The 57671-nt window shown below is 31.5% G+C and carries 66 protein-coding genes and 1 tRNA gene (1 of these 67 cut by a window edge); 58 read left to right on the top strand and 9 right to left on the bottom strand.

The window, feature by feature from the left end; translation table 11 throughout:
• Window positions 1-262 precede the first annotated feature (262 nt).
• The 3 genes from ASC36_RS05215 to ASC36_RS05205 all read left to right on the top strand — a co-directional run bounded on the left by ASC36_RS05215 (window position 263) and on the right by ASC36_RS05205 (window position 4819).
• Window positions 263-1474, top strand: a complete 1212-nt coding sequence (locus ASC36_RS05215) for a DUF6051 family protein (protein ID WP_055425438.1) — start codon at window positions 263-265, stop codon at window positions 1472-1474.
• 207 nt (window positions 1475-1681) lie between these two features.
• Window positions 1682-3532 (top strand): hypothetical protein, encoded by a 1851-nt coding sequence (locus ASC36_RS05210; protein ID WP_055425437.1) that lies wholly within the window; start codon window positions 1682-1684, stop codon window positions 3530-3532.
• A 1107-nt stretch (window positions 3533-4639) separates the two neighbouring features.
• Window positions 4640-4819 carry a hypothetical protein gene (locus ASC36_RS05205; RefSeq protein ID WP_141656205.1) on the top strand — a complete coding sequence of 60 codons (180 nt, stop codon included), beginning with the start codon at window positions 4640-4642 and terminating at the stop codon, window positions 4817-4819.
• Window positions 4820-5203: 384 nt separating this feature from the next.
• Here ASC36_RS05205 and ASC36_RS05200 read toward each other — a convergent pair whose 3' ends face one another.
• The 9 genes from ASC36_RS05200 to ASC36_RS05160 form a co-directional block, all read right to left on the bottom strand.
• The gene (locus tag ASC36_RS05200) at window positions 5204-5533 is read right to left on the bottom strand and encodes a hypothetical protein (protein WP_055425435.1); all 330 of its coding nucleotides are present in this window, start codon (window positions 5531-5533) and stop codon (window positions 5204-5206) included.
• 163 nt (window positions 5534-5696) lie between these two features.
• Window positions 5697-5781, bottom strand: a tRNA-Ser gene (locus ASC36_RS05195).
• A 67-nt stretch (window positions 5782-5848) separates the two neighbouring features.
• Complete coding sequence (lysA, locus tag ASC36_RS05190) at window positions 5849-7063, bottom strand: diaminopimelate decarboxylase (RefSeq protein ID WP_055425434.1); 1215 nt, start codon at window positions 7061-7063, stop codon at window positions 5849-5851.
• A 78-nt stretch (window positions 7064-7141) separates the two neighbouring features.
• Entirely contained in the window at window positions 7142-8158 is a 1017-nt protein-coding gene (locus tag ASC36_RS05185) for a glycosyltransferase family 2 protein (RefSeq protein ID WP_055425433.1), read from the bottom strand.
• A complete protein-coding gene (locus tag ASC36_RS05180; RefSeq protein ID WP_055425432.1) occupies window positions 8122-8997 on the bottom strand; it encodes a lysophospholipid acyltransferase family protein in 876 nt (291 codons plus the stop codon). Before ASC36_RS05180 ends, ASC36_RS05185 begins: the two co-directional genes overlap by 37 nt.
• 99 nt (window positions 8998-9096) lie before the next feature.
• Window positions 9097-10110 carry a ferrochelatase gene (hemH, locus tag ASC36_RS05175; protein ID WP_055425431.1) on the bottom strand — a complete coding sequence of 338 codons (1014 nt, stop codon included), beginning with the start codon at window positions 10108-10110 and terminating at the stop codon, window positions 9097-9099.
• Between the two features lie 162 nt (window positions 10111-10272).
• The gene (locus ASC36_RS05170) at window positions 10273-11331 is read right to left on the bottom strand and encodes a class I fructose-bisphosphate aldolase (RefSeq protein ID WP_055425430.1); all 1059 of its coding nucleotides are present in this window, start codon (window positions 11329-11331) and stop codon (window positions 10273-10275) included.
• A gap of 101 nt (window positions 11332-11432) precedes the next feature.
• On the bottom strand, window positions 11433-12689 hold the full coding sequence (locus ASC36_RS05165; RefSeq protein WP_055425429.1) for an exonuclease domain-containing protein: 1257 nt from the start codon (window positions 12687-12689) through the stop codon (window positions 11433-11435).
• A gap of 12 nt (window positions 12690-12701) precedes the next feature.
• The gene (locus ASC36_RS05160; RefSeq protein WP_055425428.1) at window positions 12702-14261 is read right to left on the bottom strand and encodes a helicase HerA-like domain-containing protein; all 1560 of its coding nucleotides are present in this window, start codon (window positions 14259-14261) and stop codon (window positions 12702-12704) included.
• 225 nt (window positions 14262-14486) lie between these two features.
• Between ASC36_RS05160 and dut the strand changes: the two genes are divergently transcribed.
• From dut to rplB, 55 genes are all read left to right on the top strand, one after another.
• Complete coding sequence (gene dut, locus ASC36_RS05155) at window positions 14487-14921, top strand: dUTP diphosphatase (protein ID WP_055425427.1); 435 nt, start codon at window positions 14487-14489, stop codon at window positions 14919-14921.
• Window positions 14922-14967: 46 nt separating this feature from the next.
• Entirely contained in the window at window positions 14968-15978 is a 1011-nt protein-coding gene (locus ASC36_RS05150) for a sugar phosphate nucleotidyltransferase (RefSeq protein ID WP_055425426.1), read from the top strand.
• 5 nt (window positions 15979-15983) lie between these two features.
• The gene (locus tag ASC36_RS05145) at window positions 15984-16778 is read left to right on the top strand and encodes a DUF4292 domain-containing protein (RefSeq protein ID WP_055425425.1); all 795 of its coding nucleotides are present in this window, start codon (window positions 15984-15986) and stop codon (window positions 16776-16778) included.
• Entirely contained in the window at window positions 16778-18316 is a 1539-nt protein-coding gene (locus tag ASC36_RS05140) for a murein hydrolase activator EnvC family protein (protein WP_055425424.1), read from the top strand. Before ASC36_RS05145 ends, ASC36_RS05140 begins: the two co-directional genes overlap by 1 nt.
• Before the next feature lie 77 nt (window positions 18317-18393).
• A complete protein-coding gene (gene tatA / locus ASC36_RS05135; RefSeq protein WP_055425423.1) occupies window positions 18394-18588 on the top strand; it encodes a twin-arginine translocase TatA/TatE family subunit in 195 nt (64 codons plus the stop codon).
• Between the two features lie 39 nt (window positions 18589-18627).
• On the top strand, window positions 18628-19233 hold the full coding sequence (locus tag ASC36_RS05130) for a DUF4254 domain-containing protein (protein WP_055425422.1): 606 nt from the start codon (window positions 18628-18630) through the stop codon (window positions 19231-19233).
• 434 nt (window positions 19234-19667) lie between these two features.
• Entirely contained in the window at window positions 19668-20585 is a 918-nt protein-coding gene (locus ASC36_RS05125; protein WP_055425421.1) for a DUF3078 domain-containing protein, read from the top strand.
• A 162-nt stretch (window positions 20586-20747) separates the two neighbouring features.
• Entirely contained in the window at window positions 20748-21668 is a 921-nt protein-coding gene (locus ASC36_RS05120) for a PfkB family carbohydrate kinase (protein ID WP_055425420.1), read from the top strand.
• Window positions 21669-21816: 148 nt separating this feature from the next.
• On the top strand, window positions 21817-23868 hold the full coding sequence (locus ASC36_RS05115; protein WP_245630742.1) for a prolyl oligopeptidase family serine peptidase: 2052 nt from the start codon (window positions 21817-21819) through the stop codon (window positions 23866-23868).
• 143 nt (window positions 23869-24011) lie between these two features.
• Window positions 24012-24470, top strand: a complete 459-nt coding sequence (locus ASC36_RS05110) for a T9SS type A sorting domain-containing protein (RefSeq protein WP_141656204.1) — start codon at window positions 24012-24014, stop codon at window positions 24468-24470.
• Between the two features lie 30 nt (window positions 24471-24500).
• Window positions 24501-31097, top strand: coding sequence for a polymorphic toxin type 33 domain-containing protein (locus ASC36_RS05105; protein ID WP_082435405.1), 6597 nt, complete (start codon window positions 24501-24503; stop codon window positions 31095-31097).
• 10 nt (window positions 31098-31107) lie between these two features.
• Window positions 31108-31560 carry a DUF4279 domain-containing protein gene (locus ASC36_RS05100; protein WP_055425416.1) on the top strand — a complete coding sequence of 151 codons (453 nt, stop codon included), beginning with the start codon at window positions 31108-31110 and terminating at the stop codon, window positions 31558-31560.
• Window positions 31561-31627: 67 nt separating this feature from the next.
• Window positions 31628-32176, top strand: coding sequence for a hypothetical protein (locus tag ASC36_RS05095; protein WP_055425415.1), 549 nt, complete (start codon window positions 31628-31630; stop codon window positions 32174-32176).
• A 438-nt stretch (window positions 32177-32614) separates the two neighbouring features.
• Window positions 32615-33067, top strand: a complete 453-nt coding sequence (locus ASC36_RS05085; RefSeq protein WP_055425413.1) for a DUF4279 domain-containing protein — start codon at window positions 32615-32617, stop codon at window positions 33065-33067.
• Between the two features lie 169 nt (window positions 33068-33236).
• Window positions 33237-33734, top strand: coding sequence for a hypothetical protein (locus ASC36_RS05080; RefSeq protein WP_141656203.1), 498 nt, complete (start codon window positions 33237-33239; stop codon window positions 33732-33734).
• Complete coding sequence (locus ASC36_RS05075; protein WP_055425411.1) at window positions 33727-34185, top strand: hypothetical protein; 459 nt, start codon at window positions 33727-33729, stop codon at window positions 34183-34185. Before ASC36_RS05080 ends, ASC36_RS05075 begins: the two co-directional genes overlap by 8 nt.
• Before the next feature lie 124 nt (window positions 34186-34309).
• Window positions 34310-34846, top strand: a complete 537-nt coding sequence (locus ASC36_RS05070) for a hypothetical protein (RefSeq protein ID WP_141656202.1) — start codon at window positions 34310-34312, stop codon at window positions 34844-34846.
• Complete coding sequence (locus ASC36_RS05065; protein ID WP_055425409.1) at window positions 34840-35343, top strand: hypothetical protein; 504 nt, start codon at window positions 34840-34842, stop codon at window positions 35341-35343. The genes ASC36_RS05070 and ASC36_RS05065 overlap by 7 nt, the downstream gene beginning before the upstream one ends.
• 483 nt (window positions 35344-35826) lie before the next feature.
• Window positions 35827-36168 carry a DUF1493 family protein gene (locus ASC36_RS05055; protein ID WP_055425407.1) on the top strand — a complete coding sequence of 114 codons (342 nt, stop codon included), beginning with the start codon at window positions 35827-35829 and terminating at the stop codon, window positions 36166-36168.
• Window positions 36169-36361: 193 nt separating this feature from the next.
• Window positions 36362-36643 carry a hypothetical protein gene (locus ASC36_RS05050; RefSeq protein ID WP_055425406.1) on the top strand — a complete coding sequence of 94 codons (282 nt, stop codon included), beginning with the start codon at window positions 36362-36364 and terminating at the stop codon, window positions 36641-36643.
• Between the two features lie 9 nt (window positions 36644-36652).
• Window positions 36653-36982 carry a DUF1493 family protein gene (locus ASC36_RS05045; protein ID WP_055425405.1) on the top strand — a complete coding sequence of 110 codons (330 nt, stop codon included), beginning with the start codon at window positions 36653-36655 and terminating at the stop codon, window positions 36980-36982.
• Between the two features lie 80 nt (window positions 36983-37062).
• Window positions 37063-37662, top strand: coding sequence for a hypothetical protein (locus tag ASC36_RS05040; RefSeq protein WP_055425404.1), 600 nt, complete (start codon window positions 37063-37065; stop codon window positions 37660-37662).
• Between the two features lie 6 nt (window positions 37663-37668).
• On the top strand, window positions 37669-38241 hold the full coding sequence (locus ASC36_RS05035) for a hypothetical protein (RefSeq protein ID WP_141656201.1): 573 nt from the start codon (window positions 37669-37671) through the stop codon (window positions 38239-38241).
• A gap of 233 nt (window positions 38242-38474) precedes the next feature.
• Complete coding sequence (locus ASC36_RS05030) at window positions 38475-38654, top strand: hypothetical protein (RefSeq protein WP_055425402.1); 180 nt, start codon at window positions 38475-38477, stop codon at window positions 38652-38654.
• Window positions 38655-38766: 112 nt separating this feature from the next.
• Window positions 38767-39090, top strand: a complete 324-nt coding sequence (locus ASC36_RS05025) for a hypothetical protein (protein WP_141656200.1) — start codon at window positions 38767-38769, stop codon at window positions 39088-39090.
• Window positions 39091-39221: 131 nt separating this feature from the next.
• A complete protein-coding gene (locus ASC36_RS05020) occupies window positions 39222-39674 on the top strand; it encodes a DUF4279 domain-containing protein (RefSeq protein ID WP_055425400.1) in 453 nt (150 codons plus the stop codon).
• A 67-nt stretch (window positions 39675-39741) separates the two neighbouring features.
• Window positions 39742-40356: a hypothetical protein gene (locus tag ASC36_RS05015; RefSeq protein WP_055425399.1), complete on the top strand. Its 615-nt coding sequence runs from the start codon at window positions 39742-39744 to the stop codon at window positions 40354-40356.
• A gap of 1 nt (window position 40357) precedes the next feature.
• Complete coding sequence (locus ASC36_RS05010; protein WP_055425398.1) at window positions 40358-40624, top strand: hypothetical protein; 267 nt, start codon at window positions 40358-40360, stop codon at window positions 40622-40624.
• Window positions 40625-40676: 52 nt separating this feature from the next.
• Window positions 40677-41273, top strand: a complete 597-nt coding sequence (locus ASC36_RS05005; RefSeq protein ID WP_055425397.1) for a hypothetical protein — start codon at window positions 40677-40679, stop codon at window positions 41271-41273.
• Between the two features lie 721 nt (window positions 41274-41994).
• On the top strand, window positions 41995-42348 hold the full coding sequence (locus ASC36_RS04995) for a Zn-dependent oligopeptidase (RefSeq protein WP_141656199.1): 354 nt from the start codon (window positions 41995-41997) through the stop codon (window positions 42346-42348).
• 52 nt (window positions 42349-42400) lie between these two features.
• The gene (locus ASC36_RS04990; protein WP_055425394.1) at window positions 42401-43003 is read left to right on the top strand and encodes a hypothetical protein; all 603 of its coding nucleotides are present in this window, start codon (window positions 42401-42403) and stop codon (window positions 43001-43003) included.
• A 160-nt stretch (window positions 43004-43163) separates the two neighbouring features.
• Window positions 43164-43700: a hypothetical protein gene (locus tag ASC36_RS04985; RefSeq protein ID WP_141656198.1), complete on the top strand. Its 537-nt coding sequence runs from the start codon at window positions 43164-43166 to the stop codon at window positions 43698-43700.
• 155 nt (window positions 43701-43855) lie between these two features.
• Window positions 43856-44005 (top strand): hypothetical protein, encoded by a 150-nt coding sequence (locus ASC36_RS10650; RefSeq protein WP_156332311.1) that lies wholly within the window; start codon window positions 43856-43858, stop codon window positions 44003-44005.
• Window positions 44006-44454: 449 nt separating this feature from the next.
• A complete protein-coding gene (locus tag ASC36_RS04980; RefSeq protein ID WP_055425392.1) occupies window positions 44455-44997 on the top strand; it encodes a L,D-transpeptidase family protein in 543 nt (180 codons plus the stop codon).
• Window positions 44998-45507: 510 nt separating this feature from the next.
• A complete protein-coding gene (locus ASC36_RS04970) occupies window positions 45508-46305 on the top strand; it encodes a hypothetical protein (protein ID WP_055425390.1) in 798 nt (265 codons plus the stop codon).
• Between the two features lie 7 nt (window positions 46306-46312).
• Complete coding sequence (locus ASC36_RS04965) at window positions 46313-46834, top strand: hypothetical protein (RefSeq protein WP_055425389.1); 522 nt, start codon at window positions 46313-46315, stop codon at window positions 46832-46834.
• A gap of 554 nt (window positions 46835-47388) precedes the next feature.
• Window positions 47389-48084 carry a polymorphic toxin type 37 domain-containing protein gene (locus tag ASC36_RS04955; RefSeq protein WP_055425387.1) on the top strand — a complete coding sequence of 232 codons (696 nt, stop codon included), beginning with the start codon at window positions 47389-47391 and terminating at the stop codon, window positions 48082-48084.
• Window positions 48085-48113: 29 nt separating this feature from the next.
• Complete coding sequence (locus ASC36_RS04950) at window positions 48114-48467, top strand: Imm32 family immunity protein (RefSeq protein WP_245630741.1); 354 nt, start codon at window positions 48114-48116, stop codon at window positions 48465-48467.
• Complete coding sequence (locus ASC36_RS04945; protein WP_055425386.1) at window positions 48464-48682, top strand: hypothetical protein; 219 nt, start codon at window positions 48464-48466, stop codon at window positions 48680-48682. Before ASC36_RS04950 ends, ASC36_RS04945 begins: the two co-directional genes overlap by 4 nt.
• A 6-nt stretch (window positions 48683-48688) precedes the next feature.
• Window positions 48689-48937 carry a hypothetical protein gene (locus tag ASC36_RS04940; RefSeq protein ID WP_055425385.1) on the top strand — a complete coding sequence of 83 codons (249 nt, stop codon included), beginning with the start codon at window positions 48689-48691 and terminating at the stop codon, window positions 48935-48937.
• Window positions 48938-49106: 169 nt separating this feature from the next.
• On the top strand, window positions 49107-49736 hold the full coding sequence (locus ASC36_RS04935; protein WP_055425384.1) for a hypothetical protein: 630 nt from the start codon (window positions 49107-49109) through the stop codon (window positions 49734-49736).
• A gap of 1 nt (window position 49737) precedes the next feature.
• Window positions 49738-50052, top strand: a complete 315-nt coding sequence (locus ASC36_RS04930) for a DUF1493 family protein (RefSeq protein ID WP_055425383.1) — start codon at window positions 49738-49740, stop codon at window positions 50050-50052.
• A gap of 133 nt (window positions 50053-50185) precedes the next feature.
• Window positions 50186-50752: a hypothetical protein gene (locus ASC36_RS04925; protein ID WP_055425382.1), complete on the top strand. Its 567-nt coding sequence runs from the start codon at window positions 50186-50188 to the stop codon at window positions 50750-50752.
• A 2-nt stretch (window positions 50753-50754) separates the two neighbouring features.
• Entirely contained in the window at window positions 50755-51297 is a 543-nt protein-coding gene (locus ASC36_RS04920; protein ID WP_055425381.1) for a hypothetical protein, read from the top strand.
• Window positions 51298-51370: 73 nt separating this feature from the next.
• On the top strand, window positions 51371-52204 hold the full coding sequence (locus tag ASC36_RS04915) for a hypothetical protein (RefSeq protein WP_055425380.1): 834 nt from the start codon (window positions 51371-51373) through the stop codon (window positions 52202-52204).
• A 298-nt stretch (window positions 52205-52502) separates the two neighbouring features.
• Window positions 52503-52853, top strand: a complete 351-nt coding sequence (locus tag ASC36_RS10645; RefSeq protein ID WP_141656197.1) for a hypothetical protein — start codon at window positions 52503-52505, stop codon at window positions 52851-52853.
• A 51-nt stretch (window positions 52854-52904) separates the two neighbouring features.
• Window positions 52905-53132, top strand: a complete 228-nt coding sequence (locus ASC36_RS04905) for a hypothetical protein (RefSeq protein ID WP_055425378.1) — start codon at window positions 52905-52907, stop codon at window positions 53130-53132.
• A complete protein-coding gene (locus ASC36_RS04900) occupies window positions 53129-53644 on the top strand; it encodes a hypothetical protein (RefSeq protein ID WP_055425377.1) in 516 nt (171 codons plus the stop codon). The genes ASC36_RS04905 and ASC36_RS04900 overlap by 4 nt, the downstream gene beginning before the upstream one ends.
• 29 nt (window positions 53645-53673) lie before the next feature.
• Entirely contained in the window at window positions 53674-54576 is a 903-nt protein-coding gene (locus ASC36_RS04895) for a hypothetical protein (RefSeq protein ID WP_055425376.1), read from the top strand.
• A gap of 5 nt (window positions 54577-54581) precedes the next feature.
• A complete protein-coding gene (locus ASC36_RS04890) occupies window positions 54582-54911 on the top strand; it encodes a DUF1493 family protein (RefSeq protein WP_055425375.1) in 330 nt (109 codons plus the stop codon).
• Between the two features lie 20 nt (window positions 54912-54931).
• Window positions 54932-55384 (top strand): DUF4279 domain-containing protein, encoded by a 453-nt coding sequence (locus ASC36_RS04885; protein ID WP_055425374.1) that lies wholly within the window; start codon window positions 54932-54934, stop codon window positions 55382-55384.
• A 462-nt stretch (window positions 55385-55846) separates the two neighbouring features.
• The gene (rplC, locus tag ASC36_RS04880; RefSeq protein WP_055425373.1) at window positions 55847-56470 is read left to right on the top strand and encodes a 50S ribosomal protein L3; all 624 of its coding nucleotides are present in this window, start codon (window positions 55847-55849) and stop codon (window positions 56468-56470) included.
• Entirely contained in the window at window positions 56461-57090 is a 630-nt protein-coding gene (gene rplD / locus ASC36_RS04875) for a 50S ribosomal protein L4 (RefSeq protein WP_055425372.1), read from the top strand. The genes rplC and rplD overlap by 10 nt, the downstream gene beginning before the upstream one ends.
• A 4-nt stretch (window positions 57091-57094) precedes the next feature.
• Window positions 57095-57385: a 50S ribosomal protein L23 gene (gene rplW, locus ASC36_RS04870; protein WP_055425371.1), complete on the top strand. Its 291-nt coding sequence runs from the start codon at window positions 57095-57097 to the stop codon at window positions 57383-57385.
• Between the two features lie 13 nt (window positions 57386-57398).
• Window positions 57399-57671, top strand: partial view of a 50S ribosomal protein L2 gene (gene rplB, locus ASC36_RS04865; protein ID WP_055425370.1) — the start only. The gene runs 549 nt beyond the window's last position; only the first 273 of its 822 coding nucleotides appear in the window; it begins with the start codon at window positions 57399-57401; its stop codon lies beyond the right edge, outside the window.

Below are 57671 nucleotides of genomic sequence, written 5' to 3'. Positions count from 1 at the left end.
AAATTTCAATAAAAAAAAATGATTATAATTTGACTAAGTTACTAAGTTTATATTTATAAAATATTTTTTTTTTTTTAGAAAATATTGAATTATACAATGGGTATTTTTTCATTATAATATTAAATTATCTTTATTTTTATTAAAAAATATAGTTTTATTTCCTATACATATTCAGAAAAATGATTATAATTGTGGTTATAATTGTATAGTGATACTATAATTATTTGGGATTCAGTACCTAACTACAAATTTTAACATATAAATGAAATATTTAGACTTGTTCAATTATTTAAAAAAAATTGAAGATTATACAAAGAATGAAATTGAGATAGACGAAAATTTAGTTATTAGAAATTTTTCATTTAAATCAAATTATCGTTTTATACTTCCGGGTGGTTTAGGTAATAAAGATGATTATGAATTCTTATGTAATACAATTAACGATCATAATCCTGACGTTATACAAAAAATGCTCAATAATAAAGATGCTGACATTGCTGAGAATACTGAATTTCGATATCATATAATTATGCCTAAAAAAGAAAAGAAGGCAAAAGAAATCATAATTCTGTTTCACGGATTCAATGAAAAATATTGGAATAAATATTTACCATGGGCAACATATATGGCTGAAAAAACAGGGAAAGCTATCGTTTTGTTTCCTATGGCTTTTCATATGAACAGAGCACCATTATTATGGAGTAATCCCAGAGAAATGTATCGGGTAAGCGAAGAACGAAAAAAACGGCACCCAATGCTTTTATGTTCCAGCCTTTCCAATGTTGCAATTAGTACACGCATTAATAACAAACCGCAGAGATTTATCTGGTCAGGTTTACAATCATACTATGATGTTATTGACTTTGTTGAAGATATCAAAGACGGCTTACACCCTGCTATTGATAAAAATGCCAAAATAGACTTTTTTGCCTATTCCATAGGAGCGTTTTTAGCTGAACTTTTAAAGATGAGTAACAGAAACGGTTATTTTTCGGATACAAAATGTGCTATTTTTTGTGGAGGAGCTGTTTTTAACCGATTAACGCCGGTATCAAAATTTATATTGGATAGTGAAGCGGGAGTCAGCTTATATTCTTTTATTGTTGAACACATGGAAAGTCATATGAAAAGAGATGAGGTTCTTCGCCACTATATGTATAACGATCCGGAAGGAGCTAATTTCAGAAGTATGTTGAATTATAAAACTTTAATTAAAGAAAGAGAAGAAACATTTAGAAAAATCAGTAATCAGTTTTATGTAATTACCTTAGTTAAAGATGAAGTAATTCCTTCTTATGAAATCATGAATACCTTACAAGGATCTAAAAGAGATATTCCTATTACAATAGATTTGATAGATTATCCTTACCATTACATACATGAAGATCCATTTCCTTGCGTGTTTGAAATAGCTAATGAAGTTGAAGAAAGTTTTAAAAATACACTAAATAAATTTTGTGAATTCATAAAATAATAAGTAATTATAAATAACTTTATAGTATTTATCTCAAAAAAAAAGCCTTTTTGTTGCTAAAAAGTAAAAGTATAGTATCTTTGCAAATATTTTTTAAGTTAATTCAAACAAGGATATTTAATACAGATAAGTAAGTACTAAAGTTTTTACTTTGTAAGTATTCTTGACGGTTCTTTACAAAATATATTAATATTAAATTACATTTTTATGAACAGATTTTATTTTATAATTTATTTATTACTAATTAACTGCGTAATTAATGCCCAGGTCGGGATAGGAACTGAAACGCCCGATTCAAATACCATGCTGGATGTAGTGTCTCCAAATAATAATAAGGGTATTTTGATACCACGACTAACTGAAGCACAAAGAGATGAAATAGATAAAGCTAATGCAAAAGATGGATTGTTAATTTACAATACAACAGAGAATTGTTTTAATTATTGGAATAAGATAGAAGACGTTTGGAGTAGTCTTTGTGGAAGACCAGGTAAAGCTGTTTTTTCTATGGAATGTAATACTTTAAAAATTAATGGAACTTATTTAAATAAGACTGCTGTAACTTCAGACAACAAGCTTTTGCTAACTGTGGATGTAATCAAACCTGGGTCTTACAATATTAATGCAACTTCTTCGCCAGATAATAAATATTATTTTACAAAATCCGGAGATTTTCTTTCCACAGGAACTTATACAATAGAAGTTCCCTGTTATGGAACTCCTGAAAATTTTACCCCATCGGGGCAGCCTGGTGATGAATTTACATTGCTTATGAATGGGGTAGCAGTGAGTGCACCGTGTTCTACTTTTAATGTAGAAGTACAAGATTCCTCTGTAAAACCTGTATTTACAATGGATTGTTCTTCTACAACGGTTAGAGGCATCTATCAAAATGATATTCCTTTAACCAATAGTAATTACATAGAAGTTACTATTCGTTTTGATGCATCATTTAATGGAGCTCCTCTGTATTTATATACAGATACCGTAGAAGGTATTAGTTTCAAATCTGATAAATTAACTTTAGATAGCCAAGGACAGACTAGCGGATGGGTTACACAAACTGTAAAATTGTTAGGAGAAGGAGCTCCTATTAGTTATTCTCCCAAAAAAATGACTATTCATTCTAATAGTGTTTCATCAACAGCAACTTGTGAGGCAACAGTACTTGTTGGGTATGATTATATGAAACTATATACTACCGGAGTAGGGGTTTATAATGCATTGGGAAATGGTAACTTAGCAGCAATGATAAAAAATGAGGATAACTTTGGGTTACAACCCTATAGCATTGTTAAATTTAGAGGTTGGACGAAAGATAGTAAACATTTAGGAGATAGTCCTGGTTCCAACATTGTAAAAAATGAGTTATTAGGTAGTAATCCTCCGGATATAGTAATTACAGGACAAACAGGAAATCTTGATGCTGAAGCTGCGAAATATTATGCAGAATATCTTAAAAAAGGTGGAGTAATGCTTGTTTTTATGGAGGATAATGATCGAATTAAGCGTTTTCTTACCGGGTTGTATCCTGATGGAGGAATCAAAACAAGGTATGTTACAGGAGTAGGAGCAGGAGGAGCTGTATATAAATTGAAAGATATTAACAACCCTATAGTAAATGGTCCTTTCGGTGACATACGAGGAGAATTCTGGGGAGAAGATGCATCTACTACGACAGGTATAGTAAGCGGACTTCCTTTAAGTAGTGATATTGAAGTGCTTTCCACAGCACCCAATGGAGATGTAACGGCATTTAAACATAAAAAGTATAATTTAGTACTTGTATGTGATGGTGGGTTTAACTCATCAGGAGCATCAAATGGAGTTTTACCTGGTAATGCTGCCGGCAATATTTACTATCCGATGTTTTTAGGTTCGGTTACCATTGGAGGTCATACTTATCCTTTGTATCCTATTCCAAAACCTGCATATGGAAATGATATGGTTGGATTGAATCAATACAGCGTTTATAATTCAGTCTTTACAGCCAATGCAGTTGCTTGGGCTATTCAGGCAGCACAAACGAATGGAATTAATCCTCATATTAATAAGTAAATGATATAAAATTTATTTTTATAAACTTATAAAAATAAGAAAAACCTGTTGTATTTTAAATACAGCAGGTTTTTTTGTAATATGTAAATATCGTGAAGTTTATATAATATTTAAGAATATTTGTTATATGAATAGTTTTCATATTATAATTATTTAAAATGATTTGAATAATTTCGATTATCGAAAGAAGCTTTTCCAAATAGTTTTCTTATAAGCTAAAAATTTATCTTCATTTATTGATATATATGTCAATATTATATTTTGTATTTGCGAGGATGATAAACATAAATGTTTACACTTACTATAAAATTATGTGATTATGAAAAAATTGAATTTATTTTTAGTAGAACTTTTATTGTCCTTTCATTAACTAATTGTTCAAATGATGGTAATCACGCTTCTGGATAATCCACTTTATCCATAGAACAAACAAAACTTGTTTGAACATAGTATTCTGAAGAAGGAGCAACTGGGAAAATAACTTTAAATTTTGACTCATCAGGAAAAGTAACTTTTATTGAACACAGTGCGGGTCATTCTGTTGAAAATGAAAAAAGTACGAGTCAATGGAGTTTGTCTAGAAATGCTCTTAAAATTCTTTGGGAATATGCAGATCCAGGGTATAAAAATCGGATGCTGAAGTATTAGAATAAAGCAATACCGCTTTGAAATGGAAAGAATTTATTGATACTCAACATTATATTAAACTTATTATAGAAAATAGGATGCTAAAAATAATATATTTTATGATAAATCAATTCATTTCGTTTTTAATTTTCAGCCAAAATTTATAACTTAACAAGAAGAATGGCTTTAAAAGTATAAAATTAGGAACATCAATAAATAGTTTTGATAATTTAAAAGAACTACTAAATTCAAATAAAGATATAATAGCATATATTTATATGACTTCTGATTAAGATTTGCAATATTTGTTTAATCATAAAATACATGCTATTAACCTTTACTTTGATAATATAACTGAAGAGTTAATAGGTATTAAACTAATAATAGTTGTAAATAAACCACTTATAGATATTAAAAGTCTTAGACAAGCTCAAAACTGTCGCAGACCGCATTATTTCAGTGTATAGAAAACCTAATCATGTGACTGATAAAACAATGATGTTATCTAAGGTAGGAAATCAAACAGCTTTGTCAATTTATTTAACTCCTGTTGGAGAAATTACTTTAGGAAATGATGGTGAATTAGGAGGAACAACCCATATTGATGTATTCTTTCTCACAAAAGATAAATATTTAGGTATAATAAAAGGTGTAATATAATTGATGTTTTTTGGATCTTCTTACATGTAGGGAATATAATTTTATCAAAGCAAAAATAATAAACCTATATCACCTTTTACGGATAATATTTTATTGTATGATAAAAATAAATGCCGGAAATAAAAGAAAGTGTCTTAAAAAGGAAGTGTGCCAATCATTGAACATATCTGTAAAATATATTTAGTTAGTACTACAACAAAACCAATCAAAAAAATTATCTAAATCCGATAAATTAAGGTCTAAATAAAAAGTTACTCCCAATCGTTCAAAAAGAAAATCGAATTTCTTTTGAAGGGTTGCATTGATTATTTTTAGTTTTTGTGTGAAATTTTCGAATTTTTATATTCAATTGCTCTCTTTTGCTTACATTTTTATACAGAAGAGCTATACAAATATTGAGTGGATAAGAGTTTCGTCTTTGTCCCAATTTTTTACATCTTCTAAAGCACGGTAGTTATCAGATAATACAAATTCTTCTACTTCTATAAATATATGATGAGCTTTAGCTGTTATGGCCGCAGCATTGGGATGATTTTTACACGTAAATCCGTTTTTATCGGAATATTCGGATGGTTTTAATTTTATATAGGTATTTATGAATATGCGGTTAATGGTTTTATTTTGCCGTACCTCAATATGTAGATGAGCTACTGACTTGCCTTTTGCTATTTCATTACGCCTGTCGTAAACAAATCGTAAGCTCAAATTATCCATATTTTGATTGTGTTAAATTGTATCAAAAAATTTGATACAAATGTAAAAAAGCATATCAAAAATATGGCATAATACAGCATATTTTGTCATATTCAAAAATCACTAAATTTCTATGAAAACCTTTGTATGAAAGAAAAACCTGATTATATAGCGGGTTTGTTAGCGGAGAGAGAGGGATTCGAACCCCCGGACCTGTTACAGTCAACGGTTTTCAAGACCGCCGCAATCGACCACTCTGCCATCTCTCCTTTTTCCCCTATTGAGGGATTTTTAACGGATGCAAATATACAATTATTTTTTATTTTTCCAAATTTTTTAAATAGAAATTTCCTCTGTAGTAGATAATAAATCGTTTAAGGTTTCTCTCCTTCTGATAAGATAGGGTTTGTTATCCAGTAAAAGTATTTCAGCAGGTTTTAATCGGGAATTATAATTGGATGACATAGAAAAACAATAGGCTCCCGCATTTTCAAAACATAAGAAATCACCCTCACGTATTTCATTTATTTTTCGGTTAGTTCCAAAAGTATCGGTTTCGCAAATGTAACCTACAACCGTATAAAACCTATGTCTTCCTTCGGGGTTAGAAATGTTAAAGATGTTATGATAGGCATTATAAAACATAGGTCGTATTAAATGGTTAAATCCGCTGTCGACTTCCGCAAAAACAGTAGAGGTAGTTTGCTTGATTACATTTACTGAAACTATAAAAAAACCGGATTGACTAACTAAATATTTACCCGGTTCAAACATAAGGGTTAATTCTTTATGATATTCTTTTTGAAAATCATTAAAGCGTTCTGCCAGTTTTTTTCCGAGATAGTTAATGTCCGTTTCATGATCTCCTTTTTTATATGGAACTTTAAAACCGCTGCCAAAGTCTATGTAATCAAGGTCATGGAATTCTTTAGCAACATTAAAAAGAATCTCGGCACCTTGCAAAAAAACTTCCACATCCAGAATATCTGATCCTGTATGCATATGAATACCCTCTACTTTAATACCGGTGTTGTTTACAATTCTTAGTATGTGAGGCAACTGATGAATTGAAATTCCAAATTTGGAATCGATATGACCGGTCGATATTTTGGTATTTCCACCTGCTAATATGTGGGGATTGATTCTGATACAAACAGGGTAATTCTTTATTTCTTGCCCAAATGTTTCCAATATAGAAAGGTTATCTATATTGATTCGAACTCCCTGTTCTATAACCTGTTTTATTTCCTTAAACGATACTCCATTAGGAGTGTATATAATTTCTTTGGGATCAAAACCGGCAAGAAGCCCTAGTTGTACTTCTTGTATAGAAACTGTATCTAAACCGGAGCCTAAACTTTTAAAGTATTTTAAAACAGCAAGATTGGTATTGGCTTTACAAGCATAATTTAACTTGACCTTTTTTATGTTTTTGAATGCTTTTAAAAGTTTATGGTATTGATTTTTTATTATGGCCGTATCATAAACATAAAGGGGTGCACCAAATTCTTTAACTAGGTTTTGAAGTTGTTGTATTCTTGCTGATTCCATGATTTTCAAAAATAAATAAGTTACAAATTTATAAAAAACTAACCGTTTTTTGTTTTTATTATAAAATAAAAAAGGTAATTATTTTAAGAGGGAATATTTCTTTCTTTTTTTTATAAAGTATTGTAAAACAATATATTTTTTCTCAAAATAATTGGGAATACCTGCCTTTCGTTTTTTTAGATATTTAGGTAACATATAATATACAGAAAAATGAGCGCGAATAATCGCCCAACAATATTTCCAACCATTTGAAAAAATGAAATCAAATCCTGCCAATCCATCCAGCATTAAACGAAGTGGAAAGATCCATAAAAGTTTATGAGTAGGCAGGTTTTTAATTAACATCAGGAGGTTGTTTCTGAAATTTAGATATGTTTTGTGCGGATTATATGGATCTAAAGTTCCCCCTCCGACATGGTATACGGTTGATTTTCCACAATAATATATAATTTTTCTATTATTTTTTAATCTCCAGCATAAGTCTATTTCTTCCATGTGGGCAAAAAAATCCGAATCAAAACCATTACATTCCCAAAAATCTTTTTTCCTGACAAAAAAGCAAGCTCCGGTTGCCCAAAAAATTTCCTGATTACCATCATATTGTCCGGAATCTATCTCAAGATCAAAAAAAATTCTTCCCCGGCAAAAGGGATAACCTAAATTATCGATAAACCCACCGCCGGCTCCTGCAAATTCAAATTTATCTTTTTCTTTATAGCTTAATATTTTTGGCTGAATGGCTGCAATATGCTCATTTTCTACGAATAACGAAAGAATAGGTGCGGTCCAGTTTTCAGTTACTTCTACGTCAGAGTTCAATAAACAATAAATATCTTCCGTTACGGATTTTAATCCTTGATTATATCCACCTGCATATCCTAAATTTATGGCATTTTGTATAATGATAACAGATGGGAAGTTTTCGCGTAAAAATGAAACGGAATCGTCAGTGGAAGCATTATCAATTATGTATATGGTAGAATTGGGGCTATAATCGATAACTTTTTGTAAAAATTTTTTAAACCACTTTATTCCATTATAGTTTAAAATAACAATGGCTAAAGTTGATAATCTGTTCCGCTTATGTATTTCCATCTTTTATGTGACCAAAGCCAAAGACTCGGATGAGTTTTTATATTTTGGGTGAGTTCTGAATAAAATTTTTCAACAATTTCATTTTCCCTAAATTTTTCTTTATCCGGGTAAATTCGTTTTAGGCGTGCCTCATATTTACCTCTTTTAATTTTAACCATATTTATATATAATACGGCATATTCTTTTCTGCAAGCTATTTTATCATACCCGTTAAAAGCGGGTGTTAGCCTGTTAAAAAAATTTAACTCATAATGTATTCGGCTTTTAAAAGGACTTTGATCTGCTACAAAAAGAAAAATATGAGAGCCATCATTGGGTAATTTAAGCATGGTTCTACCTACTTCTTTAACGGTAAGAGGAATGGTTCCGTAACGTGATCGCGATTCGTGTACGCTTTGGTCGAAGAAATTACTGGCAACTTTTTTATAGACGGCATATTTATGTTTTTGTTGTAAATCAGGAGATATTCCGGATAGCCATTCCCAATTAAACATATGCCCACTAAGTAAGATCACGTCTTTTTTTTCATGTATGCATTGTTGGGTAATATCCAGGTTAACGAACTTAATTCGGTCCTTATAATCTTCTCTTTTCATGGAAAATGTTTTAATGAGTTCAACCATGAAGTCGGAAAAATTTTTATAAAATTCTTTTTGTATTTTTTTTCTTTCGTGTTCAGTTTTATCAGGAAAGGCAATTAATAAATTATTTTTAACTACTTTTTTCCTGTATCCTATAATATAATATATAATGAAGTATAATATGTTTGAAAAACCATATAAAAAAGAAAATGGTAATTTTGATACCAGAATAAAGAAATCTTTTATTATTTTTTTCAAAATAGTGGAATATAGAAACAAAATTACTAAAATTAATTACAATTGAAGAAGTGTTTCATGATTATAAAAACCTAATTTAAATCAACAGAAATGATATACTTATTGGTTTATAAAAATGTTTATCTTATCAACTAACCATTCTACCCAATTTTCATCTTCGTTGAGACATTCAATATAATGAAATTCTTTACCTCCATTTTTAATAAATAATTCTTTGTCCGTGATAGCAAGTTCTTCTAGCGTTTCTAAGCAATCTGCAACAAAGGCCGGGGCAACCACAGCTATATGGGTAAAACCTTCGGCAGGAAGTTTTTCTAATGTTTTGTCTGTATAGGGATGTAGCCAAGGAGATCTTCCTAATCGTGATTGAAAAGATTGTCGTATTTTAGTTTTATCTAAACCTAATTTTTCACGGACTTTCTCAGTAACATAATAACATTGGTGTCTATAACAATATTTATGCGAAGTTCTTTCTTTTTCAAAGCAACAGATATTATCTATTCGACATTGTTTAGTTGGATCTGTTTTATATATATGACGTTCCGGAACTCCGTGATAACTGAATAAAAGTAAATCAAAACTTTTGGGAAGATGTTTTTTTATGGAATTACTTAAGACTTCAATGTATTTTTCATCGTTATAAAAAGGTGGAAGAAAGCTTATATTTAAATTAGGGAAATATTTTTTTTGTACTTCTTTTGCTTTTTCCACTACCGTTTCTGTTGTACTCATAGCATACTGAGGATATAGAGGAATAACAAGTACTTCAGTTACACCTTTATCAGCCAATTTTGTAAGTCCATTTTTAATAGATGGTTCTTGATATCGCATAGCTAATGCTATAGGATTTTTTATTTTTTCTTCTATCTTTTTGGTAAGATTTTTAGAGATAACTACTAATGGAGATCCTTCATCCCACCAAATATTTTGATAAGCACGTGCAGATTCTTTGGGTCTTTTAGGAAGTATGGTAAGTTCAACAATCATTTTTCGTAATAACCACGGAATGTCAATAACGCGTTTATCCATTAAAAATTCGCGTAAATATACCCTTACATCTTCTTCAGATGTAGACTTAGGTGAACCTAAATTTACTAAAAGTATTCCTTTCATCTTGTTATTCCATGTGTTTTACAAAAATAGTAATCTCTAATTAAATGAAAACCTTTTTATGATAAGAAATAATAATAGTATAAAATAAGTACTTAGTGAACTGTAATATTATGAGGTAAAAAGAGATTACTGTGGCGGCAACCTCTTTTATAGTATTTATATTTATGCAAGAGTTATCTCTTGATCTAAATATACATCTTGAATGGCGTTTAATAATTCTACTCCTTCTTTCATTGGTTTTTGAAATGCCTTGCGACCGCTTATTAGTCCCATACCTCCGGCACGCTTGTTAATAATGGCAGTTATAACAGCATCTTTAAGATCAGATTCTCCGTGGGATTCTCCTCCGGAATTGATTAATCCGATTCTTCCCATATAATTGTTTATTACTTGGTATCTGCACAGATCAATAGGATGATCGGTAGTAAGTTCAGAATACATTTTTGCATTTGTTTTTCCAAATTTTATGGCTGTAAAACCACCGTTATTAGTAGGTAATTTCTGCTTAATAATATCAGCTTTTATAGTTACTCCGATATGATTGGCTTGTCCCGTTAAATCAGCCGCAGAATGATAATCTATTCCGTCTTTTATGAAAGCATCATTACGTAAGTAACACCATAAAATGGTAGCCATTCCTAATTCATGCGCATATTCAAAAGCTTCGGCTATTTCCACGATTTCCCGTCTGCTATCATTTGAACCAAAATAAATAGTAGCTCCTATTGCCACGGCCCCCATATTCCAAGCTTCTTTCACAGTTCCGAAAAGTATTTGTTGAGGAGTATTAGGATAAGACAATAATTCATTATGATTAATTTTTACAATGAAAGGAATTTTATGAGCGTATTTCCTAGCAACGGAGGAAAGTACCCCATACGTTGATGCTACAGCATTACATCCTCCCTCTATAGCAAGCATTATAATATTTTCAGGGTCAAAATACAAGGGATTGGAAGCAAAAGAAGCTCCCCCGGTATGCTCAATTCCTTGATCTACAGGAAGGATAGATACATAACCTGTATTGGAAAGTCTTCCATGTTTTAAAATTGTTTGTAAACTTCTTAAAGTAGGAATATTCCTGTCAGAATTAATCCAAATATTATCAATAACTGAAGAAGAAGGAGTATGAAGTAATTTTTTATCTACAGTTTTACAGGTATGGTTAAGGTAGAAATCTGTTTTATCACCTAATAATTCTATAATTTTGTTTGATGGCATAATAAAGATATTTATAATTATAAAGATATCTAAATTAAGCAAATATATATTAGTATCAAAACAAATTTATGAATAATTTTTATTGTAAACTGTAAAAATGGCTATAGGGATAAGATAATTTTTTGCAGTTTATCAGAAATAAAAAATTTGTTTCGTATTTGAAGTAATATATCCTCGTTGACTAAAGAAGTTGTCATAATTTTTTTTACCCGGTCAACATTTTTTATTTGTGAATGTAAGGTATAAAATCCATATCCTGTCAGAGTGCCCTCCTCAAAAAACATAAAAGATTTTTCACTTAATGTTCTTCCTTGGTCTGTTAATAATATATATTTTTCTTTTTTAAAATTAAGTTCAAGAATTAGATTGCAGTAATAGTTTTCTTTTTCTTCCTGAGAGGTTAAAAATTCTTTTGCCTTTTCTAAAGACGAAAAAGTTAATAAGGCATTTTTTTTATTTTTTGAATTTAACGAAGCTATGTATATTTTATTTTGTTTTGGATTCGCAAACAATCCATAACTATGAAAATTAGTTTTTCTTATAGGAAGGTATTCGGGATTGTTAACTTTAATTTCGTTAAAAGCCTTCAAACCGGCAATAATTTTACTTCCTGTAAGTTCAAAACTTATTTGCTCTGTTTTTTTTTGGATATTTCTTGATTTTTGGCTTTTTCCGGTCAAAATTTGACGTGCTTTATTAGAAATATTGGAACTTTGGTCTATATAGATAATTTTTCCTTTTTCATCATGAAGATAGAAAACTCCTGTTGCTTGTGGAAGACTTTCTAATAAAGTAAGTATTTTTTTATTTAATGATTGGTGCTTTATCTGATTAATATGAGAATTAATTATATTTTTATGTGTATCTTTATCCAGTAACAATTGAAATAATTTTACAGTTGCCCAAGCATCTCCATGAGCTCTGTGCCTTTCACTTACAGGAATGCCTAATGAGGAGCAGAGTTTTCCTAAAGAATAAGAAGCCATTCCCGGAATGATAGTTCTGCTTAAAGTGATAGTATCTAAAGTAGGTCGTTGGAAGTCAAAACCTAAACGCAAAAACTCCGAACGTATAATACGATAATCAAAAGTAACATTATGCCCTACTAAAACTGCATTATCGGTTATTTCTACAAGCCTTTTTGCTAATTCATAAAATTTAGGTGCTGTTTTAACCATCTTTTTGGTAATACCTGTAAGCTTTTGTACATAAAAATGAATATCCCTTTCAGGATTTATTAACGAAATAAAAGTATCAGTAATTTTTTCTCCATTAAATCTATATACTGCAATTTCAATAATACTCTCCTCATTAAATTTTCCACCTGTCGTCTCTACATCTAAAATAGCATAATCCATTTCAGGTAATCTTTATTTCCTTTTTCGAGTATTATTCTTGACTCCTAAAGCACCAAAAAGCATTTTAGACCCCTCTCTTACAAAAGTTCTGCTCATATCTCTTACCAAAGGAGAATTTATTATTTTCTCAAAAATGGATGGTTCCGATTTTTCTGTTTTTGAGATAGTTGCTTTGGTGGATTCCGGTTCTTTTTTAGTAGCTGAGTCATCATCAGAAGCCGTTTTCATTCTCTCACTTAAGATTTCATAGGCACTTTCCTTATTTATGTCATCTGCATATTTTTTAACCATCGCAGAGTTATTGACAATTTCATCAATTTCCTGAGGCGTAAGAATGTCCATTCTTGATCTTGGAGAAATCATAAATGTATCTGCAAGAGGCGTAGGAATTCCTTTTTCATCCAAACAAGTAATAAAAGCTTCACCGGTACCTAATTGTTGTATAAGTTCGTTAGCTTTGTAGTATTCTGTAGAAGGGTAATTTTCTACTGCTTTATTAATTTCTTTTTTATCTTTAGCGGTAAAACCTCTTAAAGCGTGTTGTATTTTTAATCCTAATTGACCTAGAACTCCTTCCGGAACATCTCCCGGAACCTGAGTACAAAAATATAGGCCAATACCTTTAGAACGGATTAGCTTAACCATGGTTTCAATTTGGTTAAGTAAAACTTTAGAAGCCTCATTAAATAATAAATGAGCTTCATCGATAAAAATTGCTAATTTAGGTTTATCTAAATCTCCAACTTCAGGAGATGTTTGGTAAATTTCCGAAAGTAAACTTAATAGAAAGGTTGAAAAAAACTGAGGTCGATTTTGTATATCAGTGAGTCTAATTATATTAATAACACCCAATCCATTTCTAACCTGTAGTAAATCGTCCGTGTTAAAACTTGGCTCGCCAAAAAAACGCCCCGCGTCTTGTTGTTCCAGGGCTACGATACTTCGTAATAAGGAACCTAAAGAGCTGGAAGCAATGGAACCATAGTTTTGAGATAACTCTGACTTTCCCCGCTCATTTTCAGTAACAAATTGTAATACTTTGCGTAAATCATCCAAATCAATGAGTGGGAGTTTTTTGTCATCACAATATTTGAAGATAATCGACATAATACTGGTTTGCGTATCATTTAAACCTAATATTTTACTTAGTAAAATAGGACCAAATTCTGTAATGGTAGCTCTAAGTCTTACTCCTTTTTCTTGAGATATCGTTAATAGCTCAACGGGGAATCCCTGAGCGGTGTACGGTAGTTTCAGTTTTTCATAACGATCGAGTATCTTGGGATTATTGGGATCTGCAGCTTTAGCTATTCCACTTAAATCTCCTTTTATATCCATTAGCAAAGAAGGAACACCTTTTAAAGAAAGTTGTTCCGCTAAAATTTGGAGAGACTTTGTTTTTCCCGTTCCAGTTGCTCCGGCAATTAATCCATGTCTGGTAATCATTTTTAGGGGAACTGAAATTTCAACTTCAGGAACTATATGACCATCTAACTTAGCCTTTCCCAGTAATATTTTTTCCCCTTTGTATGTATATCGATTGGTAAACTCTTTAATAAATTGTTCTTTCATCAAGAAAATGTTTTTAAAATGTAAAGGTAAATATTTTTACCTTTTAAGGATGAACCAATACGAACAAATAGGCTATTTGTAATAATAAAAGTAGTTTAAAAGTTGTAATATTTTTAAAATAATAAATTAAATATAAAGGTAAATGGGAGTTATTTTTTGTATTCTGTAAATTTTATCATTATTTTGTAAAATGATAATTAATAAAATAATAATTAATATACAATAATGAAAATTAAAGTTATTAATAAATCAAAGCATCCACTACCGGAATATAAAACCGCCTTATCAGCAGGGATGGATTTAAAAGCAAATCTGGATATGCCTTTATTATTAAAACCTTCAGAGAGAAAGGTGATACCTACCGGATTATATATAGAAATACCTCCGGGTTATGAAGGGCAGATACGTGCGAGAAGCGGATTAGCATTAAAATATGGAATAGGATGTCCTAACTCTCCAGGAACTATAGATGCCGATTATAGAGGCGAAGTGGGAGTAATATTAATTAACCTATCTAAGGAAGATTTTAGTATTAATGATGGAGATAGAATAGCCCAGTTAGTTATTGCTAAACATGAAACAGTTATTTGGGAAGAAGTGGACAAGTTAAATGATACTGTAAGAGGTGAAGGAGGATATGGAAGCTCCGGAATAAAATAAACTATTACGTATAAAATATATTACTTATTTTAATAATCTTTTCAATATGAGAATTATCGTTCCTATGGCAGGAAAAGGTTCAAGGTTAAGACCACATACATTAACAATTCCAAAACCATTGATACCTATCGCCGGTAAACCAATTGTTCAAAGACTAGTAGAAGATATAGCTAAAGTAGTTGATGACAAAATAGATGAAATAGCATTTATAATAGGAGATTTTGGACAAGAAACTGAAAAACAATTAATCGATATAGCAGAAAAATTAGGCGCTAAAGGTACCATTTATCATCAATTATGTCCTTTAGGCACGGCTCATGCTATTCATTGTGCTAAAGAAAGTATGAAGGGGCCTATTATAATTGCTTTTGCGGATACTTTATTTAAAGCGGATTTCCAATTAGATAAAGACTCAGATGGAGTAATTTGGGTAAAAAAAGTGGAAGATCCGAGCGCTTTTGGAGTGGTAAAATTAGATCAGCAAGGAGTCATAAAGGGAATTGTTGAAAAACCAAAAGAGTTTGTTTCAGATTTAGCAATAATAGGTATATATTATTTCAAAGATTCAGATAAGTTAATGGATGAAATTAATTATCTGATAGATAATGATATTAAAGTAGCTAATGAGTTTCAACTGACCAATGCACTGGACAGCTTAAGAGAAAAAGGTGCCAAATTTACTCTAGGTAAGGTAGGTGATTGGATGGATTGCGGGAATAAAGAAGCAACAGTAGAAACTAATTCTAAAATTTTAAACTATGAAAAAGAAGAATTGGCAATATACCCTGAAAGTACAAAAATTGAAAACAGTTTAATTATCCCTCCCTGCTTTATCGGTGAAAATGTTGAAATTGTTAACTCGAAAATAGGTCCCAATGTGTCTTTAGGAAATGGAACTAAAATAGATAAAAGTAATATTGAAAATTCATTAATACAAGAAAACACTTACATCAGTCACGGAAATCTTACCAATTCAATGATTGGTAATTCTGCTAAATATATGGGTGTATCTCGTTCATTAAGTTTAGGTGATTTTAGTGTGTTGGAAACTAAATAAATAGTATGAAAAAAATACTGATTCTAGTTTTAATTTCTGCATTGATATTTTCATGTAAGACCCAAAAAGGAATTTCCCTAAATGAAAAAGAAATCCAAAATGAAAATGCAAGTGCAGAAAATTTATTTAAAACTATTGCACAGCCTGTTGAATTTTCTACTTTAAAGATTAAAGCAAATGCAGATATTGAATCAGGAAATTCATATCCTTCCGTAGCCTTAACCCTATATATAGATAAAGGAAATCAAATTTGGGCCAATGCATCCCTAATTCTTCCCTTAGCAAGGGCTTCCATTTATCCGGGAGGATTTAAGATGTATGAAAGAATTGGAAAAACATACGTTGATTCTAATTTTGATTATCTCAATAATCTTCTAAAGGTAGATTTTTTAACATATAAAAACATGGAAGATTTATTGATAGGAAAAATATTTTTTCCTATACATGCTAAAGATTTTAATTTTTCAATTGAAAATAATTATTATATACTTACCTCAAAACATTCCATGAAAGTAGGTAGCGGTAAAGAAACAAGAAATTTTTCAAGGAAGCTTATTTTCGATTCTAATTATAATTTGAGACAAATAAGCATGGAAGATCCCTCAAAAAATACATATTTACAGATAGATTATGATGATTATGTAAATATTGAGTATAAAATTTTGCCAAAAAATATTAAAATTTTCATAAAAGGAGAAAAAGAGATTAAAATTACATTGAATTATAATAAATTTGAGTTCGTTAATATGGAAACGCCTTTTGAAATTCCAAAAGGGTATTCGCAAAGAAAAATTAATTAATGACAGTTAATAAAAAAACATATACTCTTTTTTTTCTATTGCTAACTGTATTTATTTATAGTCAGCTACCCTATAAGAAAGAAGACCTTCAAAAACAGAGCGCCCAATTAAAACAAGAGATTGCCGAGCTCAATAAGGCTTTGATTTCAAGTAAAAATGAATCTAAAACATCCATTACATACATTGCAAATCTGAATAAAAAAATCAGCGTACGGGCAAAGCTTATAAATACAACACGAAAAGAATCTAGAGTCTTGGATGAAGAAATATATTTAAATCAATTAGCAGTAAATAAATTACGAAGGGAATTAAAAAAACTAAGAGAAAATTATGCAGACGTATTAATCCGATCTTATAAAAATAAATCTGTACAAAACAAGATATTGTTTATATTATCGTCAGAAAACATATCTCAAGCTTTTCGACGTATAAAATATTTACAGAAATATTCAGAATTTCAAGATGAAAAAGTTGCTGAAATTAATGAAAAACAACAGCAAATTTTACATACCATTGAATTGAGAGAAGCGGCAAAAAAAGAAAAATTAGAAGTATTAGCCCAACAACAAGTCCAAATCAATCAATTAAATGTTGAAAAGAAAGAAAAAGAGGTTATAGTTGAGCAATACATCAAGGAGCAAGGAGATTTAACAGAAAAAATAAAGCAAAAGCAATCTCAGCGTAAAACTTTGGAAAGACAAGTTCAGGCGATTATAGCAGAAGAACTCAGAGTTGTTAAGGCACAAGAAGCAGAAGAAAGAAGAAAAGCGGAAGAGGCGGAAAGGATACGGAAAAAAACAATAGAAGAAGAACGTGCTAAAAAGGCGTTAGAAGCCCGACAAGCAGCAGAAAAACTTGCAATACAAAAAGCAGAAGCAGCAAAAAAAGCAGCTGCAGAAGCACTTGCTGCAAAAATTGCCTCCAATAAAGAAATAAATGATAAAAGTGCGGCAAAACTAGCAGAAGATACCAAAAAGATAGCAGAAAAAGCGGCCGCAGAAAAAGCAGCCGCAGAAAAACTGGCAGCAAAAAAAGCAGAAGCAGCTAGAATAGCTGAAGTAAAGGCAAATGCTAAGAGAGAATCCATAGGAGTAGCTCCACCGGCTGCAAGTGCATCAGAAACATTATCTAAAAATTTTGAAGCTAACAAAAAGCTTCTTCCTTGGCCGGTTTCAGGAACTGTAGTGTCCGGATTTGGAAGAACTCCGCACCCGGTAGTACCTAATATTTACGTGGAGCATCAAGGAGTAGAGATAGCAGCTGCCCCGGGTAGTTTGGCTAAAGCGGTATTTAACGGTTCGGTGAGCAAAATTCTGATAGTGCCGGGAGGAGGAAAAGCAGTATTAATAAGTCATGGAAATTATTTTACTTTATATTCGAATCTTACCACTGTAATTGTTTCAGTAGGTGATAAAGTAAAAACAGGTCAAGCATTAGGTAAAATTTATACGGATGATACCAATAGTACCCTTTTAGGGTTCCAAGTGTGGAAAGGTACTGTTCCTCAAAATCCGTCCAACTGGTTATCCGGAATGTAAGTTATTTATAGAAAATGTATTATAGGAGGTTGAAATTTTGAAAAATTTATTAACTTTGAAGCAAATCAAAAAAAATTATGAGATTGTTTGAACATCCTATGTCAATAATAATAATATTAGTTGTAGTATTATTATTGTTTGGAGGAAAAAAAATTCCTGAATTGATGAGAGGTCTGGGAACCGGATTGAAGGAGTTTAAAGATGCTACTAAATCAGATGAAGATAAGAAAAAAGAGACCAACTCATCTGCAAATTCTAAAGACGAAAACTAATCTCTAATTAAGTTATATATTAGTATAATAATTAATAACATGAAATTTACAGAAAAAGCCTGGAAAATTTTTAATCAAAGTATTCAGGATTATCATGTAAAAGATGAGGTAAACCAGAAAATTAATAACCCATATCCTCAAGATAGCCTGGAACATTTGTTGTATTTAAAGAATTGGATTGATACAGTCCAATGGCATTTGGAAGATTTAATCAGGGATGAAAATATTGATCCGGTAGAAGCCTTACGATTAAAAAGATGGATTGACCAATCTAACCAAGAAAGGACCGATCGGGTAGAAAATTTGGATAGCTGGTTTTTAGACAATTATAAAGATGTACACATTCTTTCCGATGCGACAATAAATACGGAAAGTCCGGCTTGGGCTATTGATCGTTTATCTATCTTATCCTTAAAAATATATCATATGAAAGCTGAGGTGGAAAGGCCGGATGCCGGATTAGAACATAAAAAAAGTTGTCAGAAAAAATTAAACGTCTTACAACAACAATATCTAGATCTATCTACCGCGATTGAAGAACTCTTAGAAGATTACTCAGCCGGAAAAAAGTATATGAAGGTGTACAAGCAAATGAAGATGTATAATGATGAAGAATTAAATCCTGTTCTTTACAACAAAAAATAAAATTTACCTTTATCAGTATAAATTAGTTAAATCATATATAGCCGAATAATTCAATAACTGCATCATCTATGTAGTTATCGTTATATTTATGTATTATGATGACGTTACTTATAAATCAGTATGCAGATAGATATAGTCCTAATTTGAATACCTTACAATAAAAAATGCTAAAATTTCATATTTAAATTAGAAATCAGAATTTCTACTTTAGCTATTTTTAAATCACCAAAATAAGAATATAAAATTTTGAAATAAGATAATACACGAATATATTCGTATTATATTTTTTCAATCAATAAATCGATAATAATACATCAAAAAGTACTGTCAAGTAATACGATACTTGTAAAATACCTAAGTGATGCGTAAAAATGTTGCGTATATTAAATAATTACTATATTTGATCTTTTTTTTAACATATAAATCAATCAAGAATGATGAAAAAAATTTTATTATTTTTATTTGTATCAACCCTCTCACAATTTATTTATGCTCAACAACCACTAACTGGCACTCCTGTAACTGATACGCTTACTGTTCCCAAGAAAGCTAAAAATTGGAAAATTAGTGGCGATCATTCTCTTATAGTAAATCAAAGTTCATTTTCCAATTGGATAGCCGGAGGAACCAATTCATTTGGAGGATCTGCAAGGATAAAATATTCCTTGGATTATAAGAAAGGAAAAAATATTTTTAAAAACAAAATAACCATCGGATACGGCCAAGTCAATAATAAAAATGATAAGATGAGAAAAACAGATGACATTCTGTTGCTTGAATCTATGTACGGACGAGGCATATCTAAAAATTGGTACGCTAGTGTAGACCTGTCATTTAAAACGCAAATGTTTAATGGATATGATTATAGTGCTCACCCCGACTATACCTCCAAAGACAGGATTTCTTCGTTTATGTCTCCGGGTTATTTGACTGTAGGGTTTGGTTTTGATTATAAGCCGGATGGAAATTTTCAATTATCCTTGTTACCCATAACCTCCAAAAATACATTTGTGCTGGATAGAAAATTACAGAAAAAAGATAATTACGGATTAAAACATGATGGAGATTATATGTATATGGAGCTCGGAGCTATGGTTAATGCTAAATATAAAGTGGAAATAATGAAAAATGTAGTTTGGGATAATTCTTTATCTTTATTTTCAAACTATCTATCCCATGCCGAAAGGGTTGATGTAAATTTTGGAAGTGTCATTGATATGAAAGTCAATAATCATATATCCACTAAGCTAACCTTTGACTTGATTTATGATCATGATCAAATTAAAAGAGTTCAAACCCGTCAAACATTTGGAATAGGATTATCCTATGGATTTAATTCCAAAAATAAATAACTGTATATGGAATAAAACTATTTACTGAAAAGATATATTCATACCAATAAATCACGGTATCTTTCTTAAAATGATCTAAATATCAATTTATTTTTTGAGAAATCTTTTTCTATCTTTCCCATTACGTTTATCTTTGTGGATATATAATTTTAATTAAAATAAATGAAGTTACTAGCAGTGGGTACCGTTGCATACGATGCCATAGAAACCCCATTTGGGAAAACTGATAAGATTTTAGGCGGGGCTGCCACCTATATAGGTTTGGCAGCTTCGAAGCTGGGAGCAAAAGTTAACCTTGTTTCTGTAATAGGTGGAGATTTTAAACCTGAATATATAGAGGTATTCCATAAAAATTCTATAGGTATTGAAGGAGTAAAAAAAATAGAAGAAGGAAAAACTTTTTTTTGGGCCGGAAAATATCATACAGATATGAACAATCGCGACACATTAATTACAGAATTAAATGTATTAGAAAATTTTGAGCCTAAAATTCCCGATTCTCAGAAAAATTCTGAAATTGTAATGTTGGGAAATTTACATCCTGCCGTACAATTATCCGTTTTAGAACAAATGTCGGTAAAACCCAAATTAGTCATATTAGATACTATGGATTTTTGGATGAATACCGCTTGGGATTCATTACTTCAAATACTTTCTCAAGTAGATGTAATAACTATTAATGATGCCGAAGCGCGTCAACTTTCGGGAGAATTCAGTTTAGTAAAAGCAGCAAAAAAAATACAAGAGATGGGTCCCCGTGTAGTGATTATTAAAAAAGGAGAGCATGGTGCATTGCTTTTTAATGAGAATAAAATATTTTTTGCTCCGGCTTTACCGTTGGAAGATGTCTTTGATCCAACCGGCGCTGGGGATACATTTGCCGGAGGATTTGCAGGTTATATAACACAAACTGCAGATTTATCGTATGAAAATATGAAAAAAGCCATCATAGTGGGAAGCGCATTGGCCTCTTTTACAGTTGAAAAATTCGGTACAGAGAAATTGCAACATATATCTTCTTTGGAATTTGAAAATAGACTTAATGAATTTAAAAAGTTGACGGAATATAATTATAGTTTTTAAAATTATAATTATCCAAGATTTTATCTAACCTTTAATTCATAAATTAAAGGTTTTTTTTAATTTTATAATTACCAATAATTTTTTTATGATAAAACCAAAAATTATTACTTTAAGTTTAATAACAATCTTAACAGTAAATGCGCAACACATGAAATATCCCACAACAGAAAAAGGAGCAGAAAAGGACGATTATTTCGGGGAAAAAGTTACAGCTCCTTACAGATGGTTAGAAGATGATCAATCTCCAAAAACAAAAAAATGGGTCAACAATCAAAATAAGCTAACATTTGAATACTTATATAAAATACAGTACAGAAATCAAATAAAAGATCAACTTAAAGAGCTTTGGAATTACGAAAGAATATCGGCTCCTTTTGAAGAAGGAGAATATACCTATTATTATAAGAATAATGGATTGCAGCCGCAGTCTGTCCTTTATAGAAGATTAACCGCCGGAGGCAAGGAAGAGATATTTTTAGATCCTAATGCTTTTTCAACAGACGGTACGACCTCTTTGGGCGGCATTTCCTTTAGTAAGGATGGAAGCTTAGCCGCTTATCAAATATCGGAAGGCGGTTCGGATTGGAGGAAAGTAATAATTATAGACACCAACACAAAAAAACAGGTCGGAGATACCCTCAAAAATGTTAAATTTTCTACTGTTGCTTGGAAATCTAATGAAGGATTTTATTATTCCGGTTATCAAAAGCCCAAAATAGGAAGTCCGTTATCCGGAAAAACAGAACATCATATTTTGTTTTTTCATAATCTACATGAATCGCAATCTAAAGATCAAATCGTCTTCGGAGGCGAAAAAACTCCACGAAGGTATATAAACGCCAGCGTTTCGGAAGATCAGCGATATTTAATAATAACCGCAGCAAACTCTACTTCCGGTAATGAGTTATATATTCAGGATTTAAAAACACCAAATAAGATCCTACCTGTGGTAACAGGATTTACCAATAGCTATGAAGTAGTTACTACAGATGGAGATTGGATATACCTGCAAACCAACCGGGATGCTCCTAATCAAAAATTAGTGAAGATAAACGCATCACAAATAAAAACCCAATCGCCGAAGTGGGAAACCGTAATACCCGAAACGAAGTCAGTACTTAAAGTAAGCAGTGCCAATACATATCTATTTGCTGAATATATTGTAGATGTACACACAGAAGTGAAACAATATGATTTGAATGGTAAATTACTACGGACTATAGACTTACCCGGATTAGGGCAGGCAGCGGGTTTTTCGGGTAAAAACAATCAAAAAGAAATTTATTACTCTTTTACCAACTATATTTATCCGTCTACGCTATTTAAATATAATACAGAAAATGGAGTATCTGAACTTTACCAAAAACCTGTAATTAATTTTAACCCCGAAGAATTTGAAAGCAAACAAATTTTTTATACTTCCCAAGACGGTACCCAAATACCCATGACCCTTACTTATAAAAAGGGAATTAAACTAAACGGAAAAAATCCGACCTTACTGTACGGATATGGAGGTTTTGAAATAAGCCTGTTGCCTGCATTTTCAGTACCTACTGCTGTATGGCTACAAAATGGAGGTGTGTATGCCGTAGCTAACATAAGAGGAGGAGGAGAATACGGGCGAAAATGGCACGACGCCGGAACTCGGCTAAACAAAAAAAATGTATTTGAAGATTTTATTTCAGCAGGAGAGTACTTGATTGCTAATAAATACACCTCTTCCAGCTATTTAGCCTTGTCGGGAGGTTCCAACGGAGGTTTATTGGTAGGAGCAGTAATGACGATGCGTCCCGATTTGGCCCAAGTAGCCTTACCTGCAGTAGGTGTGTTGGATATGTTACGCTACCATACCTTTACAGCAGGTGCCGGATGGGCGTATGACTATGGAACCGCAGACGACAATAAAGAAATGTTTACCTATTTAAAATCTTATTCGCCTGTTCATAACGTTAAAAAAGGAGTTTGCTACCCGGCAACCTTAATTACCACCGGAGACCACGACGACCGGGTTGTCCCTTCTCATTCGTATAAATTTGCTGCAGAATTACAAGAAAAGCAAAGCTGCAATAATCCTGTTTTAATAAGGATTGAAACACGCGCAGGACACGGAGCAGGAAAACCCATAGATTTACTGATAGAAGAGATCGCTGACAAATTTGCTTTTACTTTTAACAATTTCGGAATTAAAGAGTTAAAATAGATATTAAAAATTACTGTTAAGTCCAAGGGATTGCTTTTTTTATAGCAATCCCTTATTTTTTTTTAAAATAATATAAATAGAAGCTAATTTCTTATTTTTATTTTATATCTTTGAAGGATAATAAATGTTTTAAATAATAAATTATGAGATACTTTTACTTATTTTTATTCTGTTTATTGTATAGAATTGAATTTATTCAAGCCCAGAATCTCTATTTCGGATACGATGATTCAGGAAATCAAGTGTTAAGAAAATTGGAATATGATGAGGTGCGGGATCCCATTTCGCGACTGTTGCAACCCGAATCAATTGATCCATCCGCAGTAGGCGAACCCATCATGTATACTAAAAACAATGAAATAGAGATATATCCCAATCCTGTAGAAACGGCGCTAACGATTCGATGGAATCCTGTTATAGCAAACTTATTGATCAAGATAGAGCTGTTGGCCTATAATGCTACTCTAATAGAAGAGGTGAAATTTAAAGCATCGGAGCGAAAAGCAGTTCTGAATATGGGCCCTAAACCTTCGGGTGTTTACTATGTTAAGCTATATTGCTCTGACGGAAGAATTATCCATCATACCGTTATTAAAAAATAAGTCGCAAAACCTCAAACTAATTCCATAAAAATGAAATTTATATATACCTTAGGTGTGTCTGTATTTCTATATATGGCAACACCTATTTCAGCCCAAAACCTTTTGCCTGAAAGCAACAATTCCGATAATCATGTCAATAATACTCATCATAAAATAAATTACCAAGATAAGGCATTACCTAATAGTTCGGACCCGGTTGTAACAGAAACTTACACGGAGAAAGATCGCAATGAATCGTATCCCCCTGAAAATGGGCCGCTACCGCATTTTGCGGATTCCCAAGGTGAATTAAATGTATCAGCCTTGGGTTCTTCCAATTATACCGTTCCGATAGCTTTGCCTCCGGGAATAAAAAATGTAGCGCCCCAAATTTCTTTAACTTACAACAGTTCTTCAGATAATGGCCTGGCAGGATACGGATGGAATATAGCCGGAATATCTACCATTTCCTTAGTCTCGACCCGAATAGATGTTGATGGATATGTGGATGGGGTGAATTTCAATGAAGACGACAGATATTCCTTAGACGGACAAAGATTAATACCAAGAGAAGGAGGTTATGGTAAAGAAAATACAGTATATCAAACTGAAATTTATTCAAATCTTTATATTGTATCCGCAGGAAGCATTTCCATGCCGGGAATAGAAGGAAAAAGGCCTGAGTATTTTCAAGTAATTTTTCCGGATGGCACTATGGCTTTATATGGTTCTTCAGAAGATTCCAGGGGAGTAACGGAATGGCTTATTAAAAAATGGGTTGACTTACAAGGTAATTTCATTGAGTATTTTTATGATAGGGATCAAAATACTACCTATATATATAAAATTGTTTGGGGAAAAAATGAAAAGAAAAATACCGAATACAGCAATACCATTCAATTTTATTATAAAAAAAGAGAACGAGCGGAATTCGCTTATGTGCACGGAATAAAAATGGTAAATAACCGTGTTCTGGATAAAGTGGAGGTATATGCAGGAGATCAGCTATTTAAGAAATATCAAATAAACCATCAAACCATCACCGGTAATTACCAAAGAGTGGTATCTGTGCAGGAATTTAACGGAGATGGAGATCCGGCCAACCCGATAGTCTTTTCGTATACTACTACCGATAATTCTTTTGAAGAATTTACAAAAGATAAATCCGAAGCCCTATGGGATTTAAAGCAAGTGAAAATGACCGGAGATTTTAGTGGAAATGGACAAGTAGATGTAGTAGCAGGGGGAAAATTATATAAAGATTTATTTCAGAATTTAGGAAAAGGAGAAGGAAATATAGTTCAGATAAATTCGGAGAAGCTTATAAAATATCCCATATCCACCCTAACCGGGGGAAAGATGAATAATTTCCAATCTATAGTAACTTATAAGAGCAAGGATTTAAGTTATTTGCCACCCTCAGATTACAGAAATCACACGGATAATGAATTATCGTTGATGGTTTCCAATTTTAATAAGGAACAAAATAAATTTGAAGAAAATTACATAAGAACCATTAAGTATCCCCATGGTGGCTTTCATGCCGATGAATGTGCTGTTGATTCGGATAAAAAATTCACCTACAATAATAAAGTTTATTACGATTTCATTGAAGGAGATTTTAATGGAGATGGTATCTCTGAAATTATAGTTCTGGGGAGTGCCGACCAAAGCATAAAAAAATTACGAGATGTTGATTATGGGGTAAAAAATGATTTTCAGTCTTCAAGGAGCCCTAATTTACACTGTATTACCAGCACAAGCAAAGAATACTTTTCACCGTATTATGTGGATATGAATCCGTTATTGTCCGATCAAGAAAGTTATCATCCATTAAATCAGAATAGTTTTTTAAATGATGCGGTTAATTTTGTTATAGATTTTGATGGAGACGGAAAATCAGACATTATAAGTTTTAACAAAAAAGATAAATTCGCAAAAGAAGGTGATTTTAAGATTTCAACCTTAACTAAAAATAAGGAATTCAATGTTATAGTAAGTGGGAACATACCGCAATACGATGGAGAAAAACCGGTACTGTTTGGAGATTTCAATGGAGATGGTAAAACAGATTTTATGATTCCCGAAAAGATAGGTTCTTCTGATTGGTATATGTATATATCCACCGGAAAAGGATTTCAACAAGTTTATTATCCAAACTTGGCGGAATATCTTCCCGAGTGGAAAGGAAAAGGTCAAACCAAAAGAAGGAGATATAAAACCTACACAGTATCCGATCTCAATAAAGACGGAAAAACAGATCTTATAATTTCTGTATACGAGTCTTATGGGAATGGATGGGAAGGATCCAGGAACGGAAAAGCCCATCTTGAGTATTTTGAGAATTTAGGAGGAGAAGAAAAACCACAATTTAGTTATAGAGAGGCCGGACATATATGGTCTAAATATGGATACAATGACCCGATTACCTTGCTTTTTGCCGACTATAAAAACAATCAAAAAACAGGAAATATAATTTTTGTTCAAGGGAATGAAATTTGGAAAGGAGGTTTTAATAAAGATTTAAGAAAAGATATCTTATTGAAAGGAATTTCGGAATCTGAGGGAAATATAGTTACCCAAATTGAATATGCATCGTTGGAACCCAATGAAAAAAATGGCGGATTAGGTGATATAGAAGGAGTTTATCATTCTTCTCTAAAAGAAAAATATCCCTATAAAGAAATTTCACAAGCACCGAATCTGGATATAGTAAAAAAACTTACCGTAACAGCCGGAGGAAAAAAACGAGAAAAAGAATATAAATATTTCGGATTAGTATCCCATGCGCAAGGATTAGGATTGTTGGGTTTTAAAAAGGTTGCGGAATCAAGCTGGAAATCACAAGAAATTTCAGCAGTTAATTGGAATGTAACAGCATATTCCCCTAAATTACGGGGTCTTCCCATATCCAATTGGAAAACTCGAGGAGGGAATCTTGATTTGATTATGAACCCCGACAAAGAAGACCTTTTGATAAGTAAAAAAGATTTTCGCTATTTAATTTTGAGATTAAGCGACAAAAGATGGATAAAAATACTTCAAAACGAAGAAGAAAAAGATTACCTAACCGGAATAAGTACCGTAACCAAGTACGAATACGACGAATTTTATAATATAAGAAAAATAACAGTCAACAATGGAGAAGGAAAAAAAATAACAGAACATACCTATGATAATTTCCCCTATGCCTACGATACCCGGTACTATGTAGGAAGATTGGTACAAACCCGTACCCGTACCTCTGCTTATGGAGAGGTCCATACTACAGAAGAGAACTATTCCTATACCGGTAACTTAGTTACGAAGGTTATGAAAAAAGGACACCTTACCGATTACATAACAGAAGATATAAAATATGACGAATTCGGTAATTTGATAGAAAAAACAGTTTCCGCACCGGGTGTATCGCCGCGAACGGTTACAGATGAGTACGACCCGTCAGGACGATTTGTAATTAAAAAAACAGATGCGGACCACCTCACCGAACATTTCACCTATAATAATTTGGGTCAAGTGCTGAGTCATACCAGCCCTATGAATGTACTTACGGAAACCCGATACGATAGTTGGGGAAAAGTTCAGGAAGTAAAAACCACAGGTATTTCCCTACAACCCCTACTAACCAGAACTCTCTATGAAAGAACTGAAGGAGGAGGAATAAAAATTACCACTTTTAATGAAGACACCCGGGAGTATTCTCAGATCTGTAAAGATGTGCTGGGCCATGAAGTTAAGACTACGATAAGAGGCTTTGAACCCGGAACCTATATATCTAAACAAACGGTTTATGATGCATTAGGAAGAAAAAGCAAAGAAAGTGAACCTTACTTTGAAGGAGAGAATCCGCAGGGGTGGAATACGACCCAATACGACGACTTCAGCCGACCTGTGCAACAAAATCTCTTTACCGGGAAAACCATCACCACCGTCTATAAAGGATTGTCCGTAACTACTGACGATGGAGTCAAAAAGCAAACCCTCACACGAGATGCCAACGGAAATATACGTACGCTGAATGATAACGGAGAAATTATAGAATATACCTATGATGCCAACGGAAATCAAAAAACCGCCCGGTACGGAGACCATACCCTGATTTCCCTATATGACGGATGGGGCAGAAGAATTTCTTTCTTGGACCCTTCAGTCAGCACCATACCCTATACTCATACCTATAATAATTACGGAGAGGTGTTAAAAGAAACCACCCCGGACGGAACTACCGTTTACACCTATTCCCCGACCGGAAAACTGCTTACTAAACAAGTAAAGGGAAAAGATACCGATCTGTCCGTAAATTACGAATATTCCAACACCGGCTTACTGATCAAAGAACACGGCAATTATAATCGGGAAAGTTACACCTATCATTATTTCTACAATACCAATAACCAATTAGAAAAAAGTGAAGAAATTACTCCGCATGCAACCTATCGCAACGAATATACCTATGATTTATACGGAACAACCATAAACGAAGAAAAAACCACCCTCTACGGGAACTTCAAATCCTCCGTAATGCTGGCTTACAGCTATAATGACCATAACGGGATGATGGAAAAAATAGATATATTAAAAGAAGGAGAAAAACAACCGGTTTGGCAACTGACCCAAGCCAACGAACGTCTGCAATCCCTTATCGTAAAACTAGGCAATGAAATAATTATAAAAAACAGCATAGACAAGGCCGGCTATCTAACCCAAACTCGTCACTTAACAAGACGCACCCACCTGCTAACCGTAGAATACGATTTTGATTGGAAAAGCGGGAACCTAAACTCACGATACCGAGACACCTATAATTGGAAAGAAGAATTTACCTATGACCCATTCGAACGGTTGGTTTCCTGGACCGATCCCGAAGGAACCCATAGCCTTAGCTACGAAACCGACGGAAGAATCACCGATAATTCAGAAGTAGGAAAATATCAATATACAACCACGGCGCGCTACCAAAAAACCAGTATAGATCTGAACACAGACGGAAAAAACCATTATCAAACCAGCCCCTTACAACAAATCACATACAATGCCTTAAAAAAACCAGTAGCAATCAGAGAAACAGAAAAATTACCGAGTGGTAAAAATGGAACAAGCCCCGAGGTTCAACATAACATAAAATTTACCTACAACCTACATACAACTCGCAGTTCAGCCACCATACAAAACAATACACAAGAAACCCAAAAAAAATATTATTCCGATTCCCAAGACGTAGAAATTATTTTGGAAAACGGTCTAATCAAGATCATTACCTACATAGGAGGAAGCCCCTACTCAGCACCGGCCGCCCATGTAATCCAAATAAAAGAAAGAAATCCCCAAAAACCCGAAGAAACCTTGTATTATTTTCACAGAGATTACCAAGGCACCCTGCTGGCCATTACCGATGAAATAGGAAAAGCCATAGAACAACGATTATTTGACCCATGGGGAAAAATTCTGAAAGTAACCGACCGCAAAGGAAAGACCACAAGCCAAAATCCCCAACTGATTTTTACCGATCGCGGATATACCGGCCACGAACACTTTACCACAGTAGGGCTCATCCATATGAACGGCCGCATGTACGATCCAATATTAAAACAATTCCTGTCTCCCGACAACCATATCCAAGATCCATATAATGCACAAAATTACAACCGATACAGCTATGTGCTGAATAACCCGCTAAAATATACCGACCCAAGCGGAGAACTATTTACCGTAGCAGGCACCGCTTGGTTAGGAGCCGCAGTGATAGGCGCCACAATAGGCGCCGTGAGCTATACCACCTATGCACTCTGCACCGATTCCTTTCTATGGGGAGGCTTTGTGAAGAGTATATTAATGGGAGGCGCCGGGGGCGCCGCCGCGTATGGAGTAGGCAGCTTGGCGGGAGTAATCCGCACCGGAATAAGTACCACCACGCAAACCCTGACGAATTTACAAGTAGACATATTGGCTGCAGGCATAGAAGGGGCCATGAATGGACTAACCCAAGGGATCATCCAAGGAATAAGCGGCGGCGATATACTTCAAGGAATAAGCAGCGGCAGTATCAGCAGCTTAGTATCCACAGCAGTAAGCATGGGAGGAACCGCCGCCGGAGTAGATGGCACAAAAATAGGCGGCACTTTGTTTTTCGGCACCGTAAGCGGAGGCTTTGGCGCAGTTTTAACGAATGGAAACTTCTGGCAAGGCGCTGCCACAGGCCTGATTGTAAGTGGATTAAACCATGTGGCGCATCAAATGGATGGGGTCCATATAGCACAAGAATCTCCCAATACAGGAGGAGATCCTAACCCTAATAGAAATTGGAGGCAGGATAAACTTTTAAGTAAAGGAGAAATTAATAGACTAGAAAAGGCAATAGGTTGGAATCATGGAGATAAGGGGCAGAACAATAGAGGAGGAGGAAAAAAAGATTTATATAAAGATAAAGATGGGAATATATATGAAAAGCCAAAAGGAGGTAAAGGCCCAGGAGAATGGACCGGGATAAATATCAAAGATTTATATACAGGTTCTTTATTAAATAAAATAGGAGAAGGTATACTGAAGATTATAGATAAGGCATCTACCCGCTTAACTCCATTTTTTATGCCAACGATAGTTCCTATATTTATGAATAACACCAATGAATATATTAATCAAGTAAATTAAATAAAATAGTATGTACAAGCTAGATTTAAATGAGTTATATTTTGAATTTATTATACGAGGATATAATGACATAACTCATGAAGATATAACCCGAATGTTGAATATTAAGCCATCAAAAATATACATAAAAGGAAAGCCAATGAATCCAAAAATGAAGATATTGGCAAAAGAAAATGGATGGAGGTTAAATAACCCCTTAGCTAATAAATCTTTATTTGAAGATCAACTCAATGCCATGTTGGATTTATTAGAACCTAAAATAGAAATACTACAGATGTTAAGTAAAAAATACGGCTGCGAATATGAATTTTCCTTAGCTATATTTATTTACAACAGAAAAGAGAGCACACCGTGGGTACATTTAACCCCAAGATATAATGAATTTATAAGACAATTAGAAGTAGAATTTGACTTAGATTTATATTGTCCACCGGATGATGAAGAAATGTCAGAAACAGAATAAATAGAAGTTAAAAGAATTAATAATCGGTGTAGCCGCGGGAGTAGATGGCACAAAAATAGGCGGCACATTGTTTTTCGGCACCATAAGCGGAGGTTTTGGCGCAGTTTTAACGAATGGAAACTTCTGGCAAGGCGCCGCCACAGGCCTGATCGTAAGCGGATTGAATCATGTGGCGCATAGGGTAGATCAAGAAAACCCTAAAAAAACTAAAAATCAATTAGGGATAAAAAATGAGGACACAACTCAAACTCAAATATCTAAATTAGATAAAGGGATGGCAATTGGTGATTATGTAGAAGGAAAAGAGTTTGATTTTATACATGAAAAAGCTTCAACAGGTATAAAAAAAGTAACAAAAATTTTGAATGGTATTTATGAAGTAGAGCCAACATATTTAGGTAGATTGTCAGGGTATATTAAGAAAGGAGCTAAAATATCAATATCACAGTCCAAATTAACTATTTCAGGAAAAGAGCAGATAGTTCAAAAAGTTAAATTGATCAATATAAAAGGAATAGAGGTGGATAAAATAGGGGCTATAGCAGAATTTTATGTATATAAAAATTATGGATATTTTTATAATAAAAATAAATTGTATAATATTAAATTAAGATAAATTATGAGAAAAATAGTGTTTAATATTATATTTTTGATATTTTTAAATATACTTTTTATACTTTTATTTCGTATTTTTTGTGATTTATTAGGGAATGAAATTCATTACTTTAATTATAAATTAGGGATAGTACCATTATACACAATAGTTACTTTAGACTTTATACCCATACTGATGCTTTTAGAAGATATATTATTTATAACTATTTTAAAATTTTTAAGTTATAAAATCAAAAATAATATCATGTTAATGTTAATCAAAACGGCATATTATTATTTTCTAATTATATTAATATATTTCCTCTATTTTCTAATAATATCCTATTTAGAATTTTATGGAATAACAGGTAGATTGCCCTTATCTTTATATGATTTATAAAAGTTCAGGAAATGAAGAATGGTTTAAACCTGAGGAATAAAAAACCAAATTTATTAGATCATGGAAAAATTAGATTTAAATGAAATGTTTTTTGAATTTTGCATATGGAATTATGAGGATATCACTCATGAAGATATAACTCGGATGCTAGGAATTACGCCTTCCTTCATATACGTCAAAGGAGAAAGAATAAAACCTAATATCCCAAGATTATCAAAACAAAATGGATGGAGGTTAAATAACCCCTTAGCTAATAAATCTTTATTTGAAGATCAACTCAATGCCATGTTGGATTTATTAGAACCTAAAATAGAAATACTACAGATGTTAAGTAAAAAGTACGGTTGCGAATATGAATTTTCCTTAGCTCTATTTATTTATAACAGAAAAGAGAGCACACCGTGGGTACATTTAACCCCAAGATATAATGAATTTATAAGACAAGTAGAAGTAGAATTTGACTTAGATTTATATTGTCCACCGGATGATGAAGAAATGTCAGAAACAGAATAAATAGAAGTTAAAAGTATTAATAATCGGTGTAGCCTCCGGAGTAGATGGCACAAAAATAGGTGGGACCCTATTTTTCGGAAGCGTAAGCGGAGGTTTTGGCGCAGTTTTAACGAATGGAAACTTTTGGCAAGGCGCCGCCACAGGCCTGATCGTAAGCGGATTGAATCATGTGGTGCATAGGATTGCTTACCCCAGGAGAGGAGAATTATATATATTTGAAGATACAAGAAGAGTCAATGGATACGGACATTCAGCCATAGGAGGAAAATTAAAAGACTCCGGTTCAAGATCCTACCGCTTTATATCTAAAGAAGGACGTAATCAAACTGAAGGAGGTGGAAATGAAATAATTGGGGGAGAATCAAAGTTTATCAATAATTATTATTCCTCCTATGAATCCATGATAAATAGTGAGGATATATCAGGAAAATATAATAAGATGATGACCATAAAAAAGTTAAGTTATAGAGAAGTAGCCCAAGCCCTGAATGCAGCATATGAAAGTGCCACCTCAAGATATCATTTTATATTTTCCAATTGTTTTCATGTAGTCAAAAATGCATTAAAATCCATAGGTATGTATGACGGCGGATTGGGGACCTTCATTCCTAATAATGGATTCTACAATATATATTATCAATATAAACCTAAAAAATGGTATGAATAAGAAAATACGAATAATTGTAAGCAGTACATTTCTAGTATTTATAATAGGATGTGGTATAGATGCTGAAGATAAGACAAAAGTTATCCAGGTAAGTGAGACGATAGAAGATTCTAAGGCCAAGGGAGTATTTTTAGCAGAATATAAGCCCAGTAGAGAGATCATAAAAAAAGCATGGGCAGAAATACACTGGTTGTATGATACCCTTGGAAATATTAGAATACTGAAAGGAAAAGAATTATACATAGAAGCCCAAGACAGCATAGGTCTTTGTGACAGTTGGTCAGAATGCATGAATGGAGATACTTCCAATGGTAATAGAGGAGGGGTTATGAAATATATTACTTTTGCATTAGCAGAAGAAGAATTATCCAAAGACACCTTAATTTATTATATATATGGATGCAAAAAGAAAAAATGTATGGGAGAGTTGCAACTGGTAAAGAAGAAATAGGTTTTAAAGCCTAGTCGGTACCCTATTTTTCGGGACCGTAAGCGGAGGTTTTGGCGCAGTTTTAACGAATGGAAACTTCTGGCAAGGCGCTGCCACAGGACTGATCGTAAGCGTATTGAATCATGTGGTGCATAGGGAAAGCCTAGATAATGGTTATGAGAAGGATGGAAAGGGTGGATATAGACAGATAAATGAAGAAGGAGGAGATAGTATGGATTATTTATATGAAAATGGAACAATAATAGAAAGTAAAGTACCCTTTCAAAAAGGAGGAGAAGTCTCTTATAGTAGGACATACGGAGTATTAGCCAATACAGGAACCGGAGGAAGCCTAAATGATCCCTCCTGGGATATTTTTATGTCATATGTTACAGGAAAAGGGATAGGTACTTTAGCTAAATATGGATTACCCGTTGTAGGAAAGTATGTATCAGTTCAATCAGCGAGAATAATTAGAAATAATTGGAAATATTTAAATAATAACAATTGGCTTAGAATTGGAGAAGGTACTGGCTATGGGAAAGGACATATAAGAATTTCGGTAGGAGCACATCCTAAGTTTCTTAAACAAGTTCCTGAAAAATTACGCCCATTAAATCAGTGGCTTAAAAAGAAAATAGGTAATGATGGACATATAGATTTTAAAAATTGGAAATGGTAAAAGATTATAATATACTAAATACTTACATAAAAAAATTAAAAGAAGAATTATCTGGGGAACTAATAGATGACCCATATTACAGGGATGAGATTTATGTTTTCAAAAAGAAAGGGAAAATAGATTTCTATGTATGTTTCGCAAGAGATGAAAGATATCCAAGAATAGAATTACAGATTGCACGACCATCCTCAGATACTAATAACTATTTAATTGTGGGAGAATTTTATGAAATAAAAGAAACAGAATATGAAGAAATACAGAAGACAATACAATCAATATTATCAAACAGTATAAAAATAACGGAATATTATTATAAAGAAAAGTTAGTCAAGACAGAATATAAATATGGATATTATATCGATGATAAAGTTGAAATAATAAAAGAAACATTTACCAACAATATAATATTATATTATTTAAAGAAAAAATTAGTTGAAAAGAGTCAGTATTTTCAACGATGGATTACAACGGAGTATACAATAGAAGATGGTGAGTAATAAATTAAGATAATGGTAAAAATATAAAAAATACTTGGTTATTATATTGATTATAAAGACTTGATAGTCAAAATATTAGATAATGATAATAAAATTAGAAATATTGGAATAATAGCTCAGTTAGGATATAAATTCAAAGAAGATTCAAAAGTTGATAAAGAAGATTATAAATATATAGGCATAGAAAATAAAGAAAAATATTTAAGACTATGGACAATTACGATGTACTTTATTTTATTTCTTACAATTGTAATTAGTATTATAATTCTTATTATATATATGCATCGGTTATTTCAATATATTATAAACTTTTAAACTGATAAAGACACCAGATGGTAAAATCAGAGCAGTGATCATTAAGGTATACAAAGGTTTTTGGAAGATTTGTAGGAATAATGACCGGTCTAATAGGTTGGGGAATATTAGCATATGATGTAGGAAAGACACTTTATAATACACAAGTAATATATAATGGTATAATCAATGGAAAATAAAAATTATAATATTGTAATAGATTATATAGATAAAGAGTTTAATTTAAAAAAAAGAAAGATAGATGAAGAAACCACACTATCCGATTTGGGGTTAGATGGAGACGATGTATTAGATTTTTTGCTTGAATTTTTTACAACTTTTAATATAGAATATGAACATACTAACTATAAGGATTTTATACCTGTAGAAGGTAAATTTATTAGTGGTTTTTTAAGTATATTTAGTAAAAAGGAACAGCAAAATGAAGATGAAATTTATGTAAGAGACTTAGTAATATCATTAGATAATAAAAAGTGGAGTAAAAAAAAAGGATTTGAAACATTAATTTAGTTATTTATATGAAAAAGGAACAATAATAGAAAGTAAAGTACCCTTTCAAAAAGGAGGAGAAGTCTCTTATAGTAGGACATACGGAGTATTAGCCAATACAGGAACCGGAGGAAGCCTAAATGATCCCTCCTGGGATATTTTTACGACTTGTTTATCTGTAGGAGAATTAAAAATAGGCTTTAATTTAGTTAAAATGGGGGGAACTAAAATACTTAAATCTTCAGTAGGTATTAGAACTGTTTTTGGAGCGTCAAAGACAACATTAAAATCATCTGTTTATTTTCAAAAATTAATTGGATCACGGTCAATTAATATAATGGGAATAAAATCTCTTCCTACCTTATTTGGAGAAGCTCATACTTGGGCAACTTTCTATGGCAGAAATTCTTTACTCATTGGAGGAGCAATGTTTTTACACGGTAGCAATAGTTTATATAATAAGGTAACAAATTTATATAATAGAATTAGTTTTTAAAACATTAAGATGATAGAAATAGAAAACAAAGTACTCGAATTTTTTAAAAATAATTTGGGTATTAAAAATATTGATTTATCAAGTAACATAGCAGATCCTAATTATTCTCTCTTTGATATAGATGCCGAGTATATTATGGAAAAGTTTTTTAAAGAATTTTCTATTGATTACTCTGAATTCGTTATAGATGAATATTTTCAATATCCTGACTATTCTTTGAAATTGTTACTAAAAAATATTTTACGTCAAAAGATTAATTATCCGTTAAAAACACCCTTAACTATAGATCATTTAGTAAAAGTAGCAGAAAAAGGAGAATGGTTTAAACCTGAGGAATAAACAAGAGATAATCGATTGTAACATTATAACAAGGAATAAGCAGCGGCAGTATCAGCAGTTTAGTATCCTCAACAGTAAGCATGGGAGGAACCGCCGCCGGCATAGATGGCACAAAAATAGGCGGCACATTGTTTTTCGGCACCGTAAGCGGAGGTTTTGGCGCAGTTTTAACGAATGGAAACTTCTGGCAAGGCGCTGCCACAGGCCTGATTGTAAGCGGATTGAATCATGTGGCGCATAGGGCAGATCCTCCAGTAAAGAAAAGCAAAAATAAAAAAGTGATCGATTCCAATCTAGGTGCAGTAAATCATTATTTTAACGGAGACGGAGAACCGGTAGAACTGGGAACAAATACAAAAAAAGCGGTACTTAGAAATAAAAGGACAAGAAATGTAGTAACGAAATTAATAGAAGGAAAAGCAGAGAGAAAAACTTATTGGTATGGAATCGATTTAACAAACGACATGTTTCATGTGGGAAGGACAAATGTAGAATATGCCACCACATGTAATTCAACGAAGTGTACAACAAAGTTTAAAGCATTTGTAAAGGATGGATTTTGGGACCCTATAGATTTAAAAATAGAACTACCGGGAGGAAAGCCATATAGTTATATTCCCTGGGAATTCTCCATAACATATAAAAATCCGGGGTACTCTGTGGGTACTAATATAAAATAAATAACAATGAAGAAAATATTATTTTTATTCATATCATTGATAGTACTTTATCTAATGATGGATTATCAAGCCTATTATTATGGCTTTGGAAATGGATGGTTAAGTAAAAAAATACCTTCAGGATATCATATTTTATTTGCAGGTTCTGATTTAGGAGATCAGGGAATTATTATAGAAGAAAATAATATGAATGGATATCTAGTAAGAAAAGATGAAGTTATAGAAATAGAAAATTCGCCTAAAATTTTGATAAAAAAAATCACAGATTATTTTTTTACTTCCCATGATATAATAGTTGGATTAAATGATTCAGAAGGGAATAATAAAAAAATAAAGATAGGAATAAGACCGGTAAATAAAAAATGGAAAGAGGAACACTATTTTGAAGAAGTATTCAAAATAAATAAAAATTATAAGCATATAAATTTAAATAAATCTTTATTATATTTTAAGTATTTTAAATTATTAAAAAATTTAGTGTTAATTTTTTTGATAATCGTTTTTATTATTTTAGTAATCAAATATTTTTTATTCTTATTATTTAAAATAATTGATAAATATTCTTCAAAAATGAAATAAAAAAAGTGCATGTAGTACATATTTAATCGGATAAATCTCTGAGCTTAGATTAACATTATTTACGAAAAAGAGAAACAATAGAAAAATTATCATTCTATTTTAACAGGAATTATAATAATAGGAATGGTATCATTATATAATAATAAGTTTGGATATAAATCTGAAATTCATGAAAATTTCAATGTTGATTTCTACAATACCAATCATTTGATCTTAAGCAAAATAATGTTGGAATGGTAGTAAATTTTTACCAACAAAATCAAGAATATATGTTTAAACCCGGCAACCCGTTTTGGGGGAATAAAGTTCATTCCAATTATATAAATGTAGTTAACCATCAGTTTACTGATTCATCTGTAAATCATATTAATATTATAAGGCATTCTCTTAATACGTACCACTATGGTTTTTAATTTAGTTAATAGATACAAAATTATTATAGTAATAATTATATTCATTACATTGATAATTGAATTTATTATTGCTTCGTGTAAAAAAACTTATTTAGCAGTTGATAATAATAAAATGCGTATCCAAGTAATAGATTCTGCAAAAAATCCTTTGCCAAACGTTGATATTGTAATATATGAGATAGAGAAATCTATATTTGGGAAATTGTGGTGGAAACTTCATAAAATACAAGAATTAAGAACCAACGAAAAGGGTATGATGGAATTTTTAATAAATAAAGAGAAAAGATATAGTATTGAATTGTATTATAAGGATAAAAAATTGATTGAATTTGGAGAATTTGAGGCAAAAAAAATAAACTTTAATAAAGTATATGAAATAAGATATGGAAAGGATTCTACGGTTATAAAAAATATAAATAGCTGGTTAAAGCATTAAAACCCTTTGGTTTGTGTTATTTATAGATAAGGCATCTACCCGCTTAACTCCATTTTTTATGCCAACGATAGTTCCTATATTTATGAATAACACCAATGAATATATTAATCAAGTAAATTAAATAAAATAGTATGTACAAGCTAGATTTAAATGAGTTATATTTTGAATTTTTTATATGGGGTTATGATGATATTACTCATGAAGATATTACAAAATTGCTTAATATCAATCCTACCATGATATACATAAAAGGAAAGCCAATGAATCCAAAAATGAAGATATTGGCAAAAAAAAATGGATGGAGGATAGATAACCCCTTAGATAATAAATCTTTATTTGAAGATCAACTCAATGCCATGTTGGATTTATTAGAACCTAAAATAGAAATACTACAGATGTTAAGTAAAAAGTACGGCTGCGAATATGAATTTTCCCTAGCCCTATTTATTTATAACAGAAAAGAGAGCACACCGTGGGTACATTTAACCCCAAGATATAATGAATTTATAAGACAAATAGAAGTAGAATTTGACTTAGATTTATATTGTCCACCGGATGATGAAGAAATGTCAGAAACAGAATAAATAGAAGTTAAAAGTATTAATAATCGGAACCGCCGCCGGCATAGATGGCACAAAAATAGGCGGGACTTTGTTTTTCGGCACCGTAAGCGGAGGTTTTGGCGCAGTTTTAACGAATGGAAACTTCTGGCAAGGCGCCGCCACAGGCCTGATTGTAAGCGGATTAAACCATGTGGCGCATAGGGAAAGTCCAGATAATGGATATGAGAAAGATGGAAAGGGTGGATATAGACAGATAAATGAAGAAGTAGGAGATAGTATGTATTATTTATATGAAAATGGAACAATAATAGAAAGTAAAGTACCCTTTCAAAAAGGAGGAGAAGTCTCTTATAGTAGGACATATGGAGTATTAGCCAATACAGGAACCGGAGGAAGCCTAAATGATCCTTCATGGGATATGTTTGAAGCATATGTTGTTACAAAAGGTGCAGGTATAATAGCGAAAATGGGATTATCAAGATTAGGGATTTCTAATCTTAGCGATGTCATAAGATGGGGAGATACCGTTGTCTCAAATCAACTTGTTAATGGAGCAGGATCAGTAGGAGCAACTGTTACTAAAGGTTTAAAAGGAGGAGGTAAAGGAATTCCTTTTCATTATCACATACATAAATATAATTGGTACAAACCTCATACTTGGTTTAAAAATACTCCAATTATCAAACCACCAAAAGTAAAATAATATGAAAGTTATAAAAGTAGATAAAAGTATTCTTTCAGGAAATTTAAATAAACAAAAAGATATTAAGTATTGGTATTTATTACTAGATAATAATAACATACCTATTAAAGAAATAGCATTTAATAATAATAAAAAGATAATTTATAAAGCACCTTTGGAAAAAAAATATGGATTGTTTGTAGATTCTTCAATTATTTTTGAAAATATAGAAGATTATGAAATAATAGATTATAAAGTATTTCTTAATTATTGGAATATGGGGCATTAAGTTTTTAATTTTCAATATCTTAAAAGGCTTTAGTAATGGGTGAGTTAGTAGCTTGGTAGCCTCGGTGGTAGGAATGAGCGGAACCGCTGCCGGCATAGATGGCACAAAAATAGGCGGCACTTTGTTTTTCGGGACCGTAAGCGGAGGTTTTGGCTCAGTTTTAACGAATGGAAACTTTTGGCAAGGCGCCGCCACAGGCCTGATTGTAAGCGGATTGAATCATATAGAGCATGAGATAAGAATTAATTCAATAAATAAAAGGTTAGAACAAATAACAAAGGGATTGACAGGTGAGCAATTAATTGAAAAATTTATGAATTTAGATGTGGGAAGTAAAATAACTGGAAAAGAATTATCAAAATGGGATATCAAGCTATCGAAAGCCTATAAATTTATAGATTATATTCAAAGAACAAAAGAGGGGATTTATCTAGATTTAAAATTTGGTATGGAAACAGCTTCTTCTCTTACTCCAACTAAATTGAAAGATAATTCAAAATTTATTGTTGAAAAAGTTAATTATAAACATATAAATTATTTTCATGTTAAGGGGGCAGGTACATTAAGGGGAGATCCTATAAATATTTATGTATTTCAAAACGCATATAAATTAAATCTGTATGATAAAAAAAGTTGGAAGTTATTTTAAAAATTTTTTGTATATAATTATTAACATAATTATTTATTTGATTGCATATATTATCATCCATAAAGTTGTAGATTGGCATTTTTATTCAATTTTAAATACGATAATTTATCCTATATGCATTTATATAATATCTGCAATACTTATGATATTGTACCTAATTTTTTTAGAAAGAAAAAATAAAATAGTAAGTTTTTTAATAATTGTTAATATTATAATTGTTATAATTTTATTTTTATTTTATATGGTTATATAGATTAGTATAATGAATTTGAATAAATTTTTAAATACTTCCCGGGGCGGCCTATGGAGCAGTAACAGGAGGTGTCATAGGGGTGTTTAGTTCAATAGTAAGTGGAGGCGATCCAGCAAAAGGCGGATTATTAGGCGCAGTTACTGGCGGAATACTGGGCGGAGTAATCGGCGGAATAGAGGCTTAACAATTAGGAGGAAATCTTTGGACAGGATATAGAGCACCTCATGAACAACTAGCCACAGCAGGCACTACAATAAACGGAACCACCTCAGTACAATACGATATAGAAGAAGTAATAAAAATAAAAACAGAAAATTTAAGTGTATCGGAAAGCGGTTATCCAAGAGGAGAAAAATTTGGTCTAGATAAGATAACCTTAGAATCACCTACAGGTTATACTTTACAAGGTAATGTATTTGTAAATAATTCAACAGGATCAAGAGCAATAGCAGTAACCACATCAAGTATATGAAGCACGGGATGTCAAATATCCATTTTGCGCCGGCTGCATTTTCCTCAAAAGAACAATTAGCTTCTACCTTTATTCACGAAATGGGACATGTAATTCATAATAATTTAGGATTATCACAATTAGCCAATACACCGGCGAGTGGATTAGGATTTGATAATTATGGACATGCAGCTATTTATAAAATGCAATATAATTTATTAAAAATGAACGGATGGTTAAATAAAAATATAAATGGTTTTGTAAATGGAGTAGATAAATATTTGTTAGGAACATCCAATCAAATAATAAACGATTATCCGGACTTATATAATTCAATAAAGAAATTAGAAAAGATAATAAAATTCAAATAATATGAAAATAACCTGCTATTATATACTTATATATATACTGCTAATTTCATGCATGAAAAAAGAGAGAAATATAAATAAAGACCAAGATGGAATACAAATGTTTGCCTCTTTCAATAAAAAAGACACAATGTTAAAAATTAGATATATAAACAAAACAGACACCAATTATTATTTTATAGGAAGCAGATTTAGTTTTATAGATAAAAGAAGCACATGTGATTTTTTATACCCGGTATTAAGTAGAAAAATTAAAAAATTAAAAAATAATTGGACAAATTCAGGATTTTACAAAATAGAAGGGCCATACGATTCAATAAGCATGATAGAATTAAATAAAAAGATAGATTCCATAGATTCATATCGATGTAATTATGTCCCTATAAATAAATATGGTATTGGAACAGATAGTACCTTGGTATGTGTTTTTGAAGGGATTTGTCTTAAAAGAAAAAGTGAAATTTCCCTATATTATAAGATTGATTATAAAGGTGATAGTTTAAATAATCAATTAGAATATGCCGTACGTTCTCAAATGTTCCTATTGCCAAAAGAAAAGGAAAGACTGAAATTATTTGAAAGAATAAATCTAAAAGGATATTTACCCTATAAAAGAGATATTTACATAGAAGATACATTAGTAGTGAGATATAAATAATTATATTAAATTAGATCTATGATATGTATTATGAGCATATTAATTTAAAATATGATTAGTCGTTGCTTAGTTAGAATTTAATTAAATATCCGGGAGTTTATATAGATATTGAATCGTCTACTATGCACTCTGCACCGATTCCTTTCTATGGGGAGGCTTTGTGAAGAGCGTGGTAATGGGAGGCGCCGGGGGTGCCGCCGCATATGGAGTAGGCAGCTTGGCGGGAGTAATCCGAACCGGAATATGTACCACCACGCAAACCCTGACTAATTTACAAGTAGACATACTGGCTGCAGGCATAGAAGGCGCCATGAATGGACTGACCCAAGGGATCATCCAAGGAATAAGCGGTGGCGATATACTTCAAGGAATAAGCAGCGGCAGTATCAGCAGTTTAGTATCCACAACAGTAGGAATGAGCGGAACCGCCGCCGGAGTAGATGGCACAAAAATAGGCGGCACTTTGTTTTTCGGCACCGTAAGCGGAGGTTTTGGTGCAGTTTTAACGAATGGAAACTTCTGGCAAGGCGCCGCCACAGGACTGATCGTAAGCGGATTGAATCATATAGAGCATGAGATAAGAATTAATTCAATAAATAAAAGCTTAGAACAACTTCAAAATGATAAAAATGTTGAAAGTTTAGTTATAGAACTTCTTAAAGAAAAAAAGGTACAATTCTTACAGGGAAAGAAATAAAAAATAAATACAATCTTAAGCAAGATATTCAACGAGCAATTAAAAAAATTGAAATATTAGGAGATGGAAAATTTAATGTTTCATGGAATAATAAATTATTAATTAACGCAGCTACCGTTCTTAACGTAAAAGATGGAGTTTTAAATGTTAAGCATATGAATATAAATAAAATGAGTGGTTTTCATTTAAAAGGATCTATTAGCGCAAAAATTGATGGAGAAATTTTTTATAATTTATTTTTAGATTTAAATTACATATATGGGATTAAAAATAATAATAAATTAACAGCGGGTTATGGATTTTAAAAAAATAATTAAAATATTACTATCATTTGGATTGTATATAATAATGATGCTCAATATAATTTTCTTTTCTAAATACATTTATTATAAACCATATAGAATAAATACAGGATATAGTATTATTTCTCCAATAATTTATGCCAAAAAATTAATAAATATAATGAGTTTCATATTTATATTATTTTATTTATGGAGAGTATTATTAAAAAATGACTTTTTTTATCTAATAAATTTAATAATAATTATTATACTCTTAATTAGTATAAATTATTTCATATAAACTTAATATTATAATAATATGTAATAAAAATAGCGTTATATTTAACATTTGCTAAAGTAAAAGACAAACTCATATTCTACAATTTTTCGGCACCGTAAGCGGAGGTTTTGGCGCAGTTTTAACGAATGGAAACTTCTGGCAAGGCGCCGCCACAGGACTGATCGTAAGCGGATTGAATCATGTAGCGCATTCAACTACCAATAGATTGAAAGAAATCAATTCAATCAAAAATTCTACCTATCCGCCGAAAATAGTTTTTGATGGAAAGACATTAACTTTATATGATGAAAAGGGAAATGTAATTGTTTCGTTTCCCGCTGTATCTGGAAGACCTTCTAGCGATGGCTCATTTAGCTACTCAATTGATAGATGGGGTGAGAAAGGAGTAGGACCAATTCCTGGAGGAAATTACTCTATAAACACAAAAGATATTCAATGGTGGACAGAGCAATCTGCCTTGCAGAAAACCCTTGCTTTAGGCGGATTTGTAGGAATAAAAGCGGGAACTTGGCCGGGAGGACCAATTGCTTGGGGAGTTGCTAGAGTAAAAATTAATGGAACTAATTCATATGGAATAACCAATATGTTTATACACGGGGGAAGTTATCCAGGTAGTGCAGGTTGTATAGATCTTATGAGTAATGATTTAAATTTTTTTAAAGCACTAAGTAATTATGAAAATACTACCATTCCTGTAATAGTTAAATATAAATAATATGAATAAAATTTTTAAATGGAAAATACATTTTTTAGTTGGATTAAGTATTTTTTTGATTATTATAATTTTTGCCGATGTATTTAGTATTTGGACAACCCCTGAAGAATATATAAAAGTTTATGAATTTTCTAATAATTCTGTAGAATGGCGATATAAAAGCATTTTTAATTATATCCTTTCAGATATTATTGTGATATGTTTTTTAATTCTCTACATTATTTTAAACTTGATATTTCTTATAAAAAATATAAAATTTATCAAATCTATTATAGTGGTCATAGAAGTAGCTGTGTTGATATATTTGATTTATAATTTTTATACATCATATATAACAGGGTTTGATCATTAAACTAAAATTACTTTCTTCAATGAGAATTTTGTTATTACAATACTTCAATATTTTTTAACAGATAATTTTTTAATTTTTTTTGTAGTTATAAAGTTTATTATCAAATATTTATAATAAAAATAATAGAAGAGATCTTAAGGTCAGGCACAACAAATTCATTGGGAAGTCTATCGGCATTATATGCCCCGATAGGAATACTTCCCGGAGCGGCCTATGGAGCAGTAACGGGAGGTGTCATAGGGGTGTTTAGTTCAATAGTAAGTGGAGGCGATCCAGTAAAAGGCGGATTATTAGGCGCAGTTACTGGCGGAATACTGGGCGGAGTAATCGGCGGAATAGAGGCTCAACAATTAGGAGGAAATCTTTGGACAGGAAAGGGTATAAAAAAAATAGTAGAATCACCAATAGATATATCGGAAGCAATTGAATCAGAAAGAAATGCTAAAGAACTATATAATAATGAAATTGAATTAAATAGAGATATTGAAATATATTCAGGTGATGTAGAGAAAATAAAAGAAAAATTGCGAATAGATAATATTTATTTGGCAAATAATAATAATTTGCCTAAGGGTACTTATGTATATGATGCTTCAACAGGTTTTATCAAAGATTCTGATAAAAAGACTTTTATAGGAGGAATTACTACCTATAAAGAGCATATTTTTAGTAAGCCAACAAGTACAATATGGTTTTCTCCAGGTCTTAAATATGTAACTAATAATTTAAAACAAATGACATTTAATCATGAATTTATCCATGCATATCATTTTTCATTAGGACTTACTAACGTTAATTATTCTGAAAGTGCAGCAAGTTCCTACTCATTAGCTTATAGTAAAGTTTATAATATGAGTAAAATAAATATGATTTATTTTAGAAAAATGATAAAACCCTTTCCGAAAGGATATTCTTGGAGTAATTTACAGCATATTATTAAATTAGGTATAAAGTAAAAATTAAATGAGAAGCATTATAGTATTAATTTTAAGTGTTTTTATATTATTTTCATGTTGTCCGCATAATACTAGAAAAATAATTGATGCTAATATTAAAGTCATAAAGATTAGGCAAGAAGAAAAAAAAAATCGAACAACCTATATTATAAAAATAGTAAATAGCAATACTCAAAATTATGAAAAAGTAGATTCATCAAATACTGTTCAAATACAAGAATCTCAATTATCAGATAAAGAAATTAGGCAATTGGTAAATTCCTATTATGCTAATAAATTGGATGAATTACCGGAATTAACAATTTTAAACTATGATTACAGAAAAGAGGAAGATGATTATTTGTGTAAAATAATTGTTGAAATTCAAACTAATCTAGGGTTACAAAAAATTATTATGTATACCAAAATAGAAATAGATGATATTGTTTATAATAAATCATTATTAGAAAAAATTATAACAACAAAAACCTTGATAAAAGAAGAAAGGATTAATAGATTTATCTCAAATATTAATCATATTTTACTATAATCAAAAAAAACTCCGGTTATAGCCATAATTCTTAGTAAAAATTAATTAACGATATGAAAAAAATTAGTACAAACATACTATTTCTAATTGTAGCAACAATTATATATTTTTTCTTATTTTATTTTTTATGTTATTTGTTTGGAGATAGCTTACATTATATAAATAGAAAAATAGGGGTAAATTCAATGTATTTAATTGGGATAGGCGGATTAGATTTTATTCCATTAGTTCTTTTTTCAGAAAGTTCATTTATTGTAATTACAATTAAATATTTAATTCATAAAATAAAAAATAATAGTGTGCGAAAAATAGTTAAGAAAATTTATTATTATTATATTATCCTATTAATTTATTCCATATATTTTGTAATTATAAGTTATTTAGAATTTTATGAAATAACGTTAGTAAGGTTACCTTTATCCTTATATAGTTTCTGAAAAATCGTGAACAAAAAAAGGAATTGTAAATGAAAATAAGTTAGATTTATAAATATGCTCATCACACACATTAGTATAAATAATGAGTAAAATATAAATTGGATGTAGGTAGACATATTGGCTTCAGGCATAGAAGGGGCCATGAATGGACTAACCCAAGGGATCATCCAAGGAATAAGCGGTGGCGATATACTTCAAGGAATAAGCAGCGGCAGTATCAGCAGTTTAGTATCCACAACAGTAGGCATGGGAGGAACCGCCGCCGGCATAGATGGCACAAAAATAGGCGGTACCCTATTTTTCGGAAGCGTAAGCGGAGGTTTTGGCGCAGTTTTAACGAATGGAAACTTCTGGCAAGGCGTTGCCACAGGCCTGATTGTAAGCGGATTGAATCATGTGGCGCATCAAATGGGAGATGGCGATCGAAAAGAAAAAGGGAAGACATTAAAAGATTTGAAAGAAAGTCCCCCCGATCATCCAGAATATGTTCCTCCAAAAGGAGGTGCTAGAAAGGTTAAAAATCCTAATGGACAAGGTTCAGGGTGGATTGATAAGGATGGAAGGGTATGGGTACCAACTGATCATGGAGGAACACATGCTCCTCATTGGGATAGACAAGAGCCTAAAGGGGGAGGTTATACAAATGTTTATCCAAAATTTGAATGTAATAATTTGGATATTCCTACTAAAAGAACATCAGATTATTCTCAAATGGGAGTAAATTTTAAGACAATGGGAATAATTCTTGGAAGTGCCATACTAATAGGAAGTATCATTTATTTTTCGGGGGGAACGGCTTTGTTAGCACTATAAGTAAAAAAATAAAATAATTTGAAATAGGTATGAAAACAAATAAAAATATAAAAATCACAGGGAATTTAGATATTTTAGTGATTCATAACGAAGATGAATTTGAAGGAGAAATATCTAAGTGGGACGAAGTGTTAATACATGGTGATCCAGAAGGGTTGAAATCATTAGGAGAATTATTAATTAAAATCTCAAAACTCAACCAAGAAAAAATAGAAGATAAATATTTACCAATAGGCGAAAGAGTACACTTCACTTTAAGGCCAGGTTTAGAGCTTTCGAAAAATTCCAATGAGGTCACAGTAGGAAGACTTGATTCTAAAGGTACAGGAAAATTTTATAATAATTTTATTCCTAAAGATATCTCAGATGCTACCAATTTGTGATTGGTAATTATAAATATGGAAGAGCTATAGATACATATAATTTATTAGGACCAGGTGGCAATAATTGCACAACAATCACATATAAAGCTTTAAATTATGGAGGAGCAAATATAAGGCCTGCACAAACTCCAGCAGGGATGCGACATGATTTTCAGCAATTATGGTACTATAATCACGGATATAATCCTTCTAGACGTATTTGGGGGGCAAAATAATTAAGTATGAGAATAAAAACAAAAGTAACAATAGGACTGTTTATTATAATAATAGGATTGTCATTAAAATATCTTGATTTATGTGTTTCAGATAAATATGAAGCACAGTTAGAAGGTTTAAGTCCAACAGAACAACAGATTAAAAAGGCAAAAGAATTAAAAAGTAAAATTGAACGAGATAAAAAAATAGTTCTTACCATAATCATTATTTCATCACTATTTTTTTATCCTATATATTTAATGAAAAGGAAATAATAACTTAATACTTGATATAATTTATAATATTATGATTATAATTTAAATAAATAATTTGAATCTTATTATGAGTAAGAAAACGCTCAATAAAATAATGAGTATATCATCAATTAGAGTGAGCACAATTCACGAAGCTTAATTAACGAGCAATCTTCAGCAGGCAGTAAACATGGGAGGAACCGTCGCCGGAGTAGATGGCACAAAAATAGGCGGGACCCTATTTTTCGGAAGCGTAAGCGGAGGTTTTGGCGCAGTTTTAACGAATGGAAACTTCTGGCAAGGCGCCGCCACAGGCCTAATCGTAAGCGGATTGAATCATGTGGTGCATAGGATTGCTTACCCTTTCAATAATAAATCAACTATTGATATAGAAAATAATAACGAAAATACCGATCCACCCTATAAATATAATAATAAAACTTATGAAAGTAAAGAGGAGTTATATGGAGCCATACTTTTAGATCAGGCATCAGAACAATTAGGTATTAAAGATGTTGTTTCCCTTGCTGCAGCTTTAGATTTTACGTTTCCTTCTATAGATAAGCCTTTTATTATTGAAGAATCGTCATCAAAAACTTCTTACGCTTCAAAATATGGTTCTAAAATTTTTCCTCAAAAAATGTCTCAAAGACTTCCTACACATATTAGAGGTGGCAGTCTAAGGTATACAAAAGTATTGGGGAAATTTTTAGGTAGAGTTGTAGGCCCAATAGGTTGGGGAGTATTAACCTATGATATAGGAAAGACACTTTATAATACACAAGTAATATATAATAGGATAACAACTAATCAACAATAAAATGTATAGTCTTAATGAAGATAAAGTAAAAATATTTATTGGTAAATATTGGAATTTTAAATTAGACAAACTAAAATTAGAAACAACACTTGATGATATAGGAATGTTTGGTGATGATAAATATGAATTTATAATTGACTTTACGAAAGAGTTTAATTTAAGTATAAAACAATTCCCTTTCGATAAATATATAGATGATGAGGGTGGGTATTTTATTAGGAAATTTTTGTTTGGGAAAAAGTTAAGAAAAATACAACCTATAACCCTATTGATGTTAGTTAATTGGGTAGATAAAGGGTATTGGGAAGAACTCTAAAAAAGTAAAACGGGTTGAGTATAAGAGCATTTCATCTATTATTTTTGAAAAATAGATTATAAATTTTCTTTATAATATCTTACAAGGAATAAGCAGCGGCAGTATCAGCAGTTTAGTATCCACAACAGTAGGAATGAGCGAAACCGCCGCCGGCATAGATGGCACAAAAATAGGCGGGACTTTGTTTTTCGGCACCGTAAGCGGAGGCTTTGGCGCAGTTTTAACGAATGGAAACTTCTGGCAAGGCGCTGCCACATGCCTGATTGTAAGCGGACTAAATCATGTGGCGCATAGGGAAGATAATGTAGAAGAAAATAAAACGATAGAAATAGAAAATGATTGTATAACTTGCCCAAAAGAAGGAAAAGAGGGCGAAAACTATTTTGATTGGTTAAATGGTATTAATTATTATTATAATAAAGGACAATGGATAACTAATCTACTAATTGGAGGAAGTGGAAGTTTAGAGTTGATAAATCCAAATAAAATATTTAAGATTCCTTCTTTGTTAGAAAAAAGTTATGAAATAATAAAATCAGGAGTAACATTAGATAAAATAATCGATTTTTTTGCTTCTGAACATAGGTCTAATAAAAGACCTTCAAACTGGAATAAACATACAAAACCAAGAGCAGGAAGAGATAATACAAAAAATAGACAAAAACCTAACTGGAATCAAAATCCAAATAAAAGAAAATAAAAATGATAGTAGATGTATTAGAAAAGGCATTAAAGGAAAAATTTTTAATAGGAATATATTTAGATAGAGATGACACTTCTAAATTTATAGTTGGATATGTAGAAAAAGTATATGAAGAAGCTACTTTAATCTCAATAATATCACCGGAAATAAAAAACGATGGTTTTGCAATGGTTAATATGAACTTAATTTACTTGATTGAGTATGATACTTTCTATTTAAAGAATATTCAAAAAATAATCAATGCACAAGGAATATTAATTAAAGAGATAGATTTTGAGAGGAACGAAAAGGAAATCTTGTTATTTGATTTTCTTAATTTTTGTAAATCAAAAAATATATGCATAACAATTAAACATAATTATGGATTTGATATATTAGGATATATTATAAAAATAGATAAATGTTCTTTATTGATGGAAGTTTATACAGAGGAATGCTCAAAAGATGGAATTACGATTTTGCAGATTGAAGATATTAATGAAATATATTTAGAGGGGTGGTCACAGAAAAAAATAGAAATTTTTCAAAATCTTAATACTTAAAATTTTTTATGTATAATAAAAAATAAAATGAAGATACAAAATTAATGTTAGTAGGATTAGGTGGAGGAGGCTATTGGTAGAAATAATAGGAATAAATGCCTCGATAGGAATACTTCCCGGAGCGCCCTATGGAGCAGTAACAGGAGGTGTCATAGGGATATTTAGTTCAATAGTAAGTGGAGGCGATCCAGCAAAAGGCGGATTATTAGGCGCAGTTACTGGTGGAATACTGGGCGGAGTAATCGGCGGAATAGAGGCTCAACAATTAGGAGGAAATCTTTGGATAGGATATAGAGTTTCCCAAGGAATGCTTATTGAATCAGTTTCTTCGCTAGAAGGATTAACTCCTGTAAGCAACTCTATAGATGAAGTTAAAAATGTTTATAATGAGAACTTTAAAGATTTAGTAAAAGCAGATATAACCTTTTATAAGATTAAAGAGGGTGCAAATGCAGGATCTTTAGACGGATTAGGATTTAAAGGGTATAATGTTGATGCCATAGGTAATATAACTGGACCCAAAGGAAAAGTGTTGGGAGTAACTAGATCTTCAATATGGAAACATGGAGATAATTATAAAATACTTTTTGCTTCCGGAGCGTTTTCTTCTAAAGAGCAATTGTCTTATGTATTAGTACATGAATTAGGGCATGTCAATATATCTAAAGCAGGTTTGTCAAGTATAGCATCACAAAAAATTGTTCAAGGGGCACATAAATTAATTGATAACGTTGGTCATCAAGCCATTCAAAAAATGACCTATAAATTTTTACAAACCAACGGTTGGCTAAACCTAAATATAATTGGACAGGCTACTAAAGAAGTACTAGATAACTGGATGTTGCCAGATGTAAATGGTACGGTTTATAATGCAATTAAAATGTTAGGAAATGTTAAAATTAAATAAATTATTTTTATTAGTTGTATTACTTATAGCAGTTGGATGTAAAAAAAAGAGCGATCACCTATCAAATAAGGCTATAGAAGTATCTTATAGATTTGATAAACAAGATTCCTTAATTAAAATTACATTATTTAATCGATCGAATAAAAATTATTTTTTTATACCAATATTGAATCAAAGTTTAAATTATAATTATAAAAATGATTTAAACAATATATTACTTGCTGGAAATATTAATATTAAGTTAATCCAAATTGAAGGCGAAAATAATATTTATAGTAAGAAAAAACTTAATCTGTTTATGGACTCAATAATGCTTAGGATTAATTATGATAAATATTTTCCTGAGACGAGAAAATTAGATTCCTTATATTACTTTAATAGATTAATGAACTTAGAATCCAATACCAATATTAAGTTATTTTATAAATTAACTATTGATAAGTATACACAAAAACATGTAAAAGGAAAAATATATCTGTTAAATTTTTTTAGTGAACTAAGAAATGGTAGAATAAAAGAACAGAAAAATTCTAATGATTTTTATAAAGAGATGAAAAAATTAGAAATAGATAATTATGTTATTTATGAAGATAAATTCATATATAAAGATACAATTTATATAAAAAATAATACAATTTATATAAAATAAATATTTTTAAAATCTTTCGAAATAAGTACCTATACATCACAAATTAAACAAATGGTGTTTAATCACGAATTTATCCATGCATATCATTTTTCATTAGGACTATATGATAATAAATATTCAGAGGCTTCAGCAAGTAACTATTCATATTTTTATTTAAAAATTCATAATTTGGAAAATCAAGCATTACAGGGGTTTAAAGATAAAATAATAAAGTATCCATCTACTTATTCTTGGAAGCCATTAGCAAAAATATTTAATTTAGGGATTGTACCATTATGAAAAGAATAATTAAACATATATTTCTAATTCTATCTATCTTATCCTTTCAAAATTGTTACGATGAGGAAAAAAAAGAATCTTTTAAAGGTTACGATTTGGATTATATTATACCTTATAGGGGTAAATACAATTTTGGTAAAAATACATTTCGATCAATAATAAATAAAACTTATAGTAATTATTTAGCAGAAAAGGAAAGAAAAAAAATAATAAAAAAGTTTTTTATATATCATATGAATACTAAAAATGGTAATATTAATATATTCGAAAGTATTACAGTTCCTTCATTTGATAATGAAATTATTTTATATCGTAATAAAAAAGAATATTTTGATGCCATAGTAGGGAGTCCAGTAAGTTCGAATAAAGAATTATTTATTGGTAAAAATAAATCAGAAATAATTAAATTTAATAAGTTCATAGATAGTATGGTTGTATCAAAACCAATATTTAAAAAGTTAGAAGATACAATAAAAATAATACAAAATAAGAGAGGATTATTTATTTTATAATAAACGCCGCCGCATATGGAGTAGGCAGCTTGGCGGGAGTAATCCGCACCGGAATAAGTACCACCACCCAAACCCTGACTAATTTACAAGTAGACATATTGGCTGCAGGCATAGAAGGGGCCATGAATGGACTAACCCAAGGGATCATCCAAGGAATAAGCGGTGGCGATATACTTCAAGGAATAAGTAGCGGCAGTATCAGCAGTTTAGTATCCACAACAGTAAGCATGGGAGGAACCGCCGCCGGCATAGATGGCACAAAAATAGGCGGCACTTTGTTTTTCGGGACCGTAAGCGGAGGTTTTGGCGCAGTTTTAACGAATGGAAACTTTTGGCAAGGCGCTGCCACAGACCTGATTGTAAGCGGATTAAACCATGTAGCGCATAGGGAAAGCCTGGATAATGGATATGAGAAGGATGAAAAAGGCGGATATAGACAGATAAATGAAGAAGGAGGAGATAGTATGGATTATTTATATGAAAATGGAACAATAATAGAAAGTAAAGTACCCTTTCAAAAAGGAGGAGAAGTCTCTTATAGTAGGACATACGGAGTATTAGCCAATACAGGAACCGGAGGAAGCCTAAATGATCCCTCCTGGGATATTTTTACGACTTGTTTACCTGTAGGCGAGTTTTTCGTAGGAGCTAAATTAACCAAAATGGGAGTAACATTAGTATCTAAATCATCCTCAGGTATAAGAGCTATGAAAGTAGGAGGAGCATCAAAAAAAGCATTAAAATCTTCAGTTTTTTTTACTAAATATCTTAGAAATTATGGTCTTAATTATAGTCTAGGGAGTAAATGGTTCACAGTTATTGGGCCTAATGCATCTACATTAGGGACATTTTTAGGAAGAAATTCAGTTATTATTGGCTCTTCTCTTATGTTAGATGGTGGCAGAAGAATTTATAATAGATTAAGTTATTAAAAAAAATGGAAAAAAAAGTTATTTTATTTTTTCAGAAAAAAACGGGATTAAATAATCTTAATAAAGGGATAAATATAGCAGATCCTAAATATGGAATTATAGAGTTAGACGCAGAATCATTAATGCTTTCTTTTTTCAATGAATTTGATATCGATTCTAAAGATTTTGATCTTTACACATACTTTCAAGATTTTCCAAATATAAATTGGAAATATTTTATTAATCAAATACTTAAAAGAAAAAAATATATTTATCCTAATAATAAAAAATGTTTAACTATAGATCATTTAGTAAAAGTAGCAGAAAAAGGAGAATGGTTTAAACCTGAGGAATAAAAAACCAAATTTATTAGATCATGGAAAAACTAGATTTAAATAATATGTATTTCGATTTCTGTATATGGAATTATGAGGATATTACTCATGAAGATATAACTCGGATGTTAGAAATTACGCCTTCTATAGTATATGTTAAAGGACAAAGAATAAGACCAAATATTCCAAGATTATCAAAACAAAATGGATGGATATTAAAAAATCCCTTAGATAATAAATCTTTATTTGAAGATCAACTCAATGCTATGTTGGATTTATTAGAACCTAAAATAGAAATACTACAGATGTTAAGTAAAAAGTACGGCTGCGAATATGAATTTTCCCTAGCCCTATTTATTTATAACAGAAAAGAGAGCACACCGTGGGTACATTTAACCCCAAGATATAATGAATTTATAAGACAAATAGAAGTAGAATTTGACTTAGATTTATATTGTCCACCGGATGATGAAGAAATGTCAGAAACAGAATAAATAGAAGTTAAAAGTATTAATAATCGGTGTCGCCTCCGGCGTAGATGGCACAAAAATAGGCGGGACCCTGTTTTTCGGCACCGTAAGCGGAGGTTTTGGCGCAGTTTTAACGAATGGAAACTTCTGGCAAGGCGCCGCCACAGGCCTGATAGTAAGCGGATTGAATCATGTGGCGCATAGGGAAAGCCTGGATAATGGATATGAGAAGGATGAAAAAGGCGGATATAAAAAAGAAGTTATTTCATACAAACTGCATATATGAAAAATTAAAAGATGTAAAATTATTAATGATTTATTCTAAACAGATTTAATAAAAGTAAAAAAAACATGGGTAAATTTTAATAATGATTACATCAGGAAAATCAAAATAAAAACTAAATATAAAAAATTTTGAATCAGAATGTTAAATTGTGAAAAAAAATTTTTAATTTTGCAGTCCGAAAAAATATATAAATAGAACAAATGTCAGGTATTATTGGAAAAAAAATTGGCATGACCAGCTTGTTCGATGAGGAAGGTAAAAATATTCCTTGTACAGTTATAGAAGCAGGTCCATGTACAGTTTTACAGGTCAGAACCGAAGAGAAGGACGGCTATTATGCAGTTCAGCTAGGTTTCGATGACAGAAGTGAAAAAAATGTCGGCAAAGCCCTTTTAGGTCACTTCAAAAAAGCAGGTTCAACACCAAAAAGAAAAATGGTGGAGTTTCGTCACGGATTTGACGGGTTGAAAATCGGAGAGGAAGTAAAGGTTGATTTATTTTCAGAAGGAGAATATGTTGACGTTACCGGAACTTCGAAAGGTAAAGGATTTCAAGGGGTGGTTAAAAGACACGGCTTTGGAGGGGTTATGCAAGCAACACACGGTCAGCATAACAGATTGAGAGCTCCGGGTTCTATTGGAGCAGGATCAGATCCATCTAGAGTATTTAAAGGAATGAGAATGGCAGGAAGAATGGGTGGAAATCAAGTGACAGTGCAAAATTTACAGGTTATAAAAGTGGACAATGAAAAAAATCTTTTAATTGTAAAAGGTGCAGTTCCGGGTCCTAAAAATTCATATGTAATTGTAAGAAGATGGAATTAGTAGTACTAGATAGAAGCGGAAAAGAAACCGGAAGAAAGGTTGCTTTAGACGAAACAATATTTGGAGTTGAACCAAATACACATGCAGTTTACTTAGAAGTAAAGCAATATTTGGCATCACAAAGACAAGGGACACATAAATCTAAAGAAAGATCCGAATTAAGCGGGTCAACTCGAAAACTTCATCGTCAAAAAGGAACAGGTGGGTCTCGAAAAGGGGATATAAACAATCCTTTGTTTAGGGGTGGGGCAAGAGTGTTTGGTCCTAAACCAAGAGATTATAGGTTTAAATTGAATAAATCATTAAAAAGAATAGCGAAAAAATCCGTTTTAAGTCAGAAATTAAAAGAGAACAACTTGAAAATAGTTGAGGACTTAAATTTTGAAGTACCTAAAACAAAAGATTTTATTAAAGTTTTACAAGATTTAGGACTGGCTAACAAAAAGACTTTGTTCGTTTTAGGGAAGTCAAATAAATATGTATATTTGTCATCAAGAAATTTAAAAGATGCTAAAGTGTTAGAATATAACGAGATAAGTAGTTACGATATCTTAAAAGCGAATGAGGTGGTTTTGTTTGAAAGCTCAGTAGAAAAAATACAAGAAAATTTAAGAAAATAGAATTATGTCTGTACTCATAAAACCTGTTATATCAGAAAAAGCAAACGAAATCGCTGAAAAAAGAAATCGTTATACATTTTTAGTAGATACCAAATCGAATAAATCAGAGATTAAGTATGCGGTGGAACAAGCTTACGGAGTTAGTGTAGTTGCAGTAAGAACATTAATTTCTGCACCTGTTGTTAAATCTAAATACACAAAAACAGGTCTTCAAGTTGGAAAAACTAATAAATTGAAAAAAGCAATGGTAGACATACAAGAAGGGCAAACCATTGACGTATTTGGAAATATATAATTTATAAAGAATCATGTCGGTAAGAAAATTAAAACCTATCACCCCCGGACAAAGATTCAGAATTGTTAACAATTTTGAAGAAATCACTACTTCAAAACCAGAAAAATCCTTATTGAGAGGAATTTCTAAATCAGGAGGTAGAAATAATTCCGGAAAAATGACCATGCGTTATACCGGAGGTGGACACAAGAAACGATACAGAGAGATCGATTTCAAGAGAAATAAGTTTGGTATTCCGGCTACTGTTAAATCAGTAGAATATGATCCAAACAGAACTGCATTTATC

Origin of the sequence: Apibacter mensalis (assembly GCF_001418685.1) — a bacterium.
Lineage (GTDB): Bacteria > Bacteroidota > Bacteroidia > Flavobacteriales > Weeksellaceae > Apibacter > Apibacter mensalis.
This window is presented reverse-complemented; position numbering and strand designations above follow the sequence as displayed.

Coding starts and splice junctions, on each gene's coding strand:
- ASC36_RS05215 (WP_055425438.1), top strand. CDS start 263: ATGAAATATTTAGACTTGTTCAATTATTTAAAAAAAATTGAAGATTAT.
- ASC36_RS05210 (WP_055425437.1), top strand. CDS start 1,682: ATGAACAGATTTTATTTTATAATTTATTTATTACTAATTAACTGCGTA.
- ASC36_RS05200 (WP_055425435.1), bottom strand. CDS start 5,533: ATGGATAATTTGAGCTTACGATTTGTTTACGACAGGCGTAATGAAATA.
- lysA (WP_055425434.1), bottom strand. CDS start 7,063: ATGGAATCAGCAAGAATACAACAACTTCAAAACCTAGTTAAAGAATTT.
- ASC36_RS05185 (WP_055425433.1), bottom strand. CDS start 8,158: ATGGAAATACATAAGCGGAACAGATTATCAACTTTAGCCATTGTTATT.
- hemH (WP_055425431.1), bottom strand. CDS start 10,110: ATGAAAGGAATACTTTTAGTAAATTTAGGTTCACCTAAGTCTACATCT.
- ASC36_RS05170 (WP_055425430.1), bottom strand. CDS start 11,331: ATGCCATCAAACAAAATTATAGAATTATTAGGTGATAAAACAGATTTC.
- ASC36_RS05165 (WP_055425429.1), bottom strand. CDS start 12,689: ATGGATTATGCTATTTTAGATGTAGAGACGACAGGTGGAAAATTTAAT.
- ASC36_RS05160 (WP_055425428.1), bottom strand. CDS start 14,261: ATGAAAGAACAATTTATTAAAGAGTTTACCAATCGATATACATACAAA.
- dut (WP_055425427.1), top strand. CDS start 14,487: ATGAAAATTAAAGTTATTAATAAATCAAAGCATCCACTACCGGAATAT.
- ASC36_RS05150 (WP_055425426.1), top strand. CDS start 14,968: ATGAGAATTATCGTTCCTATGGCAGGAAAAGGTTCAAGGTTAAGACCA.
- ASC36_RS05145 (WP_055425425.1), top strand. CDS start 15,984: ATGAAAAAAATACTGATTCTAGTTTTAATTTCTGCATTGATATTTTCA.
- ASC36_RS05140 (WP_055425424.1), top strand. CDS start 16,778: ATGACAGTTAATAAAAAAACATATACTCTTTTTTTTCTATTGCTAACT.
- tatA (WP_055425423.1), top strand. CDS start 18,394: ATGAGATTGTTTGAACATCCTATGTCAATAATAATAATATTAGTTGTA.
- ASC36_RS05130 (WP_055425422.1), top strand. CDS start 18,628: ATGAAATTTACAGAAAAAGCCTGGAAAATTTTTAATCAAAGTATTCAG.
- ASC36_RS05125 (WP_055425421.1), top strand. CDS start 19,668: ATGATGAAAAAAATTTTATTATTTTTATTTGTATCAACCCTCTCACAA.
- ASC36_RS05120 (WP_055425420.1), top strand. CDS start 20,748: ATGAAGTTACTAGCAGTGGGTACCGTTGCATACGATGCCATAGAAACC.
- ASC36_RS05115 (WP_245630742.1), top strand. CDS start 21,817: ATGAAATATCCCACAACAGAAAAAGGAGCAGAAAAGGACGATTATTTC.
- ASC36_RS05110 (WP_141656204.1), top strand. CDS start 24,012: ATGAGATACTTTTACTTATTTTTATTCTGTTTATTGTATAGAATTGAA.
- ASC36_RS05105 (WP_082435405.1), top strand. CDS start 24,501: ATGAAATTTATATATACCTTAGGTGTGTCTGTATTTCTATATATGGCA.
- ASC36_RS05100 (WP_055425416.1), top strand. CDS start 31,108: ATGTACAAGCTAGATTTAAATGAGTTATATTTTGAATTTATTATACGA.
- ASC36_RS05085 (WP_055425413.1), top strand. CDS start 32,615: ATGGAAAAATTAGATTTAAATGAAATGTTTTTTGAATTTTGCATATGG.
- ASC36_RS05075 (WP_055425411.1), top strand. CDS start 33,727: ATGAATAAGAAAATACGAATAATTGTAAGCAGTACATTTCTAGTATTT.
- ASC36_RS05065 (WP_055425409.1), top strand. CDS start 34,840: ATGGTAAAAGATTATAATATACTAAATACTTACATAAAAAAATTAAAA.
- ASC36_RS05055 (WP_055425407.1), top strand. CDS start 35,827: ATGGAAAATAAAAATTATAATATTGTAATAGATTATATAGATAAAGAG.
- ASC36_RS05050 (WP_055425406.1), top strand. CDS start 36,362: ATGGGGGGAACTAAAATACTTAAATCTTCAGTAGGTATTAGAACTGTT.
- ASC36_RS05045 (WP_055425405.1), top strand. CDS start 36,653: ATGATAGAAATAGAAAACAAAGTACTCGAATTTTTTAAAAATAATTTG.
- ASC36_RS05040 (WP_055425404.1), top strand. CDS start 37,063: ATGGGAGGAACCGCCGCCGGCATAGATGGCACAAAAATAGGCGGCACA.
- ASC36_RS05035 (WP_141656201.1), top strand. CDS start 37,669: ATGAAGAAAATATTATTTTTATTCATATCATTGATAGTACTTTATCTA.
- ASC36_RS05030 (WP_055425402.1), top strand. CDS start 38,475: ATGGTAGTAAATTTTTACCAACAAAATCAAGAATATATGTTTAAACCC.
- ASC36_RS05025 (WP_141656200.1), top strand. CDS start 38,767: ATGCGTATCCAAGTAATAGATTCTGCAAAAAATCCTTTGCCAAACGTT.
- ASC36_RS05020 (WP_055425400.1), top strand. CDS start 39,222: ATGTACAAGCTAGATTTAAATGAGTTATATTTTGAATTTTTTATATGG.
- ASC36_RS05010 (WP_055425398.1), top strand. CDS start 40,358: ATGAAAGTTATAAAAGTAGATAAAAGTATTCTTTCAGGAAATTTAAAT.
- ASC36_RS04995 (WP_141656199.1), top strand. CDS start 41,995: ATGAAGCACGGGATGTCAAATATCCATTTTGCGCCGGCTGCATTTTCC.
- ASC36_RS04990 (WP_055425394.1), top strand. CDS start 42,401: ATGAAAAAAGAGAGAAATATAAATAAAGACCAAGATGGAATACAAATG.
- ASC36_RS10650 (WP_156332311.1), top strand. CDS start 43,856: ATGAATATAAATAAAATGAGTGGTTTTCATTTAAAAGGATCTATTAGC.
- ASC36_RS04965 (WP_055425389.1), top strand. CDS start 46,313: ATGAGAAGCATTATAGTATTAATTTTAAGTGTTTTTATATTATTTTCA.
- ASC36_RS04950 (WP_245630741.1), top strand. CDS start 48,114: ATGAAAACAAATAAAAATATAAAAATCACAGGGAATTTAGATATTTTA.
- ASC36_RS04940 (WP_055425385.1), top strand. CDS start 48,689: ATGAGAATAAAAACAAAAGTAACAATAGGACTGTTTATTATAATAATA.
- ASC36_RS04935 (WP_055425384.1), top strand. CDS start 49,107: ATGGGAGGAACCGTCGCCGGAGTAGATGGCACAAAAATAGGCGGGACC.
- ASC36_RS04930 (WP_055425383.1), top strand. CDS start 49,738: ATGTATAGTCTTAATGAAGATAAAGTAAAAATATTTATTGGTAAATAT.
- ASC36_RS04925 (WP_055425382.1), top strand. CDS start 50,186: ATGAGCGAAACCGCCGCCGGCATAGATGGCACAAAAATAGGCGGGACT.
- ASC36_RS04920 (WP_055425381.1), top strand. CDS start 50,755: ATGATAGTAGATGTATTAGAAAAGGCATTAAAGGAAAAATTTTTAATA.
- ASC36_RS10645 (WP_141656197.1), top strand. CDS start 52,503: ATGGACTCAATAATGCTTAGGATTAATTATGATAAATATTTTCCTGAG.
- ASC36_RS04905 (WP_055425378.1), top strand. CDS start 52,905: ATGGTGTTTAATCACGAATTTATCCATGCATATCATTTTTCATTAGGA.
- ASC36_RS04900 (WP_055425377.1), top strand. CDS start 53,129: ATGAAAAGAATAATTAAACATATATTTCTAATTCTATCTATCTTATCC.
- ASC36_RS04890 (WP_055425375.1), top strand. CDS start 54,582: ATGGAAAAAAAAGTTATTTTATTTTTTCAGAAAAAAACGGGATTAAAT.
- ASC36_RS04885 (WP_055425374.1), top strand. CDS start 54,932: ATGGAAAAACTAGATTTAAATAATATGTATTTCGATTTCTGTATATGG.
- rplC (WP_055425373.1), top strand. CDS start 55,847: ATGTCAGGTATTATTGGAAAAAAAATTGGCATGACCAGCTTGTTCGAT.
- rplD (WP_055425372.1), top strand. CDS start 56,461: ATGGAATTAGTAGTACTAGATAGAAGCGGAAAAGAAACCGGAAGAAAG.
- rplW (WP_055425371.1), top strand. CDS start 57,095: ATGTCTGTACTCATAAAACCTGTTATATCAGAAAAAGCAAACGAAATC.